At 43.3% G+C, this 57,671-nt stretch carries 49 protein-coding genes and 1 riboswitch (1 of these 50 running past the window's edge); of the genes, 4 read left to right on the forward strand and 45 right to left on the reverse strand.

What is annotated here, in order from left to right; genetic code table 11:
- Positions 1 to 584 precede the first annotated feature (584 nt).
- Together CA600_RS12655 and CA600_RS12660 are read right to left on the reverse strand one after the other, a co-directional pair.
- Positions 585 to 1,802: an aminotransferase-like domain-containing protein gene (locus tag CA600_RS12655; RefSeq protein ID WP_094870507.1), complete on the reverse strand. Its 1,218-nt coding sequence runs from the start codon at positions 1,800 to 1,802 to the stop codon at positions 585 to 587.
- A 139-nt stretch (positions 1,803 to 1,941) separates the two neighbouring features.
- Positions 1,942 to 2,598: a DNA-binding response regulator gene (locus CA600_RS12660; RefSeq protein ID WP_042186245.1), complete on the reverse strand. Its 657-nt coding sequence runs from the start codon at positions 2,596 to 2,598 to the stop codon at positions 1,942 to 1,944.
- Positions 2,599 to 2,881: 283 nt separating this feature from the next.
- On the opposite strand from CA600_RS12660, the gene CA600_RS12665 reads away from it, so the two are divergent.
- Both CA600_RS12665 and CA600_RS12670 read left to right on the forward strand, forming a co-directional pair.
- Positions 2,882 to 3,289, forward strand: coding sequence for a hypothetical protein (locus CA600_RS12665; RefSeq protein WP_094870508.1), 408 nt, complete (start codon positions 2,882 to 2,884; stop codon positions 3,287 to 3,289).
- Complete coding sequence (locus CA600_RS12670) at positions 3,286 to 4,353, forward strand: phosphodiester glycosidase family protein (RefSeq protein WP_094870509.1); 1,068 nt, start codon at positions 3,286 to 3,288, stop codon at positions 4,351 to 4,353. Before CA600_RS12665 ends, CA600_RS12670 begins: the two co-directional genes overlap by 4 nt.
- Before the next feature lie 367 nt (positions 4,354 to 4,720).
- Here the strand turns inward: CA600_RS12670 and CA600_RS12675 are convergent, their stop codons facing one another.
- The 8 genes from CA600_RS12675 to CA600_RS12710 all read right to left on the reverse strand — a co-directional run bounded on the left by CA600_RS12675 (position 4,721) and on the right by CA600_RS12710 (position 13,913).
- Complete coding sequence (locus CA600_RS12675; RefSeq protein WP_039871533.1) at positions 4,721 to 4,975, reverse strand: AbrB/MazE/SpoVT family DNA-binding domain-containing protein; 255 nt, start codon at positions 4,973 to 4,975, stop codon at positions 4,721 to 4,723.
- A 124-nt stretch (positions 4,976 to 5,099) separates the two neighbouring features.
- Positions 5,100 to 5,564: a tRNA (uridine(34)/cytosine(34)/5-carboxymethylaminomethyluridine(34)-2'-O)-methyltransferase TrmL gene (trmL, locus tag CA600_RS12680; protein WP_042125678.1), complete on the reverse strand. Its 465-nt coding sequence runs from the start codon at positions 5,562 to 5,564 to the stop codon at positions 5,100 to 5,102.
- A gap of 124 nt (positions 5,565 to 5,688) precedes the next feature.
- Positions 5,689 to 6,777 carry a 3-phosphoserine/phosphohydroxythreonine transaminase gene (gene serC / locus CA600_RS12685; protein ID WP_094870510.1) on the reverse strand — a complete coding sequence of 363 codons (1,089 nt, stop codon included), beginning with the start codon at positions 6,775 to 6,777 and terminating at the stop codon, positions 5,689 to 5,691.
- A 110-nt stretch (positions 6,778 to 6,887) separates the two neighbouring features.
- Positions 6,888 to 7,775 (reverse strand): hypothetical protein, encoded by an 888-nt coding sequence (locus CA600_RS12690; RefSeq protein WP_094870511.1) that lies wholly within the window; start codon positions 7,773 to 7,775, stop codon positions 6,888 to 6,890.
- Between the two features lie 151 nt (positions 7,776 to 7,926).
- Positions 7,927 to 10,665 carry a GH36-type glycosyl hydrolase domain-containing protein gene (locus CA600_RS12695; RefSeq protein WP_094870512.1) on the reverse strand — a complete coding sequence of 913 codons (2,739 nt, stop codon included), beginning with the start codon at positions 10,663 to 10,665 and terminating at the stop codon, positions 7,927 to 7,929.
- Between the two features lie 29 nt (positions 10,666 to 10,694).
- Positions 10,695 to 11,531, reverse strand: coding sequence for a carbohydrate ABC transporter permease (locus CA600_RS12700; RefSeq protein WP_094870513.1), 837 nt, complete (start codon positions 11,529 to 11,531; stop codon positions 10,695 to 10,697).
- On the reverse strand, positions 11,531 to 12,424 hold the full coding sequence (locus CA600_RS12705; protein WP_042186236.1) for a carbohydrate ABC transporter permease: 894 nt from the start codon (positions 12,422 to 12,424) through the stop codon (positions 11,531 to 11,533). The genes CA600_RS12700 and CA600_RS12705 overlap by 1 nt, the downstream gene beginning before the upstream one ends.
- Positions 12,425 to 12,545: 121 nt before the next feature.
- Complete coding sequence (locus CA600_RS12710) at positions 12,546 to 13,913, reverse strand: ABC transporter substrate-binding protein (protein ID WP_094870514.1); 1,368 nt, start codon at positions 13,911 to 13,913, stop codon at positions 12,546 to 12,548.
- A gap of 376 nt (positions 13,914 to 14,289) precedes the next feature.
- On the opposite strand from CA600_RS12710, the gene CA600_RS12715 reads away from it, so the two are divergent.
- A complete protein-coding gene (locus tag CA600_RS12715; protein WP_094870515.1) occupies positions 14,290 to 15,324 on the forward strand; it encodes a LacI family DNA-binding transcriptional regulator in 1,035 nt (344 codons plus the stop codon).
- 138 nt (positions 15,325 to 15,462) lie between these two features.
- Here the strand turns inward: CA600_RS12715 and glnA are convergent, their stop codons facing one another.
- The 17 genes from glnA to metA form a co-directional block, all read right to left on the reverse strand.
- Positions 15,463 to 16,887 carry a type I glutamate--ammonia ligase gene (gene glnA / locus CA600_RS12720; RefSeq protein ID WP_060624822.1) on the reverse strand — a complete coding sequence of 475 codons (1,425 nt, stop codon included), beginning with the start codon at positions 16,885 to 16,887 and terminating at the stop codon, positions 15,463 to 15,465.
- 283 nt (positions 16,888 to 17,170) lie between these two features.
- On the reverse strand, positions 17,171 to 18,217 hold the full coding sequence (aroF, locus tag CA600_RS12725) for a 3-deoxy-7-phosphoheptulonate synthase (protein WP_094870516.1): 1,047 nt from the start codon (positions 18,215 to 18,217) through the stop codon (positions 17,171 to 17,173).
- A 264-nt stretch (positions 18,218 to 18,481) separates the two neighbouring features.
- Positions 18,482 to 19,438, reverse strand: a complete 957-nt coding sequence (locus CA600_RS12730; protein ID WP_094870517.1) for a 4-hydroxy-3-methylbut-2-enyl diphosphate reductase — start codon at positions 19,436 to 19,438, stop codon at positions 18,482 to 18,484.
- Positions 19,439 to 19,498: 60 nt separating this feature from the next.
- Entirely contained in the window at positions 19,499 to 20,965 is a 1,467-nt protein-coding gene (locus tag CA600_RS12735) for a sensor histidine kinase (RefSeq protein WP_094870518.1), read from the reverse strand.
- A 1-nt stretch (position 20,966) separates the two neighbouring features.
- Positions 20,967 to 21,656, reverse strand: coding sequence for a response regulator transcription factor (locus CA600_RS12740; protein ID WP_094870519.1), 690 nt, complete (start codon positions 21,654 to 21,656; stop codon positions 20,967 to 20,969).
- A 102-nt stretch (positions 21,657 to 21,758) separates the two neighbouring features.
- Positions 21,759 to 23,429 (reverse strand): S1C family serine protease, encoded by a 1,671-nt coding sequence (locus CA600_RS12745; RefSeq protein WP_094870520.1) that lies wholly within the window; start codon positions 23,427 to 23,429, stop codon positions 21,759 to 21,761.
- Between the two features lie 652 nt (positions 23,430 to 24,081).
- Positions 24,082 to 24,735, reverse strand: a complete 654-nt coding sequence (locus CA600_RS12750; RefSeq protein ID WP_042186223.1) for a response regulator — start codon at positions 24,733 to 24,735, stop codon at positions 24,082 to 24,084.
- A gap of 3 nt (positions 24,736 to 24,738) precedes the next feature.
- Positions 24,739 to 25,815, reverse strand: coding sequence for a HAMP domain-containing sensor histidine kinase (locus CA600_RS12755; protein WP_094870521.1), 1,077 nt, complete (start codon positions 25,813 to 25,815; stop codon positions 24,739 to 24,741).
- Positions 25,816 to 26,898, reverse strand: coding sequence for a cell wall-active antibiotics response protein LiaF (gene liaF / locus CA600_RS12760; protein ID WP_094870522.1), 1,083 nt, complete (start codon positions 26,896 to 26,898; stop codon positions 25,816 to 25,818).
- A gap of 238 nt (positions 26,899 to 27,136) precedes the next feature.
- A complete protein-coding gene (locus CA600_RS31225) occupies positions 27,137 to 27,280 on the reverse strand; it encodes a hypothetical protein (protein WP_156113077.1) in 144 nt (47 codons plus the stop codon).
- A gap of 176 nt (positions 27,281 to 27,456) precedes the next feature.
- Positions 27,457 to 28,302 (reverse strand): 3D domain-containing protein, encoded by an 846-nt coding sequence (locus tag CA600_RS12765; RefSeq protein WP_256989829.1) that lies wholly within the window; start codon positions 28,300 to 28,302, stop codon positions 27,457 to 27,459.
- A 136-nt stretch (positions 28,303 to 28,438) separates the two neighbouring features.
- Positions 28,439 to 30,376: a threonine--tRNA ligase gene (gene thrS, locus CA600_RS12770; protein ID WP_094870560.1), complete on the reverse strand. Its 1,938-nt coding sequence runs from the start codon at positions 30,374 to 30,376 to the stop codon at positions 28,439 to 28,441.
- A 498-nt stretch (positions 30,377 to 30,874) separates the two neighbouring features.
- The gene (locus CA600_RS12775; protein ID WP_042125648.1) at positions 30,875 to 31,045 is read right to left on the reverse strand and encodes a toxin-antitoxin system HicB family antitoxin; all 171 of its coding nucleotides are present in this window, start codon (positions 31,043 to 31,045) and stop codon (positions 30,875 to 30,877) included.
- 11 nt (positions 31,046 to 31,056) lie between these two features.
- Positions 31,057 to 31,899 carry an SPFH domain-containing protein gene (locus tag CA600_RS12780; RefSeq protein WP_094870523.1) on the reverse strand — a complete coding sequence of 281 codons (843 nt, stop codon included), beginning with the start codon at positions 31,897 to 31,899 and terminating at the stop codon, positions 31,057 to 31,059.
- Between the two features lie 301 nt (positions 31,900 to 32,200).
- Positions 32,201 to 33,337 carry a cyclic dehypoxanthinyl futalosine synthase gene (gene mqnC, locus CA600_RS12785; protein WP_094870524.1) on the reverse strand — a complete coding sequence of 379 codons (1,137 nt, stop codon included), beginning with the start codon at positions 33,335 to 33,337 and terminating at the stop codon, positions 32,201 to 32,203.
- A 267-nt stretch (positions 33,338 to 33,604) separates the two neighbouring features.
- Positions 33,605 to 34,777: an aminotransferase class I/II-fold pyridoxal phosphate-dependent enzyme gene (locus CA600_RS12790; protein ID WP_094870525.1), complete on the reverse strand. Its 1,173-nt coding sequence runs from the start codon at positions 34,775 to 34,777 to the stop codon at positions 33,605 to 33,607.
- Positions 34,778 to 34,813: 36 nt separating this feature from the next.
- The gene (gene metA / locus CA600_RS12795; protein WP_042186211.1) at positions 34,814 to 35,734 is read right to left on the reverse strand and encodes a homoserine O-acetyltransferase MetA; all 921 of its coding nucleotides are present in this window, start codon (positions 35,732 to 35,734) and stop codon (positions 34,814 to 34,816) included.
- Between the two features lie 114 nt (positions 35,735 to 35,848).
- Positions 35,849 to 35,979, reverse strand: a riboswitch (SAM riboswitch).
- 399 nt (positions 35,980 to 36,378) lie between these two features.
- Here metA and corA point away from each other — a divergent pair.
- Positions 36,379 to 37,314 (forward strand): magnesium/cobalt transporter CorA, encoded by a 936-nt coding sequence (gene corA / locus CA600_RS12800; RefSeq protein ID WP_042125638.1) that lies wholly within the window; start codon positions 36,379 to 36,381, stop codon positions 37,312 to 37,314.
- An 82-nt stretch (positions 37,315 to 37,396) separates the two neighbouring features.
- Here the strand turns inward: corA and CA600_RS12805 are convergent, their stop codons facing one another.
- From CA600_RS12805 to CA600_RS12890, 18 genes are all read right to left on the reverse strand, one after another.
- Positions 37,397 to 38,413 carry an HRDC domain-containing protein gene (locus CA600_RS12805; protein ID WP_094870526.1) on the reverse strand — a complete coding sequence of 339 codons (1,017 nt, stop codon included), beginning with the start codon at positions 38,411 to 38,413 and terminating at the stop codon, positions 37,397 to 37,399.
- Between the two features lie 210 nt (positions 38,414 to 38,623).
- Complete coding sequence (locus CA600_RS12810; protein WP_256989830.1) at positions 38,624 to 39,505, reverse strand: ROK family protein; 882 nt, start codon at positions 39,503 to 39,505, stop codon at positions 38,624 to 38,626.
- Between the two features lie 265 nt (positions 39,506 to 39,770).
- Positions 39,771 to 42,479, reverse strand: a complete 2,709-nt coding sequence (locus CA600_RS12815; protein ID WP_094870528.1) for a hypothetical protein — start codon at positions 42,477 to 42,479, stop codon at positions 39,771 to 39,773.
- Positions 42,480 to 42,514: 35 nt separating this feature from the next.
- Positions 42,515 to 43,366 carry a copper amine oxidase N-terminal domain-containing protein gene (locus CA600_RS12820; protein ID WP_094870529.1) on the reverse strand — a complete coding sequence of 284 codons (852 nt, stop codon included), beginning with the start codon at positions 43,364 to 43,366 and terminating at the stop codon, positions 42,515 to 42,517.
- Positions 43,367 to 43,521: 155 nt separating this feature from the next.
- Positions 43,522 to 45,453: an Mbeg1-like protein gene (locus tag CA600_RS12825; protein WP_094870530.1), complete on the reverse strand. Its 1,932-nt coding sequence runs from the start codon at positions 45,451 to 45,453 to the stop codon at positions 43,522 to 43,524.
- Positions 45,453 to 46,247, reverse strand: a complete 795-nt coding sequence (locus CA600_RS12830; RefSeq protein ID WP_143812142.1) for a hypothetical protein — start codon at positions 46,245 to 46,247, stop codon at positions 45,453 to 45,455. Before CA600_RS12830 ends, CA600_RS12825 begins: the two co-directional genes overlap by 1 nt.
- Before the next feature lie 76 nt (positions 46,248 to 46,323).
- Entirely contained in the window at positions 46,324 to 47,463 is a 1,140-nt protein-coding gene (locus CA600_RS12835) for an Mbeg1-like protein (protein ID WP_094870532.1), read from the reverse strand.
- A gap of 93 nt (positions 47,464 to 47,556) precedes the next feature.
- Positions 47,557 to 47,856 (reverse strand): WXG100 family type VII secretion target, encoded by a 300-nt coding sequence (locus CA600_RS12840; RefSeq protein ID WP_042125627.1) that lies wholly within the window; start codon positions 47,854 to 47,856, stop codon positions 47,557 to 47,559.
- Between the two features lie 42 nt (positions 47,857 to 47,898).
- Positions 47,899 to 48,246 carry a WXG100 family type VII secretion target gene (locus CA600_RS12845; RefSeq protein ID WP_094870533.1) on the reverse strand — a complete coding sequence of 116 codons (348 nt, stop codon included), beginning with the start codon at positions 48,244 to 48,246 and terminating at the stop codon, positions 47,899 to 47,901.
- Between the two features lie 39 nt (positions 48,247 to 48,285).
- On the reverse strand, positions 48,286 to 52,146 hold the full coding sequence (gene essC, locus CA600_RS12850) for a type VII secretion protein EssC (protein WP_179281610.1): 3,861 nt from the start codon (positions 52,144 to 52,146) through the stop codon (positions 48,286 to 48,288).
- A gap of 5 nt (positions 52,147 to 52,151) precedes the next feature.
- A complete protein-coding gene (locus CA600_RS12855; protein ID WP_094870535.1) occupies positions 52,152 to 52,979 on the reverse strand; it encodes a DUF5050 domain-containing protein in 828 nt (275 codons plus the stop codon).
- 14 nt (positions 52,980 to 52,993) lie between these two features.
- Positions 52,994 to 53,224 carry an EsaB/YukD family protein gene (locus CA600_RS12860; RefSeq protein ID WP_094870536.1) on the reverse strand — a complete coding sequence of 77 codons (231 nt, stop codon included), beginning with the start codon at positions 53,222 to 53,224 and terminating at the stop codon, positions 52,994 to 52,996.
- A 17-nt stretch (positions 53,225 to 53,241) separates the two neighbouring features.
- Positions 53,242 to 53,739, reverse strand: a complete 498-nt coding sequence (locus tag CA600_RS12865; RefSeq protein WP_094870537.1) for a hypothetical protein — start codon at positions 53,737 to 53,739, stop codon at positions 53,242 to 53,244.
- Positions 53,740 to 53,754: 15 nt separating this feature from the next.
- Complete coding sequence (locus tag CA600_RS12870) at positions 53,755 to 54,234, reverse strand: hypothetical protein (protein WP_094870538.1); 480 nt, start codon at positions 54,232 to 54,234, stop codon at positions 53,755 to 53,757.
- A 17-nt stretch (positions 54,235 to 54,251) separates the two neighbouring features.
- Positions 54,252 to 54,446, reverse strand: a complete 195-nt coding sequence (locus CA600_RS12875) for a hypothetical protein (protein WP_094870539.1) — start codon at positions 54,444 to 54,446, stop codon at positions 54,252 to 54,254.
- Positions 54,447 to 54,475: 29 nt separating this feature from the next.
- Positions 54,476 to 55,357 (reverse strand): hypothetical protein, encoded by an 882-nt coding sequence (locus CA600_RS12880; protein WP_094870540.1) that lies wholly within the window; start codon positions 55,355 to 55,357, stop codon positions 54,476 to 54,478.
- Positions 55,354 to 56,337: a hypothetical protein gene (locus tag CA600_RS12885; protein ID WP_094870541.1), complete on the reverse strand. Its 984-nt coding sequence runs from the start codon at positions 56,335 to 56,337 to the stop codon at positions 55,354 to 55,356. Before CA600_RS12885 ends, CA600_RS12880 begins: the two co-directional genes overlap by 4 nt.
- On the reverse strand, positions 56,315 to 57,671 hold the 3' portion of the coding sequence (locus tag CA600_RS12890; RefSeq protein ID WP_094870542.1) for an ATPase, T2SS/T4P/T4SS family. Its footprint extends 116 nt past the window's final position; the window shows 1,357 of its 1,473 coding nt (coding positions 117-1,473); its start codon lies off the right edge, out of view — the gene reads right to left on this strand; it ends in the stop codon at positions 56,315 to 56,317. Before CA600_RS12890 ends, CA600_RS12885 begins: the two co-directional genes overlap by 23 nt.

Here is a 57,671-nt window from a genome sequence, read left to right on the forward strand (position 1 = left end):
ACTTCGATTTTGATCTTTCACTTCGATTTTCGTCTTTTAATCAGGTTCTAATCATTTACTCGGACTTTAAACTTATTATTCTAATGCACACGTAACAATGTCTAGGTAACATCAAAAAGCATCCCATCGACGGGATGCTTTTTGTGTTCCAATCCGTTAAGCCATAGAAACAGAACTTACCTTCGAAGCATTAATCTCAAGGTGAGAAGTTGGATTAAGGGGAAATCATCCCTATAATTCCTCAATATACGCGCTAAAAACCGAGATATAGGGATTTCCTCCCTATAAATGCATAGATTGCTCCATAAAAAGGGCTTTTTCCGAAATTTATAGGGAGAGATTCCCTATAATCTCCATTCCAGAATATAAATCAGCCAGTTATAGGGAGAAATCACCTATAATGACCTCCCCCGCACTCTACTCCTTGCCTAATGCACCACTCTGTCCTTTATGACTTCCAGGGTGTGTCATACATTGATCTGCCAGTTCATCTGCCCACACTTCTATCTGCGCATATGACCGCTCATCAACCTGTTCGTTACTTTTATACGTCCGAGCCATCAGATTCCTTAATCAGCACCCACCTAACTCCGAACCGTGAACTCCTTAACCGCCTCGCTCATCAGATTCATGCCGAGTAACAGCTCATCCCTGCCGGGATGGCTGAAATTAAGACGAATGTGATTTCCGCTGCCATCGACACTACATAACGGTCCTGGCAAAAATGCCACTCCCTTACCTAGCGCACATTTTAGCAGTGCCATAACATCCATTCCCTCCGGTGGAGATACCCATAGAAACATACCTCCTGACGGCAGGTCGTAGGAGCTTCCCTTCCAAGCTGGACGTTTTAGCAGTTCAACCATTAATTTCAGTCGGGTATTATATTCTCGGTTCAGCTGCGCAATATGCTCACGAAGATCAAAAGCGGTCACATCCAACAAATGATGCAAGAGCCGCTGATTTAATGCGCTCGATTGCCAGTCTGCCATCTGCTTGGCAGCAGCCATCATCCCGATCACTTCCCGGCTGCCTGCAGCCCAGCCCGTCCGCAGCGCGGGCGCAACGGTCTTACTGAACGAACCGATATATAATACGTGTCCGCCATCACTTATATTTTCCAGCGCATACAAGGATGGATATCTTGTGGCCCAATGTTCACCATACTTCTGGAAATGTAAATCACCATAAGAATCATCTTCTACAATCAGGATGTTATAAGCGATACAAAGACCCAGCACCTCACGCCGTCTCTCTAAGCTCCATAGGATACCACTTGGATTCGTAAAGCTTGGTGTTGCGAACAGCATCTTAGGCTTATGCAGTTCAATTTGCCTCCGCAAATGATCTGGATGAAGCCCATCCAAGTCACCCTCTACGGGAATAATGATGGCACCCTGCATCCGAAGAGTTTGCAAGAATCCTGGAGATGTCGGATTTTCTACTAATACACGATCTCCCGGGTCAATATACACCCGCGATAACAAATCAATCGCTTGCTGGCTCCCCGTTGTTAGCAGAACTCCACCCTCGGTAACAGTTACCCCTTTTTCTCTGAGCCAATCCCCGGCAAGCCACTCCCGAAGTGGACCATACCCTGCAGGATCACCATATTGAAGTGCTCCTGCATCTGCAGATATCACCGTAGAGGCTGCTTCGGCAAGCAGCGATAATGGGAACAGTTCTTCCGCTGGTAATTCTTCAGCAAGCGATATCATGGAGCTTCTCCGTGTTTGGGTGCGAATACTTAGAAGCGGTGACGATAGCAGTGTGTGCGCGCGAGCAGAAAATTGGTAAAGCATGCGAAATCCCCCTTCCCTAGTACCAAGTAGAAATGGCTAAGTTATCCTCCTTCGAGAACCATTATCCATTTAACGTGATATGCTTTCTTCTATTTCAAGAATATTCCGCCTTTACCTTCATTATGTCGTATAGCTTGGGTTATGCGTAGATTTGCCTGTTTTGTCTTGAAAATAGAGCAAATTTCTCAATGGCTTGCGCTCGCGTCGAAACATCAAGCTTCACATAAATTTTGCGCAGGTAATTGTCAATCGAACGGCGACTTACTGCAATTTCAAGCGCTATTTTATCATAAGTAATCCCCTGAACGATTCGCTCCATAATAAACATCTCTGTCTGCGTCAATTGAAGAACATCATCCAGCCCTTTAGACGTCGAAATCGGCCAGGATCCTTTTTCTATCCATTCTAGCGGCATTGAAAGAAAACCTACTCTTAAACCCAGGATCAGCTGTAAAAGCTGATGAGGAGAAGCTCCTTTCGAGAATATCCCGCTGGCTCCCAGCTCTATGAGGGGCTGTAGCAGATCCCTGCCGTCTTCATCCGTCATCACGACAAAATGTGAGTTTGGTGAGCTTTTTTTCATATTTAACAGCACACTCTCAATATTACCTTCAGGCATATGATAATCTGCCAGCACTAGCTCGGGATTCTTTTCCCTTACGATGGAAGCGCCTTCGTCCCAAGTTGAATACATTCCTAGAACTTTAAGCTCTCCTCCCTCTTCCAAAATCAATTTTGTCCCCAGCATACTTGTAGGATGACACCCCACAATAACCACCTGCCAAACCTTCATCATTAATGCCCAGACCTCCTGCTTTATATAATCATCCAGAAAGGAAAGCGCCGCAGCGTTTCCGGTTTAAACGCAAGCAAGGAAGTATGATGACTTGTTCGTTTATTCTCTCGCTGGTTACCTTGAGTACGTCTATCAGAAATTCCAATCTATAGAAATTGTATCGCAGTAGTTTAATAGGATGCAATTACTTTTTCTAGTTTTCACACTCTCTTACATTTTTGCGAAACTAGTCAAAGTCTGATAGAATGGGGACTTGAAAAAAAGACCAACCCGAGGTGATCAAATGCAACCGCTAGCGGAAACGTCCCCGGTACACTCGCGCCGTGCTGCTGTGAGAAGCGGCTCTTCCGTAAAATGGTTTTTACTGTTCTGGATCGTGATGATTGGAATGGGTGTATATGCTGTATACAGCTACACAAACCATTTAAAGCAGCAAGTGCTGAGCGAACTTAGCAATCAGAGCCAGCAGCAGCTTACCGTTCTTAAGACCGACTATGAGTCGAAAATTGCCGTTCTCACTGAAGAAGTGAAGGAATTGCAGAATACAGTGCAAAGTTTTAACGAACTATTAACCTTCACTAAAGATAATGCAAGTGCCAAAACAGACAATAGTAACAAGCTATATACGCAATTGAGCGAGGTTAGCAAACAGTTAGAAGCTTTGAAGAAAGAAATGGATCTGATTAAATGATGACACCAGTCAAAAGAGTGAACCGTTTCTTTATGCTTCTAACCGCACCTTTTTTAGGTTTACTGATATGTATGTGGTGGTATCGACCACCGCTCGAGCTGGATCTTGATGTAGGACAATTCGCACCTATCTCAGGGCCTCTGAATGAAACAGCTGTCCTAAAAAAGGATTTAACCCTAGCCGAAGGCACTGCATCCTACACCATAGATGCAGTCAGCGCTAGCGCTAAGCTATATAAAGGAACCACTACTGCTATGAATAAGTTGGTCGAGACAGCGAAGAATCAAGCGAGCCGTCCTGAGCTTATCTATAACCGCCGGATATCTGCCAAGCTTGGAATACCTTCTGAGGTCCTTAGCAGCGACCGGATTAGAATCGAGCTGTATAAGCTGAATCCAGGTAACTATAAGGCCTATGCTTTGAAGATCAAATTGAAGGATCCAACCGCGATGCAGATGAGTCTTGCTAAAGAAGCTACTGGTGGCGCAGAAACCACAATGCACGCTGTACAAAGTCATGGCGCTATTGCAGGTATTAATGCTGGAGGCTTTGCGGATAAAGCCGGAAAACGCTATCCCTTAAGTACTACTGTGGTTGATGGAAAGTACCTCAATGGTTTCGAGCCGACATTCAAGGATCTCAGCTTCGTAGGTCTGAACAAGTCCGGACAGTTAATCGGAGGGAAATTTTACAGTCGTGCACAGTTAGATCAACTCGAACCCGTATTTGGTGCAACCTTTGTGCCTGTTCTACTTAAGAACAACGTCAAAGTACCGATCCCGGAAAAGTGGAAAACGTCCCCCAATCGGGCGCCACGTACAGTAATCGGTAATTATAAAGATGATCAGCTTCTCATCCTTGTAGCGGATGGTTATAATGAGCTTGGCAGCTCTGGTGCCCGGCTAGAGGAAATTCAGAACAAGCTATATAACATGGGCGTCATGGATGCTTATAATCTGGATGGCGGAGGATCGTCATCGCTCATCTTCAACGGAAGAGTAGTCAACAAGCCCTCAGACGGAAATCTTAGAGCTGTACCGACAAATTTCCTGTTTTTCGAATGATTATAGTAAAATGTCTATGCAACATATCACATTTGCGTTTATTTTTATTGATTTGCAGGGTATAATCTTGATAACGAATACATTTGCTAATGGAGGTGCCAGTATGTCGTTCTCATTAACCTTTTGGATCGTAACTATCGTATTTGTGTTATTTATGGTCGGCATCCTTACCTCATCTTACAACGACGACAAAACAAAAGGTCTATAAGCAAGAAATGTCTCAGTAGCCACTTGGCTCTGAGGCATTTTTTTATAAGCCTGAAACAAAAAAACTGCCACATAAGTAGAAGAAGTCTACGAATGGGACAGTTTCTTTGTTTAGAAAACTATAGGCTGTCAGAATTCTAAATGTGTAAATATGTACTTCCTAGGCGTGTCTTGGCAATTGCGTCATTTCTGAGAGGCATGCAGCGCAAATATAACGATCTTTATATTCACTCACACCTTCCATTGAACCGCAGAAAACACATTTTGGACGGTAACGCTCCAAGATGATATGGTCACCCTGTACCAAAATTTCAACCGGGTCGCCTTCATTCATCTGATACCTTTTACGCAGGGACTTAGGCAGAACAATTCTACCCAGCTGATCCACTTTGCGAACTACACCAGCAGGTTTCATATCTAACGTACACCTCTCCTGTTCAACTAATAATTTGTAGCTACTATATATTTCGGCTCATTCATTATATTTCGTTATTAAAATGTCGAATCCTGCTGAAAAAAAACAAAAAAATGTCTTTTTTCTAAACAAGATTAGGAAAATCCAGCTGTCGAAGGGCTTCATATACAATAATAGCCGCAGAATTCGATAAATTCAGCGATCTCACTGCATCACTCATCGGCATGCGCATTTTTGTTTCTTTACCCGCTTCCAGAATTTCAGCAGAAAGCCCCTTCGTTTCTTTACCAAAAACAAAGAAATCTCCATCTTGAAAATCAAAGTCGCTATATCTCTTTTCTGCTTTCGTCGTTGCGTAAAAGAAACGTCCCTCACTGTACTTCTCAAGTACCTCAGCAAAAGAGTCGTGGTATTCAATGTTAACAGCGTGCCAGTAATCCAATCCTGCTCTTTTCAATGTAGCATCGTCTGTACGGAATCCGAGCGGGCGAACCAGGTGAAGATGAGTGCCTGTTGCTGCGCAGGTACGCGCAATATTTCCAGTATTGGCCGGTATTTCCGGCTCAACTAATACGATATGGAGTGCCATTATAGGGTTCCTTCCTCTCTAAAGGCTTTAATAGCCAGATGTTTTACTCTAGTGCATAACCATAGCTTCTCCAAACAAACTGAAAACCTTCCACCCATAGGCGGAAGGTTTACGATAGAGTTCATTAACCTTGAGTTTGCCGGAAATGGTTCATGAAATCAGAAAGTGCTTTAACACTTTCGTAAGGAACTGCATTGTAAATGGAAGCGCGCAAGCCACCCACACTACGATGTCCCTTTAAGCCGACAAAACCTTCCAGTTCAGCAGCTTTAACAAACCGTTTTTCGAGTTCTTCCGATTGCATCCGGAAGGTAACGTTCATAATGGAGCGACTGCTCTTCTCAGCAACCCCACTGTAGAAGCCGTCACTTCCATCGATGTGATCATATAATAGACCCGCTTTTTCAAGGTTCTTGGAATGGATACCAGCAAGACCACCTTGCTCCTCAATCCATTTTAATACTTCGTTAACCATATATACAGAGAAAGATGGAGGTGTATTGTAAAGAGAGTTATTTTTGTAATGAGTGCTGTAACGCATGATAGTTGGAATGTTAGAAGGTGATTCTGCGAGTAATTCCCCTTTAGCAATAACTACAGTCACACCGGAAGGACCAAGGTTCTTTTGTGCTCCAGCGTAGATCATTCCGAATTGGTTGACATCGATTGGCCGGCAAAGGATATCACTGGACATATCTGCGATGAGCGGAATCGAGCCAGCATCCGGATATTCTGCATATTGTGTTCCTTCAATGGTCTCATTGGAAGTAACGTGAAGGTAGGCAGCATTTTCCGCAGCTTTAATCGAACTCAATTCAGGTATAGCTAAGAATTTCTTGTCTTCGGAAGAAGCAGCAACATGAGCGCCCCCTACCAATTTAGCTTCTTTATAAGCCTTATCTGCCCAGCTACCTGTCATAACATAGCTACCTACTTGGCCTGCGGAAATCAGGTTCATAGGGATCATTGCAAATTGTGTGCTTGCTCCACCTTGTACGAACAATACCTTATAGCCCTTCGGATTGCCGAGGAGCGAAAGCAGACGTTCCTGCGCTTCATTATGCACGGATTCGTAGATTGCTCCACGGTGCGACATCTCCATGATAGACATTCCACTTTCTCGGAAATCAACAAACTCCGCTTGTGCGCGTTCCAGTACCGTAAGCGGCAACGCTGCCGGTCCGGCATTAAAATTGTATGCTCTCTTATTCAAAACTACTCCCCACCCTTTCTCTCCTATCAATATGGATATCGCTTATGATAGCAATAATCTCACACACCAGCAAGTATAATTATTCACATAAAAGCTTTGATTGCTGCTTATTAGGATGTGAAAAAATGATAAGTTCGGCTCCAGGACTTGCTTTCATGCGGTAAAAGACTAATGTTCACAAAAACTTCAGGTGAGACCACATGGCGTTCTCCCCATAGCGCCATTCGTGCTACCGGGAAATCTCCGCTCTCGCGCACTCCTGTTCCACTAGGCTTATGGACCAACTCCCAATTGAACTCAGCCTCCGGGCCTCCCCAGCCACTCAGCTTGCAGTAAAAGGATCGGTCTGGCTCTTCTGACCAAGTAAGTGTATTACCAGATACCTCTAGTAAATTATTCGTATATTGAGATTCCGGTTCTTCTATTTTGAGCCCATTCGAGAGACGCAATTCAAAATCCGAACCTATGTTCAAGCCATCAATCCCTACGAAATTGTGGATGTACTCCTCTGTTTGGATTGGCTTATCCCCTTTGTTATGCAACTCATATGCAATTTTCAATTGATCGTTCTTTATAGAGATCGTTTTGGTCAAAAGCATTGCGTATCCGTTACTTTCCATCGGCTGGACAGTATATGTAACCGAATCAACCCTAACCTCCATATCAATAGCAAAGGGAGTTAGTGGATACTTGCTATGAAAGCTATAGCCCTGCGAATCCAGCTTTTGTAACAATCCGACTCCGGGCTTTGGAAACCAGCCTCCGATCGGCGTTTCATCATACCCAATTGCCCGGGAAATGCCAAACTCGTTGCATAGTCCACTTCCACCAGTACCTTCGCCTTCTTTCAAGCTCTCTGGCACACAAAACGTATGGTTACCCTTTTCTAACGTAACTTGTGTGATGAACCCCGTCCAGTCAAAACGAGTCCCTTTATAATCTTCACCAATATCAGCGATATCCACAGATAATACGCCATTTGAAAGCCTGTACCCCATCCCTCACAAACCCCTTTCAATCATTCAACAAATAAGTAAATTAGTCCCATTATATCATTTATGAAGAACCTTAGTTTTTATAACTTTCAAAAAAACGTCTGCAGCCGCTATTCATAACGGTGCAGACGTCTTTAATAAAATCTTGTTATGATTACGCCAGAGTCACTTCAATCACGTGAAGCTTCTCTTTCTGCAGAGCAAGTAGCTCTTCACGTGGAATAATCGCACTTCCTGAGCCGCGCTGCAGCGTCACCTCACTGCCATTCAACGTAACGGAGTGTGTTTGGTACTCTCCGAAGTTAAAGCTTCCTGTGGCTTTATAGACCACTTCAAATTCACGATCTGCAAAGATTGTCTTAATGGATGCTTTGCCCTCAGAATCAAATTGTTCTTTTACTAATTTAGGTTCTAGCAATAGATCGCCCAGCTTGCCCTTCACACCGAATACTTCAGTGACCATGGTCAGCAAGAGCCAGCTTGCAGAGCCTGTTAGATACGTGTACATCCCTCTGCCTTGCTCGTTAATATATTCAGGAATACCTGGGTAGATACGCGCTTTTTCGAAATCTGTACTCAAGCTGTAAAGAGATTCAAGGACCTTATGACCTTCTTTTACATAACCACGTTTGTAAAGCGCATTTCCATACATGATGGTCATGTGACTGAACATGGCCCCATTTTCTTTATGGCCAAAAGCAAAACCAAAAGCACGACCCAGATTTTGCTGAATCCCACCGAAACGGGAATTAAGCCTGTATCCAATCTTATCATCAAATAGATTACGATCTACAGCTGCTATAATGTGTGGAATTTGCTCCGGAGCCGCTGCATGACCCATAAGCGGGAACACTTGACCCGTTAGCGTCATACGAACGCCTTCAGAAAATTCACCCTCTACCTGTTCACCATCGTTATTATAATAACCATTAAACCAGCCATCACCATTCTCACTCTGTACCCACTCGTTGCTACGCAAATGGTTAAATAACCATTCCGCTTTTTGCTCCAGATCATCAGCTACTTTATCAATATCGAGAGATACACGAACTCCACTCACCTTATTTGGTGCGGCAGCATAATATCGATCCAATCTCTCTTGCTTACCTGATACAGAACCATAATCCACAGACTCATTAAGAGTATCCAGCAGTAGCTGCATTTCTTCCGCTAATTCAACAGTTTCCTGACCTTTGGAAGTCTTAAGATTACGCAGCACCCGAGAAATATCCAATAGATTGCTAGCATAGAAAGATGTAAATGCTACACTCTCTCCGCGATCCGCACCCATATCGAGGCCATCATTCCAGTCCGCTCCCTCGAGCAGGATATTATTATGTTCCCCTACATTAAAGAATGGAACTAGATTTTGCAGCAAAATATGTTCCAGAATTGTACCTTTGTAGATTTCCCCAGAGGCTGTTCTAAGATCACTGCCTACAGAGGTATTCCATGAAGTATCACGTTCCTTACAACGACTCATAAAAGTATCCCGGAAATAAGTCTGTTCTTGCAACAAGAAATCAAGATCACCACTCTGATCCAGATAGAGCATCGTTGTTAAAAACGGCCATGCCCCATGATCCATCCATACACGAGGGATATTGTTACGGTCAGCGATAAATTCACCTGGCTGTTGACCGATAATGGTTGCGTTACTGCCATCAATTCTCACACCAGCGTAATTGTTGAAGAGTAGGCTACGAACTTCGGCAGGCTCCATAATGAGCAGTGCCAGACAGTCTTGCCAAAGATCTCGCCAGCCACGTCCGCCTCTTCCATAATCATGATACGGTAAGAAGGAGTTACCATACAGTCTCCTAAGGACCGGTTGGATGGTTACCCATTTCATCCATTGATCTGCATCCGAGTCGCCGGTATGAAATTCAACCATATTCACTTTGTCTGCCCAGAACGCTTTAGTTTCCTCTAGCAGATGATCAAAAGCTTCAGATGTACCATATTTACTCATCAACGCTTCAACGTTAATTCTATCATTATCAATTGCCATAACTACGACATAAGAATGGCTTGCACCAGAAGACAAGGTAATTGAAGCAAAACGAAGACCACCAACGGCTTCATAACCCTCTCTATCCACGCCGCCACCTTTACCAATCTCTGGCGCAGCATTCAGAATAACAGCTTCTGGCCAGTCAAGACTTCCACCTTCACCAATAAATTCTTCTTGAATCGGGAAGAAACCATCAGGCTGACTGCCATCACCTTCTGCACCAAATACACCGTAAGAAGTGTGATTAATGCGATGACCACGCTCATCGAAAGATAGTGCAGGTTGAACCTCAACACCATAAGCTGAGGTGTAAATCCGGTTCAGCAGGGAGGTTACATGTCTGTGATCGCGCAGATCATCTGCGGAACGGGCATACAAGGGAACTACAGCCGTTGGTGTAAGAGTAAGCTCCTCTGTTCCCGTATTCGTCAACGTAACTTTCATAAGTTCTACCTTATCATTACCGCTAGGTACGAAGCTGGTAATCTCAGCATTGACACCCATCTCAGAGTTGCTGCGAGTCACACGATGCCATAGGAATCCAGCCTCAAGTACTGCATCATCAGCAGATGAGGTGTAGAACGCTGCATTTTGCTTAGCAGAGTTTCCAGCTGCAGACCAAGCACCTTTGCCTTCGACGTAAACCCAGAAATTACGTGAGGCGCGTGAATTATGCAAATCTTCAACAGATAAGGGCGGTGTTAAAAATGTATTATGACCAGTCGTCGCCTGACCATGAAGCTTCGGGGTTACAGTCGACATCATTCCCCCCTCATTTACTAGAGGGAAGTATAAGAAACTACTATGATCCGGTTGCTGAAGCTTGAACTCCCCATCCTTTCCGGTGAATTCAAAGCCTTGAATTTTTTTGCGGTCCATTGTCCCCATCCTCTCATTTACACATCTACTTAAGCTTTAACCGCACCTGCCAATGCACCGTCAACGATATACTTTTGAATGAAGGTGTACAGGACGATAAGGGGTGCAGATACGATCATGATACCGCACGCCAACATAGGCCAGTTGTTTCCGTATTGACCGCGGAATTCTTTAAGCCCGAAGGTAATTGGATAATGTTCCGGACTTGGCAAATACATGATTGGACCTACAAAGTCATTCCAAATCGTAATCGCCGTCAGGATAACACCTGTTGCGATAACAGGTTTCATCAGTGGCATAATGATCTGGAATAAATACCGCATATACCCAGCACCATCCATACCGGCAGCTTCATCCATCTCACGGCTGATCCCTTTAATATAACCTACGAACATCATGAAGACGATCCCTGTCCCTCCTGTTTTCAGGAGAATATAACCCAGCTTCGTATCATAGCCCACAAATCCAAGCTCTTGTTTCATGGTAAGCATCAATTTGAACTGTGCAACCATAGGGTTAGGCAAGAACTGTGACATCAAGAAGAACAAATAAATAAAACCGCTCCACTTCACATAATTTCTCGCCACCGGGAAAGCTCCGAATAACGAAACGATAAGTGTTAGCACTGTTGCTACAACAGTGTACAGCAAACTGTTAATGAAATAATTAGAGAAATTACCTTTTAACCAAGCTTCCTTGTAATTATCCCATTGAATACTTTTCACAAGTCCGATCGGGTCTAGCAAATAGTCCGAAAAAGACTTAAATGAAATGTTTATTACAAACAATAGTGGCATGATATACAAAACAAGCAATACTGCAATCAGAATATAGGAGAGAGTTTTGGCGGTTTTGGAATCTTTCATTAATACTCCACCTCTCTCTTACGCATTTGTTTTACTGCAAATACAACGAAGACCAGAATCATAAGGAACTGCACCACAGAAAGCGCGGATGGAAGTCCCATCTGGAGAGAACCACGGAACGTCTCTTTATACACGTCATAAGCCATCGTTCTTGTGTTAAAGCGACCGTCCGTAGTTGCGAGAATAATATCAAAGGTCGACATCGCACCGATAATGGACAAAATAATATTAATGGTGAACGATGGTGCAATAAGCGGGAACGTAATGTTTTTAAAAGATTGCCACTTCGTGGTTCCATCAATATATCCAGCTTCATACAGATCTTTCGGTACGGATTGAAGTCCTGCAAGGAAAATCAGCATGGAGTAACCCATGTACATCCAAATTTGCGTAAATATAATATAACCAAACGCATGGGTGAAGCTTCCAAAGAACATATCTTTATATCCGAACAATGAATCATACAGTTGATTTACGGGACCACTTAGCGGATCGAACATCAAGCCCCATACCAGTGCAACTACCGATACACCGAGCACAACCGGCAAAAAGAAAACTGCGCGATAAAAATAATCGCCTTTCAGCTTCTGATTAATAACTACGGCCATAAGGAGACCGACACCGTTTTGTACGATTGTAACAATGACCATGAAATAAACTGTTCGTATAATGGAATCCCATCGTTCGCCTGAATTTCCGGAGTTAAAAACACTGTAATAATTGTCAAGGCCTACGAAATTCAATTTGCTTCCTGGAACGTTAGTAATATCTGTAAATGAATAAATGACCGTCATCATAGAGGGTCCAAAATAAAAAATAACGTACAACGATAATGGAATCATAAGCAGCAGAAGCGGTAAATATCTTTTTATACCTTTTCCGAACGGATACATTTCTCTCACCTACCCAATCCTAATTCAATAAAATGATCGGGGTCTGTACGAACAGACCCCGATGTTGTAGTACATGATGGTGCACAGTATGTTGTTGATGTCTGTTTATTGGAATAACAGCTTATTTAGGAGCTGCTGCTTCCCATTCTTTTTGTTGTACATCTGCAAGTTCTTTAGCAGTTTTGAATTCGCCGCCTGGTGCCAGGTATTCAGTATGAACACCTTCAGCAGCAATGTGCTCGCCTACATTGTCGCGGTTAATCATAATGATTTCATAAGCAAGTTCAAAGTCTTCTGCCATGTATTGGGCAAGTTCGTTATCAATGAAGTCACTGCCAGTTGCGATGTTATCTTGTGTGGGTACAAATCCGGCAGCCTTAACATATTCCGTGTAATTTTCTGGTTCAGAGAAGAATTCCAGCCATTTCAAAGCGCCTTCTTTGTTCGGACCTTTTTCTGCTGCATACCAAGTTACATCGTACTTACCGACAAGAGATGAGTTCTTAGCAGCATCTTCAGTAGCTGGGATTGGGAAGTATCCAAATTTCACATCAGGATTTGCCGCAGCGATTGTAGGTGCATCCCAAGTACCGTCAGCAATCATAGCTGCTTTACCTGTTGCGAAGTACGAAGGTGCTGTTGCATAGTCAATACCCAAGAAACCATCGATGATGTAGTTATCTTGAAGGGTCTTCATTTTATCCAATACTTCTACAGCCTCAGCATCGTTGAACGCCGAAGTGCCTTTCCAAACGCCTTCAATCCATTTTTGTTGGTCGCCGCCACCTAGAATCTTAGCTTGCAAACCGAACACTGGCAGTTTCAAAGGCCATACATCTTTACCAGCCACTACGATTGGTACAATGCTCTTGGATTTCAAAGTATCTAAAACACTGATGAACTCTGTCCATGTTGTTGGAACAGTCAAACCGTTTTGTTCAAAAATTTCTTTATTATAGAAGAAACCTGACATCGCTACTTTACCGGTTGGGATCGCATACACTTTATCGTTGTAAGTACCCGCTTTGGCAATATCATTCGCATTATAGTTTTTAACGAAAGATTCGTTGCTCAGATCAGCAATCAAACCGGAATCAATCCATTGTTGCCAGTCTGGCACTTTCGCACCTGGTGTCCAATCTTTCGGAGACAATCTCATACCGGACAAATCGGCAAGGACGTCTACGTCACCAGCTGTAATTCTTGCTCTTTGTGCTTGTTTAAATTCATCATCCGGACCTGTCGTCGTGTATTCAATCTTGTATTCCGGATATTTTTCTTCAAACTTCTTATTAATGTCTGTAATGACCTTGTTAATGTTTTCTTGTTTCCAGTGCAAGATTTTAATAACCTTTTTCTCACCATTTGCGGGCTTGCTTGTTCCGTTGCCCGAAGTAGCCTCATCATTTGTGTTGTTGCCGCTTCCACATGCTGCTAATGAGAGCACTAGCGCTGAGCTCAACAATACCGCAGAAAGCTTCTTTACCATTTTTGTTACCCCCCAGATGATTTGTATGACCTTTTAACGAAACACCATCTTAATTCCTGAAATTACGAAACTTTAGTGATTATAATACAGAAAGCGGTTTCGTTGTTTTTATTATTACATCGTTATTTATCTTTGTAAAGACTTTTTTTATTCTTTATCTTTGAACAATTCTTGAACTAAAATCCTCAAAAAGCCCTTTAAATCAAGGATTTTTCTATTTGAACACCAAAGATCCCATTGACTATCTACCTATATAATTATAAAATCATTTACGAAAACGTTTCGCAATTCATATTTGAAAATCCATAAAAAGCTTAACTCAACTATACATTTATCATAGATTATAGAGTATTTCGCATTATAAGGAGGACCAAAGTTGGCCTATAACATTAAAGACATAGCGAAAATAGCTGGAGTTTCTGTTTCGACAGTATCTAAAATCATAAATAACTACAGCGATATTTCGGAAGACACCAAGACTAGGGTACAACAAATCATAAAGGAAACCGGATATACTCCCTCCAATTCAGCAAAAACATTAGCTACAAAATCATCGAATCTAATTGGTGTTATTTTTGCAGGAATGCTGAACGTTGACTTTACCCACCCTTTTTTCATCGAAGTCCTAAATTCCTTCAAAAAACAAATGGGACTATTAGGTTACGACCTGATCTTTTTCTCTAACGAAAAATTTCAAAGTGGCGATACTAATGATTATCTTGCCCGTTGTCTGCATTTTAATGTAGATGGCTGCCTACTTATTACCGGACAAGAGCTAGAAACCTCCATCAGCGAATTGGATAATAGTTCTATCCCATGCATCGGCGTAGATTTAAAGCTGTCAGGCGACAATTCGGGTTATATCATGTCTGATAATTTTAAGTTGTCTACCAAGGTAGTCGAACACTTTTACTTATTAGGCTATCGAGAACTTGGTTATATCGGCAGCTCCTCTGAGTCAGAAATCTCCAATATACGTGAAAGTGGTTTCCGCAAAGCACTTGAAGATTTAGGACTACCGATCAACGAAAACTGGTTCTTAAACGGCAGCAACTTCTTTGAAGCCAGCGGTTATGAGACCATGCGTAGAATGATTTCAAATGGAAACTTGCCCAGAGCGATATTCGCGGCTTCTGATCAGTTAGCTATTGGAGCTATGCGTGCCCTAAAGGAATCTGCTATTACTGTTCCTGGAACCGTCGCGATTATTGGCTGTGACGATATCGAAGCCTGCAATTACACAACACCACTTTTAACTACGATTAAACAAAATAAAGATAAAATCGGCCGTCTAGCCGCGTTAATGCTGTATGATCTAATAAACAATCAATCAGGCACAAGCTCTTTCAGCGTCGAGCCTGAGCTCATCATAAGAGAATCCTGTGGCGCTCCTGAGCGGGGTTTAGTATAGCCCTGAAGCAAAAAAAGAGGATATCCGTAGCCATATCAATGGCCAAAGATATCCTAAACAACACAAAAGGTGTCCCTAAGCCCTTCCCATGGCTTCGGAACACCTTTATTCGTTTAAGCTTTATTTATCTAAGCAATCTTACAGGTCGAAGTACAGAGAATATTCATGTGGATGAACACGAATCGCAACCTCTTGAGCCTCGGAACGTTTCAGAGCAATATAATTATCAATGAAGTCCTTAGTAAATACGTCGCCTTCAGTAAGGAACTCGTAATCAGCTTCCAAAGAATCAAGCGCTTCGCCCAGGCTGCCTGGAACGCTGCGGATCTTTTCTTTGTCTGCATCGGACAATTCATAGATGTTCTTATCCAGAGGACCGTAACCCAGTTCTTGTGGGTTGATCTTGTTCTTGATTCCATCCAGACCTGCCATCAGCATGGCGGAGAATGCCAAGTAAGGGTTAGCCGTGGAATCCGGTGTACGGAACTCGATACGACAGCCTTTTGGTGTCACAGCTGCTACCGGGATACGAACTGCTGCAGAACGATTTCCTTTGGAGTATACCAAGTTAACCGGTGCTTCGTAACCAGGAACCAAACGTTTAAAGGAGTTGGTGCTTGGGTTAGTCAAAGCGATCAGAGCTGGTGCATGGTACAAGATACCACCAATATAATGAAGAGCCATTTCACTCAAGTTAGCATAGGCGCCTTTTTCGTAGAACAAGGGAGTGTCTCCATCAAAGATGGATTGGTGTACGTGCATTCCGCTACCATTATCACCGAACAGTGGTTTTGGCATGAAAGTCGCTACTTTTCCGTACTGACGTGCAGTGTTTTGTACAATATATTTATAAGTCATGAGATTATCAGCAGTTTTCTTCAAGGTATCAAAACGGAAGTTAATTTCCGCTTGACCTGCAGTGGCTACTTCGTGGTGATGACGCTCAATGCGTAGTCCAACTTCAGCAAGCAGACGGCACATTTCACTGCGGATATCCTGTTGGGAATCCACAGGTGCTACAGGTACATATCCACCTTTAACGCCAACTTTAAATGCCAGGTTGCCGCCCTCTTCTTTACGACCCGTATTCCAAGCCGCTTCTTCAGAATCTACGAAGAATGAGGAGCTGTTCATACCGCTCTCGTAACGAACATCATCAAAGATAAAAAATTCAGACTCAGGTGCGAAGAATGCCGATGTTCCAACTCCGCTCTTCTGCAGGAATTCTTCAGCTTTCACAGCAATACCGCGAGGATCGCGCTCATAGCGTTCACCATCAGGAGTGAAAATGTCGCACATTACGTTCAGCGTTGGATGAGCTGTAAACGGATCAATGAACACACTGTTCGGATCAGGCATCATAACCATGTCTGATTCTTCAATACCACGGAATCCTTTGATGGAAGAACCGTCGAATGCTACCCCATTTACAAAAGTTTCATCTTCCACTTCAGAAGCAGGCAGAGAAATGTGGTGAGCACGGCCACCTAAATCTACGAATCGAAAATCTACCCACTCGATATTGTTTTCTTTAATTGTTTGCAACACTTTTTCAACCGACATGAATTTTTCCTCCCCCAAGTTCCGAACATTAAGCCCCTCACAGTATGCAAATGTTCTTGTTTCATTTTTATTTGCTGTCGTCATTATAAATCTCATACCTAACATCGTCAATGCTTATGTCAGGTATTTCTTTCAGCAATGTAAGATATTCTAACGCTTTCGTGAAATCCATTATTTTCGTTAATATTCATAACATTTCTAACTTATCCAATAGAAAAAAAGCCCAACTATCCCGTTATAGCGCGGGTTTAGAGGGCTTCCAAGGTAGCGATATGCTTACATATTATAGCGCCGAAACTGTTTCTGGCGAAGTTGAAAACTTACGTCCAACAATTGGAGCAAGCCTTTCTAGATCCTTAAGCAGATTATCGAACTGTTCAGGGAATAACGATTGAACACCGTCACCTGTCATGGAATTGTCCGGATCTGTGTGCATTTCGATGATTAGACCATTCGCACCAGCAGCAACCGATGCTTTGGCCATAGGTTCAACTAATTCACGACGTCCAGTACCATGACTGGGGTCAGAGATTACCGGAAGGTGGCTTAAGCTTTGTAGAACCGGAATAGCCGATAGATCCAGTGTATTACGTGTATAAGTCTCAAATGTACGAATACCACGCTCACAGAGCATTACATCCTTATTTCCGCCGGCCAAAATGTACTCCGCTGCATTGAGCAACTCATCATAAGTTGCACTGAAGCCACGTTTCAAAAGGACCGGTCTTCCGCAAGTACCCAGCTTGCGCAGTAAATCAAAGTTCTGCATGTTCCGTGTACCTACCTGGAGGATATCCGCATGTTCTGCACAAATATCCACATACTCTGGTGTCATAACCTCTGTAATGGTTAACAGGCCATGACGCTTTCCTGCTTCAGCCATCATCGTCAAACCTTCTACACCTACACCTTGGAAGCTGTAAGGACCTGTACGGGGCTTAAACGCGCCTCCACGCAGTACCTGAGCACCTGATGCTTTAACTAGACGAGCGATCTCATCAATCTGCTCTGGTGACTCCACAGCACAAGGCCCGCCCATGATTACCAGATTCTCGCCACCGATCTTTACACCCTTGATATCGATAATGGTATCCTCTGGGTGGAAATCACGGCTAGCTAGCTTATAGGACTTGGAGATTTTCACGACGTTCTCCACACCCTTCATTTGCCGCAAATGCTCTGCAAGCTTAGGTGTGACACTTCCTACTAAACCGATAACGGTGTGATCTGCACCCTTGGAGAGATGTACCTGCAAGCCCTCTCTTTCGATAACTGCAATAATATCTTTAACCTGCTCTTCTGGCGTTTGATTGGATGTAATGACGATCATTTTAATAACTTCCTCTCTACACTTAAAATTTATAATAATTCCGCTAAATACACTCACACTACGACGCGTGTTCGCTTTTAAGCTTTTAAGCTTTTATGCTTTTAATCAATAAAGCGATTTTACTCTAAAAATCCTTTACCGTCAATCCTGTTTCCTGATTAATAAGATGAAACCGCTTGCTTCATATAAAAAGAGCGCGTAACCTCGATAGACGAGGTTACGCGCTCTTGTCACAATTCAAATATATAAGTTCGCTTACAGCGATTATGATGTACTTGCACTCTTTTTCTTAACCGGAGGAAGTAGCTTCGCCATATTTACAGTACGTTTGATCTCCCATGTCTCAGGATTCTCGGAATCATACTGTTCCAAATAATGAATAACTTCTTTGGTAATTGGGGTAGGTGTAGATGCACCAGAAGTAACACCCACAATATTTACACCCTTCAGCCAGTCTGTGTTCAGTTCAGACACATCAGAAATCCGATGAGCAGGAACTCCAGCAATTTCTTCCGACACCTGTGCCAGACGATTAGAATTGTTACTTCGCGGATCACCAACGACAATCAATAGATCACACTGGCCCGCCTGCTCCGCTACAGCCTCTTGACGCACCTGAGTAGCCATACATATCTCATTATGCACTTCGGCACCCGGGAAGGTCTCTAGGAGCTTTTTCATGATATGTTTAATATCCCACTGGCTCATAGTAGTCTGATTCGTAATAACAATCCGTGAAGAAGGGATGGATAATGTGGCGATCTCATCTTCTTTTTCAATCAGATGCACATGCTCAGGAGCAATACCAACAGCACCTTCCGGTTCCGGATGGCCTTTCTTGCCGATATAAATGACCTCATAGCCATCATCTACTTTTTCCTGAATAAGATCATGGGTCTTGGTGACATCAGGACAGGTCGCATCAACCGTAGTCAATCCTTTATCCCTTGCCATCTTACGCACCTCAGGTGAAACCCCGTGAGCAGTGAATATAACAGTCCCACTGTCTACTTGATCTAGAATATCCAGACGATTATGACCGTCCAAGGTAATAATGCCATCGTCTTCGAACGAATTTGTGACATGACTATTATGAACAATCATGCCCAGTATATAAATCGGCCGGGGAAGATCGAGATTTTGCGCAGCCTGCCTTGCCATTACCATTGCATCGACGACTCCGTAACAGTATCCCCGGGGAGAAATTTTAATGACTTCCATGACTTCACCAACTTTCTGCTTTCGTTGACTTCTGTAATAGGACACACTTTAAATTATACCCTATTCCAGCGGTGGAGCAAAGAGAAGCGGAAGCCAGATCACAAAAGTAGTTCCCTCACCCTGACGAGTAACAACTTCCACAGACCCACCATGTTCGTCAATAATCCACTTCGCAATGGATAAACCAAGCCCAATCCCTTCTGTAATTCCACGTGATTCATCTGCACGATAGAAACGGTCGAAAATATATGGAACCTCATCTTTATCCATACCTATACCCGTATCGGTGATCCGAATACCAACCTGGTTCTGATAGAAAATCGTATCTAAACTCACCTCGCCAGAAGGTGTGTATTTAAAAGCATTGTCGATGAAAATAAACAACATTTGTTGTAAATAATCTTTATTCCCAACAACATATTTCCCATTTAAAGCAGACATATCTCCAGTAACCCACTCCGCTTGCCGAGGCAGGAAAGACGCCCGACGAGCAATCTCAGTCATCATTGGTTCCAATGCCACGGGTTCTATCTCGAAGGTTCGCCCTGTATCAGCACGCGCAAGAGAGAGCATATCCGCTACCAGTCGGCTCATCCGCTTAGACTCGTCCGCGATATCCTTCACCGATTCCATGGAGAGCTGGCGAATTTCAGCCTCGCTCATCTTCCCTTCACCCGGCTCCATCTCCCATACTTTTTGCAGCAGATCGATATTCCCGCGAATGGTTGTGAGCGGAGTCCGCAGCTCATGTGAAGCATCCGATACGAAACGACGCTGAGCCGCATACGAATCCTCAAGCTCTGTGTAGAATCCTTCCATACGCCCAAGCATACTGTTAACGGTCTCAATAAGTCTTCCTATTTCGTCTGGAGGTCCATCATATTCAATACGGGAGCTTAAATCTGTCCCTGTTTGAATACCATTTGCGGCCTCAATAACCTTGCCGATCGGACTCATCGCTTTTCTGGCTAAGAACAGTCCAAAGGTAAAGGCCGCAATTAGAGTTGCAAATGTGCCGACTAGCAGGATATTTTTAAGCCTTTCCATGAGCATATCTTCTGAATTTGACGGTGTTGCCACCTGCAGAAGCGCTACTGGGCTCTTATTCAAGTCATATATCGGCAGCTGATAAATCATCAAATGATATCCGCCAAGCGTAGTCTGTATAAACCCATGAGCTTTTTCTATATCAACCTGCTTTGGAACATCGAATTGGAGATCTAGATAATGCATATTCTCTGACTTTTGCAGGTTCTTATTATTATAAATATAGGTTTGCACCAGAATATTAGCTTCCTCAAGTTTGTTACCAAAGAAAGGGTTTATACTCACACTCTGCAACGAACCGTCATACGCCCAATTAGGGTTAAGATTGGATACGAGCTGCTCTCCCTGTTTTTGTACGCGATCCTTCAAGTCCCCATACGTATTAAAATAGACAAAACCGTAAATTGCGGCTGATAAGGCCAGCAGCATAACGGCCAAAATCCCTGAATACCAAGCAGTCAGCCGCAATCTTATAGACATGTTAGTTGTCACCTCTTAGAATGTAACCGGCACCCCGGATCGTTTGAATGAGGCGTTTACCGCCATGCTCCTCCGTCTTTTGACGTAGCATAGCTATGTATACCTCAAGTACATTTGATTCACCGCTATAATCATAACCCCATATTTTATCCATAATCAGATCCCGCGAAAGCACCCGTTTCGGATTCTGCATAAAGAGATGCAGCAGCTCAAATTCCTTCGCTGTCAGTTCCAGTCTTTTACCGGCGCGTGTAACCTCCCGTGAATCTACATCTAAGGTAATATCCTCATAAGTAACCGCTTGCTCACTGCCGCCATTTTGTTCACTCTTACGTCGTAGTAATGCTCGTACACGTGCAAGTAATTCTTCCAGCGCAAATGGTTTAACTAGATAATCGTCCGCACCCAGATCAAGCCCTTTCACACGATGCTCAATTTCATCCTTGGCTGTAAGCATTAGAACAGGCACATTACTGCCTCCTTCACGCAAACGACGACAGACTTCAAATCCATCCACCTGAGGCATCATAACATCCAGAATCACCACATCCGGATCACTGCTCAGGATTGCTCGTAACCCATCCGCTCCATTCACCGCAGTCTTTACATCGTAACCTTCAAAAGCTAGTCCTCGGCGAAGCATGGAAATAATTTTTTCATCATCATCAATGATTAGAATATTCGGTCGCATCAAGCAGCCCCCATTGTTTCTGTTTATTTATATTGTAGCAGTCATACCATGATTAGACAAAAACGGAAGGGTTGCCCCTTCCGCGTGATTCACCGTCCGGTGTTATCGTTGCTGACTTTGCCCAGTAGTCGTTGTATCAAAATCATTTTTGTTGCCGATTGTAACGGAGAGATCCAGCTTTTTACCATCACGCACCACATTCAGCGTTACTTTGTCACCGACTTTTAACGTTTGAATGAAAGCGATCAGATCTTGGTTTGTTGCATATTGCGTTCCATTTGCACCTGTAATGATATCGTAAGGGCGCAAATCAGCGGCATACGCTGGTGATTTAAAGATAATATCTGCAACGACAGATCCTTCTTTAATATCTGTGCCCATTTGCTTAGCAACTTCATCCGTAATCGTCATAAGTGTTGCACCAATAAATGGAACGGGTTCTTTTGGAATCGCTTGGTTCGCTTCCAGTTTATCTACGACTTCTTTTATCGTGTTCACAGCGATAGCAAAACCAATCCCTTGGGAATCCGTACTAACGGCTACATTCATACCAATTACCTGTCCATTCATATTAAGCAGCGGACCACCAGAGTTACCTGGGTTAATAGAAGCGTCAGTTTGCAGCAAGTTCTTGTAGTTGCGTGTTCCACTACCATCTTCTTCATTAATATCGATGCTGCGTCCTTTTGCACTAAGAACACCAGAGGTTACTGTATGGTCGAAGCCTTGTGGGTTACCGATAGCAACCACTTCTGAACCTACTTTCAGACTATCCGAATCTCCCAGGGCAACTGTAGGGAAATCACTGTCTCCTTCAATCTTCAGAACGGCCAAATCCAGATCTTTGCTGGAACCTAGCAATTTCGCTTCGTATGGTTTCGTCACCCCATCCACTGTAACTTGGATGACATCGGCATTTTCAATGACATGCTGATTCGTCAAAATATATCCAGATTTCTCATAAATGAAGCCTGTTCCAATTCCATAAGGGATAAGCTGCGATGAGGAGTTTGAACCTGACTTCGAGTCCTGCTCATTTTGTGAAGAACCATTGCTGCCATATTGATCTCCGAAAAAGAATTGAGAAAACGGATCACTCAAATTCGGACTGGATGAACTTCCATTACGTGAACCGGACTTCACTAGCGTCTCAATTTTGACGACTGCTGGTCCAACCGCATCCACTACGCCAGTCACATCACGAGATCCTTTCACCAATGATGTAGTTGTAGTATTAGGTGTAGTACTAGCACTCTCATTCGTCGTCTTCGCCGTTCCATTCGATTCTGAGCTCGCAATGGTTGAAGCTGCATCTCCTGTGAACCAGTTGCCTCGATCTGCCATGAACATAGAACCTGAGAGAACGACCATACCCGCTAAGAAGGAAACAAATATTGTTTTCATTGAGCTTTTTGGTTTTTTATTAAACTGCCAGCCACCGCCACCTTCAGAACCGCCTCCGCCGTTTCCACCTCTTCCACCACCATTACCATCGAAGCCTGTACTGCGATATGAACTGTTATATGGAAGTTGTTTTACAGGCTGTGGAGGTGTAATCTCGACCCGCTCCGGCTCCATCCGGTTGTAATGCTGAGCACTTCCGTCAACGTTACTTTCATCTTTGTTCAATGATTTAAATGGTCCATAAGAATAGTAGTATGATGATCCGGATTCGGATGACTGATTATTATTGCTATTATGGTTATTATTGTCCCAATCCCGATCTGGTGCTGGTCCATTGTCACGATTAAAGTTGTTTTTGTTATCGTCCATGTTTATTTACCTCCTGCATCCTGTCGCCCGACAAGGATTAATTTGTTTTCTTGTTTCTTATTTTGTACTTTAAACCTTAAGGTCACATTAAAAACAATTTAAGCGGAGATAAAAGATATAGGCGAATAGACGGGATTAGGTATCAGAAGACAAACCGCTGTAGGGCGGGACTGGGTTTCAGGCTACACCGCTCTTGAAATCATGTTCCTATGAATTGACCCTGCGGGTGGAACATGATTTCAAAGGCGGACGTAAACTTTCCGCTCTGATACCCATTCCCTAAGCAGGGAAGTAAAAAAGAAGCTCGGGCGCGGAAAACAACGCGGCCCGAACTTCCAACATACAACCTAGAACAAAACCCTAGAACGACGTCCATGAACGAAGTCCATGAACAAAGAACAAACAACGATCAATAGTTATAGGGAAAAACTCCCTATAATTAACCAAAAATCACAAGAAATCAAGATTTAAAGGGAATACCTCCCTATAATTCTCAGCATTATAGTTATTTATGAGAAAAACAAGAAATTTATACGGAGGATTTCCCTATAATCCTGTATACAAGCGTAAAACTCAAGTCTAAAGGGAAGTTTTCCCTATAACTTACTTTTAAGTCCCATAAACTACTCCAAATCATCTTAAACACCAATCCCTACCCCTGAGCCCAACCCTTCCGATGAGCATAAATTGCCAACTGGGTTCGATCATCCAGCTCGCATTTCATCAGCAGGTTGCTGACATGCGTCTTCACTGTCTTGATGCTGATATGTAGTTCCTCGCCGATGTCCTTATTGGTCTTCCCCTCAGCAATGAGCAGCAGGACTTCTTTCTCACGCTCCGTCAAACCGGAGGAATCGCCTTGTACGGTACGCTGGCGTATGCCACGCGTCAATGCTTGCGATACATCACCAGTCATGACTGGCATACCACGGAATGCGCCTTGCAGTGCATAGATCAGCTCCTCTGCTGACACGGTTTTGAGCACATAGCTGACTGCTCCAGCTTCGATAGCATCCACGACGAGATCATCCTCTAGGAAGCTGGTCAAGATAACGATTTTGAGACCAGGAAATTCTGACAGCACTGCACGAGTAGTCTCCACACCATTCATCACAGGCATCATCAGATCCATTAGCACGAGATCGGGTAAGCCTTCATGTCCGCCAGCACGCAGCATCTCCAGCGCTTCTTGTCCATTCGCTGCTTCACCTATAACCTCAAACGTCGGCTCCAGCATCAGATATGTTTTAAGACCCATCCGTACCATATCGTGATCATCTACGAGCAACACTCTTATGACACTCATGCTCTATTCCTCCTCGTCCTCTGTATCTGTTCCTAATGCTCTTGTTCTCTCTGACTCAGCATTCCCTTGTACAAACTTAGGGATATGTACGCGTATGGTCGTTCCCGCACCCTTACGGCTAATGATCTCCACTTGTCCACCCAGTTTCTCCGCACGTTCGCGCATGGTGGTAAGACCGTAGGAACCCTGTTTTTGCTGTATATGTTCAAAGCCTTGACCGTCGTCACTAATACTCAGAACAACCTGTCTAGCCCCTTCACGCAGCGATAGACTCACCAGTCTAGCCTCAGCATGCTTCACAATATTCGCCATTGCCTCCTGAATAATCAGGAACAGCTGATGTTCAATGGCTTCAGACAATTCTCCTTGCAGTTCAAGCTCCTTCATTCCTTTTAAGCCGTTCTGGCGGCAATAATCAGGGAACCATTTTTCCAGTGCTTCGAAAAGATTCCTGCCTTCCAGCTCCACCGGTCGCAACTGTGCAATGAGCGCTCTCATCTGCTTTTGTGCCATCTGTGACATGGCAATTAACTGATCCATTACTAATTGACCTTGAGCTTCATTGACCTTCAGCACTTTAGGCAGCGAAGAAGCCGACATATGGATGGCAAAAAGCTGTTGGCTCACCGTATCGTGCAAATCCCGGGCCATACGCCTTCTTTCCTCCAACACCGCACTCTCCGCTGCCTGTTCCTTCTCAATAACCTCTTGTTCACCCAAACGCTGAAGAAGCTGCATCTTGTTCTCAACCGTATCCATCATGACATTAAATTCATGGTATACTCTCGCAAAAGACTGATCATCACTCTCTGGCATACGTACGGACAGATTCCCTTTTGCCACCTGCAGCATATTTAGATCCAGATGATCAATCCGCCGCTGAATGCGCTGACCTGCCATATAGCCGATTACAACAGTGAACAACACGATTCCAAGACATAAATATAGCCACATGCGATAATCCATTACTTCGATATACCCAAGGCAAGTGCCTGCATACATCAACCCGGCGCTAACGGCTCCAGTGAGCAAAAAGTAAAACAACAACAACCATTTGGTATTACTGAAGATTGTTCCCATCTAACCCACCGTTTTAACTTTAATGTCACCTATAAAAGCACTTACGTTAATGCGGACTTTTTTGCCCGCTTCTTTATAATAAGGTGTTTTGCATTGCACACTGCTCATAAATCCACTACGTGATTGATCCAGTACTTCCATATCACCGATAAAAGAACTGCTGTTCACTGAGATCCCAAGATCCATATCATTCGGAATGTATACCTTGATATCGCCGATAAAAGCGGAAATATTAATTTTCGTCTCGCCATAAGCAATTTGTGCGTTCGTCAGATCCAAGACAGTATCACCTATAAACTGCGAGACATTCGTGTTCTTCAGTTGGAAATGCTCGCGCCCCATGTGGACATCCCCGATAAAAGCAGAGCGATTGGTCGACTCCTTGCTACCCTTTACCTCATGGAACTCCTCATGCCATTCCCCATGTCTTCTAGCGTGACGCTCATGACGTTCCTGACGTCTGCGCTCATGGCGCTCCTGTTTCTCCTGCCAACGTGATTCTGCGGTGGATTTATAAGCTCCCGTTTCGTCCTCGTCGTCTTCTTCATCTTTTTGAAGATTGATATTCCAGTCTCGCTGACCAGAAGGTTTGCCGAATTTCTGCTCGAATTGTTCATCTAATGTGGAATCCAGCGGCTTTGGCGGTTCTACATCCAGTGAGCTTTTTCCTGGAGGAAAGTAATCAGGTGGTGATGGTGGAGCAGGCGGCACCGGTGGTACAGAACCTGAACCTCGTGGTTTGAAAATTACATAAAGACCGCCGCCAATCAACATGATTGGAATAAACATTTTGAAAAAATCCCCGGCTGAGATATCGAACCAGTCCAAATTTCGTCCGAGGAAGAACACTCCGATCGCCAGAAAGAATAAACCGCCGATAGGTGAAGATCCACCTTTTTGATGTTCGTCGCCCGTACCCAGAAGTTGCTTCATCCCCATGAGGATCAAAATAACAGGCCAATAATTTGAGATCAAATAACCTAAGCTAAAATCGGTGTAACCCAATTGTCTAAGTAGAAACATGGCTCCAATCCCTATCAGGATCAAGCCGCCAAAAATCTGACTTGTGAACCTTCTTTTCATATTCCATTTCCCCTTTAAATTAGTGGAACGCTCTCTTCTTCAATCTTATAGCCTTAGTCTACAGGAAGGAAGCACTCATAAACAGCGGCGAGAGAAGGAACTTCCACTCAGTCTCTAGACGGAGACGATTGGGATATTATTCTATTTAGTACTATAAATATGAAAAAAGACCGTCCCTCAGTTATAAACTGATCTGGGACAGTCTCTTTATTCAACAGTCTTCTGCTTCAGAAGCGCATTATTGTTGCGGTTTCTGAGCTGGTTTAGAAGTATTTCCACTTTGCTTAGTAGCGCCGTCATTTTCAACAGCAAACTCAGCATTGTATTTTTCATTCGGTGTTTTGTAATTTTCTTGAACTTTAGATTTTTTATTATTAGCCACGGAATTCACCTCCCTTATCCCTTATGCAGCATAGATAATGCTTACTAAGAGAACATCTCGGATGAGGCTAATGCTCTGCCCCAGTCCGTATTATGGCAAGGTGATGTCACTATTATGCATGACCAAGTGAAATTAAGTTCAATCCACCAAATTCATTGAAGTTTAACCGCTATATCTTAAATGGATTCTTCCAGCAGGGATTGCGGTACAGCATTATAGGTCTCAATCGCCTGAGTAAGCTTCTTCAGCATCACTTCTGTACATGTACCGTTTCCTCGCTTAATGAGCTGAACTACAACTGATTTTTTGCCCCATTCCTTATATACTTGCTTCGTAGTAGCAAAATACAAATCAATCTTCCGCCCTTTAATGGCAGATCCTGTATCAGCAACGATGCCGTATCCATAACCTGGTATATAAAGTATACTCCCTAACGGGATTACCTTAGGGTCAGCAGCAATGGTCGAGACTGTATTCTTATCTCTACGTACTTTCACACCTGAATAGGTGATTCCGTATTCGGGATGTTTAGACGTTTTACCCGTAGATTCATAACCCGCAGTATAACCCGTCGCCATCACCTTCATTGAAGTGATGATCTGATCAGGAGCTGGTGCAGCTACAGGAACAGAATTCGGCGATTTTGAAGAGCCTTTGCCCCCACTCCCTTTGGTAATCGGAGCTTTAGTGCTCTGTGGTGACTTTGTAGCTTCTGGTTTATTTTTTGTTGTCGCAGGAACGATTGGTATACTGGAATGCGGCTCATTTGAGAACAAGGTAGCACGGCCAGTGGTGAGAATAGCTTGCTGTTCTTTGGTTTTCATAGAAACAACATTTGCCTGAGTATGCTGCAACTCGCTCGTTGGTAATTTGCTAATATCTGTGTGCTGTAACGTGTCTTCTGTCCCATTGGCCACAACCGCTTGATGCTTGGATTCAGGAATAATACCCGCAGCAGTCAGCAGTAGGACTATTGTGACGAAAAGACACCAAAACCTCTGAAATATACCCATTTTGTTCATGTGATAAACCTCCCCCTTATTAGCGAAGGTTTCCCGATTCACAAAATTTTATACATGAGGATCCATTTCCAGATCCTCATGGGCATATGACAGAGGTCATTATTAACGTGCTTTTAGTGTGAATGATTTCAAGTCATTAGGAGATTACACGGTCTGCAATTTCCTGAGACAGCAGCTCAATGACTTCTTGAAGCGGCTTAGCTCCAATATCGCCTTCCCCACGTTTGCGGATGGAAACTGTCTGAGCATTCATTTCATTCTCGCCGACTACGAACATGTATGGCAGCTTCTCGAGCTGTGCTTCACGGATCTTATAACCCAGCTTCTCATTGCGCAGATCTGGCTCAGCAGAGATCCCACGACGGCGCAGCTTGTCCGTAACTTCCTTAGCATAATCGTCGAAGGCAGTGGATACTGGAATAACTTTAACTTGCTGTGGAGACAACCAAAGCGGCAGTGATCCCGCAAAGTTCTCTAACAAGAAAGCAACAAAGCGCTCCATAGTCCCTAAAATACCACGGTGCAGAACGACTGGACGGTGTTTCTGACCATCGTCGCCGATATATTCAAGTTCAAAGCGTTCAGGCAGCAAGAAGTCGATCTGTACAGTGGAGAGCGTTTCTTCTTTGCCTAATACAGTCTTAATCTGAACATCCAGCTTTGGACCGTAGAAGGCAGCTTCGCCTTCTGCTTCGTAGAATGGAAGACCAGCTTCTTCTACAACTTCACGCAGCATTCGCTGTGCAGTTTCCCACATTTCGTCATTCGCGTAATATTTCTCAGTATCCTTAGGATCACGATACGACAACCGGAAACGGTAGTCATTAATACCAAAGTCACTGTAAACCTGTTTAATCAACTCGATTACACGAATAAACTCGCCTTTAATTTGGTCCAGACGGCAGAAAATATGGGAGTCATTAAGAGTCATCGAACGTACACGGTGTAAGCCAGTCAATGCGCCTGACATTTCATAACGGTGCTGGATACCAAGCTCAGCAATACGGATCGGCAGATCGCGGTAGCTGTGCATCGAGCTCTTATAAATCATCATGTGATGCGGGCAGTTCATTGGACGAAGAACAAACTCTTCATTATCAATAGTCATTTTAGGGAACATGTCCTCTTGATAGTGCTCCCAGTGTCCAGAAGTTTTATATAGTTCAACATTACCGAGAACCGGAGTATATACATGCTGGTATCCTAGACTTGCTTCCAAATCCACAATGTAACGTTCCAGAATACTGCGCAGTTTAGCACCCTTAGGCAGCCAGATCGGCAAGCCTTGACCTACCAATTGATTAAATGTAAAGATTTCAAGCTCTTTACCCAGCTTACGGTGGTCGCGTTTCTTCGCTTCTTCAAGCAGACGAAGATGCTCATCGAGCTGTGCTTTTTTGATCCAAGCTGTCCCGTATACGCGCTGAAGCATTTTATTCTTGCTATCGCCGCGCCAGTAAGCACCAGCTACATTCATCAATTTAAAGACTTTGATCTTAGAAGTTGACGGTAAGTGTGGTCCACGGCACAAGTCGAAGAATTCGCCTTGTTCATAGATCGAAATTACACTATCTTCAGGCAATGCTTCGATTAGTTCAAGTTTGTAAGGATCACCTAGCTCACCGAATATTTGGAGCGCTTCCTTACGGCTAACTTCCTTACGTACAATTGGAAGGTTCTCAGAGATAATGCGATCCATTTCTTTTTCAATCTTTAGCAGATCCTCAGGATTAAGCGGATGTTCCAAATCCATATCGTAGTAGAAGCCATCTTCGATAACTGGACCTACACCAAGCTTAACTTCCTTTGTTCCATACAAACGTCTTACAGCTTGTGCCATCAAGTGGGCCGTACTGTGACGCATAACTTCCAAGCCTTCAGGTGAATCCAAAGTTACGATTTCTATCAAAGCGCCTTCCTCAAGCAGAGTGGACAGATCCACGACAATACCATTCAATTTCCCTGCCACCGCATTCTTGCGAAGTCCACTACTAATAGAAGCCGCTACATCATCAATATTACTACCTTCTGCGTATTCCCGAACAGAGCCGTCCGGAAGTTTAATACTTACCATTTTAATTTCCTCCTTCATTTCCTTAAGCCAAACAACAATTTTAAATTTTTCGAAACGGAAATATCCACGCATACAAAAAACGCCCGTCCCGCAAAGGGACGAGCGATTGCACCCGTGGTTCCACCCAAATTCGATTCTCTCAATCCGCTCTTAAAGCAGAATCGAGTCAGAATCCTTCGTAAGCATGGAATAACGACCATGAACCGGCGGTTCTTACTATCCCATTTCAGGGAATTCATAACCGCAGCTACAAAGGGGTAAATCGATAGTAGGATACCGGAGGAAATTACAGCCCATGTTCCCTCTCTCTGATACGGTCCAGAACAATCCATTCATATCTTTGTCAAAGCTGTTAACGTGAATTATGGAGTAATTATAAATCTGTCCTCTCTGACAGTCAAGTCTGTAGAGGGGGCAAAATTTTGTAAACCGCAGAAACAGTCACCTACACAGACAGTTCTATATCCGGGCAACTGCGCTAGAACTGTCCTTAACAGGCTACTCTTCTCGGCGTTTCCTTTCAGGTAAGCGGCCTGCACGTTTCAAAGACTCACGCAGCAAGTATTCGATATGTCCGTTTACACTGCGAAATTCCTCTCCCGCCCAACGTTCCAACGCCTCATGCAGATCCGGATCGATCCGCAATGGAAAGCTTTTCTTGGCCGCCATGATGCACCGCCTTAATACAACGAGCCGGCGTTAATGACCGGACTCGCTCCGCGCTCCGACACGATCGCCACCATCAGATTATTGATCATGGCCGCTTTACGTTCTTCGTCAAGCTCCACTACACCACTCTCTTTAAGCTGTTTAATTGCCATATCGACCATGCCAACTGCACCTTCAACAATAATTTGACGAGCAGATAGAATGGCAGAAGCTTGCTGCCGCTGCAACATGGTGCTGGCGATTTCTGTTGAATAAGCCAAATGTGTAAGCCGGGCTTCAATGACTTCTACGCCAGATAAGGACAAGCGCTCTTGAAGCTCAGTCGCTAACTCTTTAGCAATTTCATCTGCATTGGCACGCAGGGACATCCCAGATTCATTGAAGTTATCATAAGGGTATTTACTGGCTACATGACGCAGCGCCGTTTCACTCTGAATCTCTACGAAAGCCATGTATTTATCTACATCAAAGAGGGCTTTAGCGGAGTTAATCACCTTGAAGACGATTACTGCAGCAATTTCAATCGGATTACCTTCGACATCATTGACCTTAAGCTTCACACTGTTAAAGTTACGAACGCGTAGGGAAACCGTCTTACGAACGCTGAACGGAATGACTGCAAACAATCCACTCGTTGCGATAGTCCCAATATATTTACCAAAAAAGGTAACTACAACTGACTTATTAGGTTGTACAACCGTAATACTTGTACTTAACACTACCGCTACAACGAATAGAATGACCGATACTGCGACATACTCCTGAACAGCACCGTAAATTCCACCCCCCAAACAAACTGCAATCAATGCAATAACCCAAAATCCGCTGATAGGACGAAGCGTTTTCTCCTTCATAAAAAGCACCCCCATAAGATATTCTTTTGATATGATTATGATATCACTTTTGGATAATAATGTGTATACAGAAATGTAATAATATAATGAATTTATGTTCACAGATCCCTAACCTTCATTTTCAAGGCGTACCCAACACCAAGCTTCGATTGCGCAGAAGACATAACTAGGGAAGATTCAGCCATCTTCTGCAATGAGGCTGGCTAACGATCTAAATCTTAACCTTACAAAAAAAAACGCTTGCTGCTCAATCATCCACTAAACGGATTAACGAGCAACAAGCGTTAAATTGATTTATATATTAGTTCTGCATGATGAAATCATTAGCAATTTTCGCATTCGGGTCATCGAACACGCGCAGAATATCGTAGCGTGTATTCCGCTGTGCCGGGATTTTGCCTGCTTCGCGGATCAATTGAGTAATCGACTCGATGTTGACCTTGTAGGTCGCACCCGCAGAAGATACTACGTTTTCTTCAATCATTGTACTGCCGAAATCGTTGCAGCCATATTGAAGGGAAAGCTTGCCGACCTCTGGTCCCATTGTTACCCAAGAGGATTGGAAGTTCTTAATGTTGTCCAGAACAAGGCGACTAATGGCTACCGTCTTCAGGTATTCCTCAGGCGTTTGTCTATCCAGCTTCAGGTTGGTATTGTCCGGTTGGAATGTCCAAGAGATAAAGGCCAAGAAACCCTCTGAATCGTATTTGTTGGCAATACACTCGTCCTGAGCCTCACGCACACGAAGTAAGTGCAGTGCCCGTTCTTCCATACTCTCACCAAGTCCAATGACCATCGTAGCTGTCGTATTCATACCGATCTTATGCGCTGTCTGCATTACGTCCATCCACTCGCGCCATGAGCCTTTAAGTCGGCTGATCTTGCGGCGTGTACGATCATCGAGAATTTCCGCTCCCCCACCTGGTAATGAATCCAGGCCAGCAGCATGGATTTCACGCACAACTTCTTCGAGCGATAATCCAGATACTTCTTTCATCTTCATAATCTCAGCAGGAGAGAAGGAATGCATTGTAATCTCAGGAAAACGTTGCTTAATTCCGCGAAGTATATCGGTATAATAGCTGAAAGGAAGATTTGGGTTCGTACCGCCTTGCATCAGTATTTCTGTACCATTTACAGCGATAGTCTCAGCAATTTTTTGGTAAATCGTCTCATCCGGCAGTACATATCCCTCATCAGAGCCCGGTCTGCGATAAAATGCGCAGAAACGACAGTAGACATCACATACATTCGTATAGTTAATATTACGACCAATTACAAACGTGGCCATCGGGTCTGGATGCCAGCGTTCCATTATGGTGTTTGCAGCTGCACCCATTTTCTCAATTTCGTTGCTCTCGAACAGTCGGATGGTATCTTCCAATTGAAGACGTTCACCCCGTAGGGCTTTGTCCAAAATAAGATCTATCGCACTCATCGTTCGCATCCTCCTTCTAAACCCTTAGGGGTATGATAGAATCACAAAATTACAGGAAGAAAAAACGTTGTCTCTTTTTCAAGATGACAACCCTTTCTCATACAATTGAACAGTTCATTTCCTCATCGTATCACAATCTGAACAGCTTGAAAAATGCTTTTACATTCTTCGCAAATTCCCATCCAGAAGAAAAGCAGCATCGCACTTAGCGATACTGCTAGTTATCCTCTATTTTTCCACTAACGCTTGAGTGAACATCTCTTGCTGTTACTCGGGGTCAATTTCTGTCTTAGCAGCTTCCAGGGCGTGGCCAAGATCAGCAATCAAATCCTCTGCATGTTCAATACCGACGGAGAAACGCAGCAATCGGTCATCTACCCCCACAGCATTTCGAATCTCCACTGGAATATCAGCATGCGTTTGTACAGCCGGATAAGTCATAAGTGACTCTACGCCGCCAAGGCTCTCTGCGAATGCAATCAGACGAATATGACGAAGAAGCGGCTCCACGTATCTGGCATCTTTTAATTTGAAAGAAAAAATACCGGTATTGCCTGAAGATTGGCGATTCTGGATTTCATGTCCTGGATGATCCGGCAATCCTGGATGGAACACTTCCGCAACCGCTGGATGCTCTAATAAGTATCGAGCAATCGCTAGTGCATTGCTCTCATGACGCTCCATACGCAGCGCCAATGTCTTCAAGCCTCTCATCAACTGATAACTGTCCGTTGGTCCAAGTACAGCTCCAATAGAGTTATGTAGAATAGCTATTTCAGCTGATAATTCTACACCCTTGGATACAATTAGGCCTGCCAGTACATCATTATGACCACCCAAATACTTAGTAGCGCTATGAACTACAATATCCGCACCTAATTCTATAGGCCGTTGGAAGAATGGAGTCAGCAGGGTATTATCTACAATGCTAAGTAACCCATGGTGACGTGCCCAAGTGCATACAGCTTCAATATCCGTGATCATCATAAGTGGATTCGTTGGCGTTTCAATAAATACAGCTTTCGTATTTGGACGACGTGAAGCTTCCAGTGCATCCAAATCATTCGTGTCTACATAAGAAGCAGTGATTCCAAACTTGGACATAATCCGTTCCAACAAACGATAGGTACCGCCGTAAAGATCCAGCGAAACGATCAAATGGTCGCCTTGAGCGAACAAGGTAAGCACCGTTTGTATCGCTGCCATCCCTGAGCTACAAGCAAATCCTGCATCTCCAGATTCCAGTTCCGCAGCTGCATTCTCAAGTACTGAACGGGTCGGACTCTTGGTGCGGCTATAATCAAACCCTGTGCTCTGACCGAGTTTTGGATGACGAAATGCCGTTGCATTATAAATTGGAAAATTAATTGCTCCAGTGGCTGGATCTTCTTGAGAACCTATTTGAGCCAGTCTACTTTCAATCCTAAGTTTGTCATCCATGATTAATGCCTCCTAATTTATATTGTAGCGTTATTATTAATAAACAATCGGGTCGATATCATAAGGCGTTTCTTGATATACATAGTAATTGAGCCAGTTAGAGAATAATAAATTGGCATGCGCACGCCATACTGCTGGAGGTGTACGTTCTGGATCATCTTTAGGGAAGTAATGTTTCGGCAAAGCCATCTCCATCCCTCTAGACACATCACGGTCATATTCCCATTTCAAGGATAGAGGATCATATTCGGAATGTCCGGTCACAAATATTTGTTTTCCGTCGTTTGTAGCCACTAGATACATACCAGCTTCTTCGGATTCCGCCAGAATCTGCAGATCTGGATTATTCTCAATATCTTCACGGGAGACATCGGTATGACGAGAGTGTGGTACATGGAACACCTCGTCAAAGCCGCGCAACAGTTTAATGTTATTTTGATTAATCGTATGAGGGAAGACGCCAAAACATTTCTCAGGCAATGCCACTTTACGAACACCAAAATGATGATATAAGCCTGCCTGTGCCGCCCAACAAATATGCATAGTTGAAGTCACATTGTCCTTGCTCCATTCAAAAATCTCTTTCAGCTCTTCCCAATACGATACTTCCTCGAACTCCATTTGTTCTACAGGAGCACCTGTTACGATTAAACCATCCAAACGGCGGTGGCTGATCTCGTCAAAGGTTTTGTAAAAGCTCTTCAAATGTTCCGCAGAAGTATTCTTGGAAATATGGGAACGCGGATGCAATAAAGTAACATCAACTTGTAGTGGCGAATTTCCAATTAAACGCAGCAATTGAGTCTCTGTCGTCTCTTTAGTCGGCATGAGGTTCAGAATAGCAATCCGTAGTGGACGGATATCCTGATGGAAAGCCTGACTTTCGTCCATCACAAAAATATTTTCTCCGGATAGTACTTCTTTCGCCGGTAAACTGTCGGGAATTTTAATTGGCATTGTCTTTCCACTCCTTAGCTGAATTTAGTTGTTTTGCCGCACTGCGGCTTGCTGAACAATAAAAAGACCTTCCTCGGAAATCGAGAAAGGTCATATCTACAGTCATATGCGCCTCTCTCATCTGCCAGAATATTCCTGAAGACGATTAGACGTCTGCAGAAATTCCGCAAGAATTAGCACCGTGCGTTTACACGCCGGTTGCCGGGTTTCATAGGGCTAGTCCCTCCACCTGCTCTTGATAAGATTTAGCTGTATTCAATTAAATTACTTTAAAATTCACTTTAAATCATGAACCTCCTTTTCGTCAAGTCCATACAATGCTGAAGAAGCCTCAAAATCACAATAAATTTGCTTGAAAGAGGCATACTCCGTTGTTATACTAGACAAGTATTTCATACCTGAACGAAAAGAAGAGGTGAGAAGAAGAATGGAAGGCGACCCGAGCTCGCAAATATGTGTACAGAATGAGCAACCACACAGGATAATCATCAGCTTGCCGGCGGCGGGAGCAGTTCTTCTTCATGCCCTCGAAACGTCATTTGGCCCTATGTATTGATTGTAACGCCCGGCCAAGCTGATTTTTTTCTCTGTGCTTAATTTAGCAGTCCCTAGTGAAGACCTGGGGATAGGAGGAGTGAAATCAGATGAAAATCCGGCTGGTGAATGCAGGGGTTTTTACACCTATTGATGAAATTGATGAAACACTAACACCCCCAACGGAAGGGTTCTATTGGATTGACGCCGATGTTGAGGATTTGGAGCTGCTTCAGCCCTTATTCAACCTACATGATCTTGCTGTTGAGGATTGCCTTAGCGAAGAGGATCAGCGTCCGAAGATCGAAATATACGAAAGTCACTACTTTATAGTTGTAAATAGCATCCGCTTTGACGATGAAGAAATTTTCCTACGGGCGCTCAATGTATTCCTTGGAAGACATTACATCATCACTGTCACGAAGCAAAAGATCAATGAACTACGAATCCTGAAGCCTATGCTCTGGGAGCAAGAAGTAAGTGAACCGGATATGTTCCTTTACTTACTAATTGACCTTGTCGTGGATAACTATTTCTCCGTCGGCGACCGAATTGAAGCTCGGATTGAGAAGCTGGAAGAAGATATTCTCATGCATACCAAAAAGTCACATCTCAGTGAAATTATCGGTCTGCGAAGTGAAATTCTATGGTTGAAGAAAATGCTGGGGCCACAAAAAGAAGTAATCAATACCCTAAATAAAAAAGACCTCCGTCTGATTGATGATCAGCTGCAGAAATATTTTAGCGACATTTATGAAAATGCGGTTAAAATATCTGAAACCTTTGAGACATATCGCGATCTCATGGGCAACTTACGAGAGGCATACCAATCCAGTATCGCCAACCGTGCGAATGAAATTATGAGAGTGTTTACTGCGATCACAACAATATTCATGCCCCTGACCGTAATTACCGGAATCTACGGTATGAACTTTGATCATATGCCTGAGCTTCATACAAAATATGGCTATTATGGCGTTATAGGTGTTATGTTGACGTTAGGCTGTGGGATGCTGTATGTTTTCCGCAAGAAGGAATGGCTATGAAACGAACCGGACGAATAAGCAAGACGAAGGCCCTGTAACCGAAAGGTATAAGGAAGCCTTCGTCTTTTTGGTATGCGCGAATTTAAAAACTGGTCGCCATGCCCACTTTATGCGTTTGCTCCCGGCGGAAACGGATGCGGATCAATCGCAGACGCTCATAATAAATATCCAATCCTTCAGCAGCGGAAAAATCGTCACCATACACCTTATGTAACACCGGTTTTAGGAAAAGGTCTCCAAGCTCCTCATAGGCATTCCATATCGCATCCTGCTCATGCTGCGGCATATTGCCAAGCTCTACATGGATCAGCTTCTCGACGGAATAACCCTCTCTTTCTAGCTCCTCTACCGCTTCAATCAGTTCACGCCGGTTCACTCCACTGTTCACCTTAAGCTGTTCCAAGCCCAATCCATTCTCGATCCCCTGTAACATAATCCTCCGCAAGCGAAGTCGTTCTAGCTGCTTCTTATATTTGACCTCTTTCTGTTTATAAAGCCAAGATACGAAAGACTCCTCTTCAATTACTTCATATACCCAATTTAGAGGGAAGGAATGTTCCCTTGCCACCGCAGTAGTTATAGCCAGCCAATCGGCCCCAAACTGTGCTACCTTGCCTTCTCCTACACCCGGAATTTGCATCAGTTCCTCTGGCGTATGCGGTAGAAATGTACTTAACAAGCGCAATAGACGATTGCTGGCGAGAATATAGGGTGCCTTCCGTTCACTCGAAGCCTTACCACGGCGCCAAGCACATAACTCTTCATAAATGGCTTCATTCCCATAATGTTCACTGTAATATTGAAGCTTCAGCTGCTCCTGATTACGTCCGCTAAGACTATCCTCCTCGTGGAATATCCCATCGATTAAGGGTCGATAGCCATCTCCCATCTTCACCGCTAGCTCATGCCTGTACACACAGAGCATTTCATTCCAAGATCCACCTTCATACCATAAATTCTCAATGTAATTCTCCCCTCCTGAAAAATCACGCCAGCCCAGACTCCAGATCCCCTCTTCCTCTCCAATCCACAGCTGGGCGTACACCTCTTGATCCACTTCAGATATTCTGGATAAACGGTTCATAAATACAATTTGCATATTCATCCCTACCTTTCTCAACTTACAGCAAGCACAATAACCTTCCGGGAAGAGCTTCCTTCGGAGCGAACAAATCCTTTCGCAATCAGACCCCGAACGCAAAAAAGCACCACTCTCACGATAAACGCGAAAGAGGTGCTCCCTCATTAAATGCTATACTGTTAGATCCTACAATACCATATATTACCGAACAGTCAATGTCTTTTTATACTAGCTTCTAGCTAGAGCTAATGTAGCCAATCCAATCGCTCCAGCAAGCCCTGCATTGTCTCCAAGACCTGGTGAGACAACATAATTATCGATGTCGACATTAAGCGATGGATGTTGAACATATCCGCTCAATAACTCTTGCAGCTTAGTACGAATTAACGGGAATAGGTGGCTTTGCTTCATAACACCACCGCCCATTACGATTTTTTGAGGAGACAGAATCAGCACATAGTTCATGAGTGCATGGGCAAGATAGTGAGCTTCCATCTCCCATGCCGGATGGTCCACTGGTAGCTCTCCAGCCGGTTGTCCCCAGCGTTTGCCGATCCCAGGACCTGCGGCTAATCCTTCAAGACAATCGCCATGATAAGGGCAGTAACCCTCAAACGTATCCTCTGGATGTCTACGAACTAGAATATGTCCCATCTCAGGATGTGACAATCCATGAACCATCTGGCCGCCAACAACCGCTCCTGCTCCAATCCCTGTCCCAACCGTTATGTAAAGACAGCTGTCCAGACCTTTAGCCGCTCCCCATTTACTCTCCGCAAGCGCTGCACCATTCACATCCGTGTCAAAGCCGATCGGAACGTTAAATTGTTCAGCCATTGTGCCTACCAGATTATATTGTCCCCAGTGGGGTTTTGGTGTCGTTGTTATGTAACCATAAGTAGGGCTGTCCAGTACGGGATCAATCGGTCCAAAAGATCCGATTCCGAATGCTTCTACATTTTTCTCTTTAAAATAGTCTATTACTAGTCCCATCGTTTCTTCCGGTGTTGTTGTCGGAAAGCTAACTCGGTCAACAATGGTACCGTCCTCATAACCAATCCCACATACAAACTTTGTTCCGCCTGCTTCAATCGCTCCCAATAGCTTCACAGCAATTATCTCCCTTTCTCTAGTTAGAAATTGATACGCTACCCATACACAAATGAATAATATCATTAAAAAAAGCAATCACCAGCCCTAATTATACGTCGAATGAAGCGCTATCACAACAAGTATAAACACCTTTTGCGTCCTTATAAGGACGCAAAAGGTGTTTAAGAGAGAAAGCTAAGGATAATGTATAGTGTAAAACTTATACGTTCTTATCTTTTAACAAAGCACCCTCCATGCATCTTTGCATGGAGGGTGCTGTCATTTAGTTATTCAAGTCGTCGAACATGGAGCCTTTTACCGTAACCTCAATCTGATCCAGCGGCTTAATGCCGACCAGCTTGCCTAAAGATTTGTAAGCATTGCTACTCTTAGACAGCTCCACATCCGCCAGCCAAGCCTTGACATAATACTTGCCGTCTGGCATTTCAGCTGTAGTATAGACAGGAAGTTTGTCTTTGTTGATCGTAATGGTCACCGTAGACTTCTCTGTGATCTTGTACATATGCTGATTCAAGCCCACATATTCACGGTATTTGAAATTGCTGAAGCTTCCCAGTGTACTAGATTGTGAATAACCCTCTAGTATATTCTTCCAGAATTCATGGGTGCCTTCATCCTCTTCTCTATTCTGGGAATATGGAATTTCTTCCACCTCTTTAGTAAAGCTATTCTCAACCGTAAGTAATTTCGCGTTATTAACGCCCGTGTTATCCTCGACAGATAAAGCTGCTGGCTTTCTTGCAAAGTTATTGCCGCTTTTGCTCAGGGGTTCATTCCGGAGATTAACCGCAACCTTATCGTTATTGATATACATAAGATCCGTTTCATAGCGGAAAGAATTCGTAAGGTCCTCAACAAGCTCCTTATGGTCCTTCGTGTCTTTATCTGTGTCCTTAAACGTAACCGTCTCCAGTGTAAAGGAATAGGTTCCAACAGGGTTAAAATAATATCCCGACTTAATCGGATAATCATATCCTTGCAGCTGTTTATCGGTTGCAAACACGGCATTATCGTAATCAGATTTGTTATTCAGCATTTTTTTAGCGGTATCTCTGGCTTTCTTATAAGCTTTAGCCATGCTATTCTCAACCTTCCAGCCAATGTCTGCACTGGCCTGCTGTGTAAAGATCCGCTCGAATTTCCCCCTTACCTTCGTCCATTCCTTCAGGTCCTTATTCTCATCTTCATGAGCCATCCAGCGGATTACATTATAAGGGGAAGGCTCACTTGTCCAGAGGAGCTCTCTGATTAAAGAATCTGCCTTATTCTTGTCTATTGAATTCTTGTATAGCTTCGGTGCGATTTGTTCGAGACCGTTATAAATATAAGTACGAATGGTTTTGACATCTTGCCCAGGTGTAAATGGAGCCGAAGTGGTTCCACTCTCCGTATACGTTTGACAAGATTCAACATCTTGGCCTTCTGCGTTCTTACTGGTGCTGCAAACCTGATAATCACGCGTATAATTTCTGCTCACGGTACCCTGGAAACTGATATTGCCCGACCTTTGATTAGGAGAGTACGGAGCCGGATTACTATACCATTTGCCGTTAACCGGATCATCGCCAAAATCAGGGCGCTGCAAACTAGCTATAATGTCGGGTTGTCTAATGATTGTACTGGCAGCCTCGTCAACCACCGGATTATTCTTCACTTGGAAATAGCGATAGATAGCATCCGAATTATTGGTTACTTCCAAAGCACCGGTAGCATTTCCACTCCAAGTGAAATCAGCATATGGCGGCTGTAAAACGGCCTTAATTGCTGCGCCATCTGCTAACCCGAATTTCACTTTTCTCGATAACACATTGTAATCCAGATCAAAGGAGCCTTTGGTTGTTGGCATCGCGTTGACCTTCTTAATCCATCCGTAAAGCTCATTATTTCCGTACATGACTTCCTTAGGTGACTTCTGCCTATTCAGATTAAACTGGATGTATATATCTTCCTCAGGCATTGTAAATGTCGCGTAAAGAATCTTGTCCGCCGTATTAGCCGCAAGCGTAATTTCACCTGCTAATGTTGACGCATGACCGTGGTATCTTACAGGGATTTCCTTTCCGTTACTCGTGATCTTCCATGCGTAATCTGTCGTTTTCTCGATAGCGAAGCTAGATCTCAGTCTGATCCCGACGGTTACCTCTTGTCCCGCTACTGCGCCGGTCGGCATGGTTTCGAAATGAGGGGATAGGTCATTTGCCTGCAAAATAAACGGAGCGATAGGAATACCTAAGTAAGTAATATTTCCATCCGATCCTTGAATGTAAATCCTGCCTGATCCCCACGAAAGATATGTAGGGGGCTGTAGGACGTGAACATAATCTATCCATTGTCCACCTTTAGACGGGGTTGCATCCCTTGTATACACAGGTTTGTCTTTGAAATTGCTGTTTTGATTGTTGTACATAAATTTCTCATACAATTTCCCTGCATAATTCTCATTTAATCCCGTAATAATAGATTGTTCAAAAGTGCCTTTGGATTTCAGTAGATATTCGTTGTTCGTATTGGTATATCTATCAAAATCATTTCTTTGAATTCCTAGTAAAGCAGCTTTTAACCATGGTTCCTTAATCATGTTAAAATTCTGAATTTGGGTACCACTCCACCCGGCATACCAAGGGGCTCCTTCTGTAGATACGGAATCCCCAGTAACTGTATATCCAGAATAGGCATACATATTGTTTTTATAGGTCAACACCGGTCCATGGCTTTGTCCATAAACCATATCAAAATTAAATGTTTTTGAATCCATGTTTTTTTGCAACAAGTCTGTTCTTAACGCACCGAATCCCGATTGGATAGGATAATAATTAGCCTCACCATATAAATTTTCCATATCCTCATTGATATGTTTAATAACTTCTGCTGTTGTTGTTGGAATATTATCACCCGCCTCTGCTGAGACAACAGAAGTAACAAGCGTTTGAATGATTATAATGATAAAGCTAAACCATAATGATTTTTTCATTTAGTCACCTATTCCATAAATGATCTGATTATCGTTTACTTTTTTTGCAATCCAATTCCAATCTCGCCCATAGCCTGAGAATTAACAAAAATTTTAAACTCCTTTGCCTCAAACCACTTAAGCGGCAATGCATCACTTCTTTGCTTTTTGGTTCGGACATAATTCATGATGGAATCAACAACATTGCCCTCAATTTTTTGGCGAAGAATGGCTTCTGCTTCATTCATAGCTTGAACTGGATCTGTGCCTACCTTTGTAAAACTAATGCTAAATTGCATAATGATTTGGTCGGGTTCTGGGTCCACTGTCTCATAAACTACCATTTTCGATGCTGATACATAAGCTGGATCACTATTCGGTCCCATTTCTGTATACGGAATCTTAAATCCATGGACAGTCGCCTCTTTAGGCTCTGTTGAAGGCTTGCTGCTGCTTGGAGGAGGCTCATTACCCGGAGTAGTGATGTAAACCGTCTTCACGGCATCATCCCATTTCACGTTTACGCCGAGTCCTTCATATACAAATCTCAGCGGGACAAACGTTCTTGATTGTTTAAATAGTGCAGCCGTATCCATTTGTTTCGTTTTTCCATTTAGCTCATAACTTTTTTTCCCGATATAGACACCCATTGTTTTGCCTTCAAGCGAGATTGTGGCTTTTTTAGCCTTACTGTCCCATAAGACCTTAGCTCCAAGTGCTTCACTTATAAAGCGAACCGGAAGCTGGACTCTTTGCTGAGCATCGATAAAAGGCTGTGCATCTGGAAAAATAACTTTTTCTCCATTTACTACTACCCTCAATGGAAGACTTGCTGCGAGACTAATAAAACTCGAAGAAAACAGGGTTACCATTAGCAAGACTACCAGCGAACTCATTAATTTTTTCATTTAACTGCTCCTCTCCATTTAGTTACCTTTAACTTTAGGAATCCAATTCAAATCTCACCCATAGCCTGAGAGTTAACAACATTGTTACAGTCCTTTGCCTCAAACCATTTAAGCGGCAATGCTCTCATCGCTTCACCCTCTCACTACGTCATCTCTTAGTTCAGGTACATAGTGTTAGTACTTGCACGGGCTGCTGCAACAATCTTGGATTCGATTTCCCGATATTTTGTTACGGTGTATCTTAGGCCTGCGGTTTTACTGTTTATCGCTGTTGTTACACGACTTTTCTGTATTCGGACTTCATTGCTTAAACGCTGAACTTCTCTTAATTGGGCTTGAACATAAGATTCACTGTATGCTCCGCCCACGTTGGAACTTACTCCAGAAGCTAGGGACAATATCCTCTCGACAGCTTCAGCAATGTTTTCTTCCTTACGCACCAGACTTTTCTGCAGACTCTCCAGTTTATCCATATTCGCCAAGATCCTGGCGCCTTGAATAACACTAGCAGATGCAACTGCAATCTTCATAATGGTTTTTGTTATGGTTGATTTGATTTTGCTGATCGCTGAATCTTTAATCGTGCGGACGCCAGCGATAAATTCATCCTTGGTTTTCTTGATTTTAGATTTTACACTTTGGAATATATCGCCCATTTTCTTCATGGCTTTATCTTTTACACTAATCCAATATTCCTTTTGAGCTTTTACATATTGAATGGTGTTATCCACAAACTGATTGAAACCATCTTTTAGTTTGGTCATAAAGTCGGATACTGCATGTCTCACTTTTTGTGCAAATTCCACAATTTTATCACCGATCAAATTAGTCACTCGAACAGCTTCTGTAACCATGTTCGTTATAAATTCAACACTTTGATTATAGAAGGAAACCACTCTCTCCTTGATGTCCTCTACCTTTTGCTCAATCCAAGGAATCACACTGTCAATGACAAAACCGATCACATAAAGCGCAACTAGTGCTTTTATAGTGCTAACTAACACGGCTAATGCTGCAGTAACGGCTGCCGTAACAACGGCAACAGGCCCTACAGTTACCATTAATAACCCTACTACTGCTATTCCCGCTAACGCTAAGGGCCGAAGATCCACTTCTCCATCTAATACTTTGAATACCCCTTCAACCATACTCACCTTCAGAACATCAGGGACGACCTCCAAACCAACCGTAATATTATGCACGAGGTTAGGGACCAAGGCCCGGGTCTGAGATTCAGAACGTTGAAAGGTTTCATTGTTCTCATCGATCTTCAGTGAGAATAGAGAGTGATGAGCCAGACCGGCCTCCCCTTCTGATTTAGTATCAATATAAATACCCGATGAAGGATTTCTAAACAAGGCCGGAACAATGTCATTTTTATTTCTGAATTCTTTGATTTTTCCGTTTTCATTCATTTCATCGATATTCGATTTGAACTTATCTAGCACATCTCCATTAAATCCCGGAGCATTGAAGGTTGAAGCCGAAACGAGATATTTACGCAGATCCTCCGGCAAAATAAAGGAAGAATATAAGGCCAGGTTGCCGCCGAGCGAGTGCCCGGTCAAATATAAATCATAACTGCCGTCGGTCTTAAAGCTTTCCATGTATTCTCTGGCTTCCGCTTGCTGAATAGCTTCGGTGGAATACGCCGTAGTGCCGTTATTTTTCCAGTCATTGCGGTAAAGTGGGTTATCTATGGGTTCACTACCCCGAAAAGCTGCAACTTTTTCTCCTGTTTGGGTATCGACAGTGAAAGCAACAAAGCCTGATTCCTCTTGCTTATTATTGGAGACCACATTGGAGATTTCCCAATTCTGATATTTGGGTGTATTCATCTGCTGCAGCAGATGACTCCATTGCTCGTATTCTTTTTCTCCGTTAAGATCACTGGGATAACGTTCTTTTAATTTCTGCATACCCTCGGGTGAAGAATAGTATTTGATTACATCGCTGAGTGCAATTTTATCGCCATTATTTTTGTATTGATCAGAAAGCTTGGTATCTACTCCCTGCGAATCCAATATATCTAAATAAACGAGCTGCGAAATTTGCTTCAGTTCTACTTCTGTAAGAGTATCGGCCATTATAGTCCTCCTCTCTGCTCCAAGCTCTTCACTCTTTTTTCTTTCCAGGTCTCAATAAAACCCAGAATTTTCTCGGGGGACTCTTCAACTTCACCATCCATTCCAAGGGTGTATCCAACTCTGGTCACCACACTTAGAACGCCTGACTTTTTCTCTTCGTCACTATAAAAATTATCTACGGTATCTTTTGATTTTTTAGCTTCCTCAAATTTCTCGTAAGCCTCTGGTGTGAGATAAATAATCGAAATTAGAGAATTAATGTATTGATTATCCGCAAGCTGATTAGCAAAGCTGAGATAATGTTCGGATTCAGCTTGCGAATTCATGTTTCCCTTAGCGTCCATATAATCATCTGCATTCAAATAAACTTTAACTAGTTGTGTGTTCATCGGATAATGATCCAAAAACTCCTTGTATGACATTCCAGTATCTGAATGTTCAGGGTAGGTTAACCCTGTATCGTTAGCTATGATCAGCTTACTGTCTGGCCAAATTCTTTTTGCTAGTTCTTGAATCGGCTGTTCTGCATTTTTGGCTACTGCCTGATTTAGATATTTGTCATATACCTTTTTCAGATCCTTAGTGATTTCAACAGGAACTTTTAGGGTCGCGTCATGCTTCGGTCGAACAATCGCCTTCAAAGTATTGTTGTTCATCGTTCCCCAGCTGCCGCCTATACCATCAAGAACAAATTCCTCACCATACTTTTCCTGCAAAGAACTTAAGATTTTCGTTTCCGCTTTCTCATCTTTAGAGGCACAGCCCATAAAGCTGAACATTGATAATATCAACATCAGAGTCCACACCTTCCTTGTAAAAAAAATTTTCATGCCGGCTTCACTCCTTTATGATGACATCCTATTAACTCCCTTAGAATTCAAAATCCAGCTTCAATTCTGGATATTTGAACATTTGATTCATGTACGTTTCAACCACCTTATCAAGGTGCGCCGTCATTTGGCTGGTTAGTTTTTCCATACGCTCCATGAGGGCATTTATCAGCTTATCCAACCATTCCTCTACGTGGTCCATCAGCTGATCCCCCACCGGACTGCAAATCAGAAGGATGGATAAGACAGCTTGTGTGATTTCATTTAGCTCCTCTGCCGTTTTCGCCGCCTCTAGCATGGCTGCTTCGGATAAATGTTCGAACTTCGCACGAATATCATCAAATAAGAAGGATTCCGGAATATGATTGATTTCAGTTCTCCACTCACTGAACTTTGCATCCAACATTCGATCATATTTGTGGGCGATTTCTATCATTGCACCTCGCACTTTCCCTACATCCAGCTGATCCATTAAGGTAAATATCACATACCCCAAATGATCAGATGCACGTTCGGTTAGTCCGACTGTATCTCCAAATCCGCTCATCACAGCATCAAAAACAGGCGTATGATCTTCTGTTAGCGTATTAATCTTGGACAACAAGGCATAGGTATTCCCTTTATCACCTGTAATCACATTCCCCTTGGAATCAAAGGTATAGCGCTGCCAAAGGGAATCAGGGATCATGAATTCTGTTCCTTCTAGACCCGATTTAGCAAATACAATCTCTTCGTTATGTTTGCCTAAGGCGGATACTAGACTGTTGTAGGCCACAATATTTTTAACCTGAAGCTTTTCATTTTGCTTAGCGGACAGAATGTTTGCGATCCCCGGTGCGTCGAATACTACACCACCAATCCCCTCATTAACCGATGCTGCATAAAGAGCTAACGCTCCACCCATGGAATAACCAGTAACTAGGCAGTCTCCCTTTCCTTTGTTCTTCATTGCAAATTTTGAGGCTTCCTCCGGCATGCTGCTTTGGCCGCTTAGCAGAGACTGCAGATCAGCGAGCCAATCTTCGCCTTTATATGTAAAGATAATTAATCTATCGTCATGCTCATTTTTATAGGCATAGGCTGCTGCACCAGCAAAGGCTAGACTATCCGTTAGCTCAAGCCCATCTGCTACTTCTACAACGGATACCAGCTTTATGTATTGTTGTTCAGTCAGCTTCACTTACAGATCCCCCCAAGAAAAATCATTTCATTCCAATTAAAATCTACTAACAAGGCAGACAGTTTAAGATCTGCCTTGTTATGTATACCTGCATTATTTTCCGCGCAGTTTACTTGCCATTTCTTGCTCGGCTTGTTGCTTGATGTTAGCGATTTGCGTTAGGTTCTTACTGATATTCTCTACACAGAGAACAAGCTCTTTAAAACTAGGCATAAGTCCGTCGAATTGTTGTACAAACGCTGTTTGTGATTCCCCTTGCCACCAACCGCTAACCGCATGAATTTCAGTCTGCAATTGTTTGATAAGTGTATCCGCATTACTTGCTTTAGTCTTAATAGACTTAGCTACTCCTAGTGCCTGATCCGGATTAAATGTAAGATTGTTTCCCGCCATTTTATTCACCTCCTTTCAAAGCATTAATCTTTGTTCTCGTCATTACTTTTGGCTTTGCTTTTGTTTTTCCAATTGTTTTTGTTTCAGTACCTCTTGTGCTGCTTTCTCTGCCAGTCTTCGCTTCTCTTCTCTTTCCTGTTCGGCACGGCTCACTTCTGAAGCCACTCTTTGAACTCCACTTCCAAGCCTATCTAGCGTTCTAAGCAGGGCCTTTATCTCGTGGTCCAGCGCATAGTATTCACTTTGAAACGCTTTAGAAGCTGTGCCAGTCCAGTAACTAGACGATTGTGTGTACTCGCTTTGCAGTTTTTTTGAAGTACTATTCACTTCATTGGCTAGTCTATGGATCTGTGAAGCCTTTCCCCTAATTTCTGATGGACTAACTGACATCTCTGCACCTCCATCTTAAACTCCCATCCCCGCAGCAACTCAGTTGTCCTTGCTCAACACAGCGCATCTTAGTCCCGTGTATTTGTTCTTTACAATGAGATAGCCATCGCCTTGCTCCCCACTCTTCTCCTGGGTTCCATAAGGTAAAGACACATTGTACAGATTTTGTTCTTTCATTCTACCCAGCAAGATCCCGGTCTGCTCTTCTCTTATGGTCTTGCCCAAAGAATCCCAATTAGAGGTAAGATCACTTGTATTGTCTGCCGCTAGAACAGCTACCTTCATGCCGCGTTCTTGCTTCACAATCCGCTCAATCAGCTCATGCAGCATGTACATGTCTCCACTCGTAAATTCACTTAGGCGATCAATGACAAAGATCATTTGCTTCCACTGTTTCATCAGCGCACCAACATCACCGCCGGACATCCTGCAAGAGAAAAGCTCGTTGCGTCTAGATTCCAATTTATCCGTGATCCCATCAATGAAATCATCCAGATCATCCACGTTCGCTATATCCGTTACGAAAGGCTGCTTCATCAGTTCATAAATGCCCATAGCGGATGAATCCAGCGCATATACCTCAAGATCCTGTTTATCACTCAGCAGCTTCATCCACGATACAAGTAAAGTGCTCTTGCCTGACATAGCCTCTCCCGTTACCATCAGCACTGGTGTTGCGAGAAGGTCTACAAACACGGGCTGTAAATCATTGTTGGCCAAGCCTATTGCTAATATCTCTGTATCCTTATTGAGTGCTCTCAGGTCAATGGTAGAAGGCATCATCGGAATTGGAGCTGCTCCGCTAAGATTCAAAGCTTCCATTCTCTCCAATAAGAGCTCCGTGGCGGTATGTTCATATTCAGGAAGCGAAGTCTGGAATTCTAAAGGCGGCTTGCCCCGTACTAATCCTCTGCCTGCAACCTTTACCGGTTCCAAGCCTTCTGTTCTTCCTACAATTCCTTCATATTCACTTTTCTCCGTCATTTGGAAGCTAACCGCCATCTTAAAGTTGACCGAAAATTTATATCTGACCAGAGCACTATTGGTAGCTGTAGCTACCATATAGATACCGTACTTAAAGCCTTCACGAGCCAGCAGCACCATTTGTGCGTCAAAGTCTTCGTAAGTCTCTGATAATGCGAAGTAGTTGTCGACCATAATTACCAATGCTGGCAGTTTTCGTCCACTTTTACGATAATCACTGAATCCCTCACTACCGGTAGCTTCAAATAACGTTCTTCGTTCCTCCATGACCCTGAACACAAAACGCATAAACTGGTCAATCTTTTCTTCTTGCTCCAGTGTCATAACCCCACCGACATGAGGAAGCTTCTCCATAGCTTTGAGAGAGCTACCGCCAAAATCCATAATGTAGATGTTGACGTCATCCGGTGGATACATCAGAGCCAGCGATATACATAATGTTTTGAGGAACACGGTTTTACCTGTACCCGGCGTTCCATAGACAAACAGATTCCCTTCAGATGCAAAATCAATCTCCACCGTTTCCTGTTTCTGTTTTCTTGGATCATCCATAATTCCTACCGGCACACTGAGCAGCTTCTGCTGCTGAGGCCAGCTATTATTTGCAAAGCTATTCGTCAGTAATGAATTCAGGTAGACTAGTTCAGGCAACGGCGGCAACCAAGGTCCTTTTATTGGAGAAATCCCATATTGCTTGGCGGTCTCCGTAATGTATTCAACCATGGCATGCAGTTGGGAAGTAGAATCGTTTTTGGCGATTTTCTCTTCCTCCAGCGGAAAGATCTGCTCGCTTCTACCATTCAGGGCCACTTTGTAGATTCGTTTGGGCTTGTTCTCCTGTCTCTGCAGTTCACCCTTGGGATCATAATCAGCACCGGAATAAGCAGACTGGAATAACTCAAAGATCTCATCATTTCCGACCTGTATATACGCTCGTCCCGGCTCCTTTATCATGGCGGCATCTGGACGTTTAATAACATCCTTACTATCCGCTTCATCCTGTACCTTCAGACATATTTTGAATTTCGAGTTGCTCCATATCTGGTCATCCACTACACCAGCAGGCTTCTGGGTGGCAAGAATTAAATGAACACCAAGACTTCGGCCAACACGCGCTGTGCTCACCAACTCTTTCATGAAATCAGGTTGATCCTGCTTCAGCTCCGCGAACTCATCCGCAATCATAATCAGATGGGGAATAGCCGGCATATCACCTTTGATATTGTTGCTATAAAATAATTTCTGGTATTTATCAATATTATTCACGCCATATTCTGAGAAAACACGTTGACGCCGCATGAGCTCACTTTTAATAGATAGGAGGGCTCTCGTCGTTTGATTCCCATCCAAGTTCGTAATGGTACCGACCAGATGAGGCATTCCCTTGAATACATCTGCCATGCCTCCCCCTTTATAATCGATGAGCACAAAGGCAATATCATGGGGGTGATAATGAATGGCTTGAGAGACGATAATGCTCTGCAGCAGTTCACTTTTTCCGGAACCCGTCGTCCCGGCTACAAGACCATGGGGTCCAAACCCCGTCTCATGCATATCCAGATGTAAAGCTTCTCCACCAGCCCTCACCCCTATAGGAACGCTCATACCCATATAGGTTTTGTTACGGGTCCAGTTCAGCATTACATTTACTTCAGATACCTTTTCGTTCTGCAGCATTTCCATCAGCGTGATGGAGGATGGAAGCGAGAAATTAGCACTTGAATTTTTGATACGAAGCGGCGCAAGCTTTCTCGCCACCAGGTCCAAGTCCTTTATTTCTGTCTGGTCCGGAGTAAACACGATCTTCTCTCCGGTTAATCGATTGGCCATTTCACCGCTTTTTCCGTTCAAATGAATAACCGTTTTACAGTTCATGGGCAAATAGGCAGAATTCTTGGCGATAAAAAGGGTAGATACCCCAATTTGTGCACTGCCGTTGTACAAATATTTACTGATCAGCTCATTCTCAAGCAAAGAAGTATCTTCTACAATAAAGAGATAATGCGGCAATACCCCGCCAACCAAAGACTTCATCTCTCTCTCCTTCAAAGCGCCATAAATCTCGGACAAGGTCTGATGGGCAATGGCCTTACCACATAAGAGAAATCTGATATTGAAGCCGTCATCCCATAGATGGGGTACAAATTTAAGCCAATCCCATTTCTCCAGCTCATCCTCCGCGGCAAGAACAATAACTCTAACATCGTCATAACCATGATGAGTCACAAGCTGAAGCAGCATCAGCTTTATAAGTTCGGCTGTCTTATCGCTTTCACCGGCAATTCCGCATATTTCGGAGGTTACCAGATTAACCGTTATGGGAACATTCGAGACCTTTTCGAATTCCATAGCCAATCTCTGCGGCTCCATCAAAAGCGGGTCCGTTTCAAGGATGATAGCCTGCTTAGTGTAATTGATATGCAGTTCCAGCGGTGCACTGCCCACTCCGATCCGCAGAGCCAAAAAATCATTATGGGAAGGCGTTTTTTCCCATAGCTTGTTATCTCTCCGCATAATCCTCTGCACACATTCCGCTGGCTCCGGACTCATTTCATTCATAGCCTTAATCTGTTGTTCGCGAGCAATGGATAATTCACTGCGCACATCGGTTATAAATTGGAGATACTTCTCTTCTCGCTCCTTCTTTTTCCGTTTATATTTTCTAATCTGCGTTGTCGCTCCTGTAAGAGAACCGATTAAGGTCATCACTGTAGTTGCAACCGAGATCAATAAGTAAATGGACTGTGAAGTCATCGCAATTAATACGGTAATAATCAACATCACGATTGGTGGAAGTAATATTCCGAACCAAGAGATTTCTGGTTTCTCATTGATCATGGGTGGATTAGGAACATCCATTTCTCCCCGGGGCATATCTGGTAGGAAACGGGGCTGACGACTGAATTCATAGCTCATTAGATCTACCTTCCTGTAAAGGTTATTGTCTCCGCCTCTCCACCAAATAGCGAGATTCGATGCCATTCACGACCACTGCAAAAATAAAGGTCATTGTCCAGAACATGCAAGAAATCAGCGTTCTCTCCACATATCCGAATACTGCCCCCATGCACTGGGTCTACTCGATAAATACTGTTACCGTTTAACCGATTAGCACAATAAAGATATCTGCCATCCGTGCTCATACTAAGGACATCCATGTTGTCTACAATAGTTACCTTTTGACTCTCCACATCAAGCAGCGTCAAGCAATGTCTATTCTTAGGATCTGGAAAACATAGCTTATTTCCTATTCGGACCAGTGAACTTGTAGTCAATTCACTAATCCTTTCTCTATCCTCACCGGATTTTGTGCTCCGCTTAATCCCACTTGACGTAGCATAGTAGATTTGCCCTTCATACAAGAGAAAGCTCTCTACATACTCATCGATCAACTTCATATCGTGTTTCCCATTAGTAGCACAGCGATACAATCGATGGTCCTCTTCGTGAATATAGTAGATCCAATCTTCACATCGCCGAAGCTGATAACAGGGCTTATCTAACAAGACCTCTACCTGCTGCTTTACAATATCTAGCTTGCAGAGCACATCACCCTTTAACTGATCACTGTAATATAGAGAGTGGCCAGCCTCATTCATGAACCAGAACAAACCCTCGTAATGAATCGGCTCCGCTTGAGCATTCTCTCTGTCCAAGGAATAAGTTCCTGAATAATTCTTAATATCCGTAATAAAGATCGCTTCTCCAGCTTTCACAATTAATCCGCCATTTTGCAGGTTACCATTCATTTCATCACCCCTTCTCAGATAAGTGTGAGGAGTGCGCCATGGGCTACACCTTCTTGATCCAAGGTTTTATTATTATTTAATATTCTGCCTAGCGGCTCAGCTTGAAGCTTGAGGTCATTGCTCTTCTTTAAATTCAGGGAATCTGTTAGCATATTTAGCAAATCTTCTATCACTACAAACCCTGGAACTTTCAGATCAATTCGTTGAGCAGTATCCGTTTGAAGAGTCACCATGATATAGTCCATGCCGATAGTTCCTTTCATCAATTCTTAACGGAGAGAATATAATTTCTTTCACTAATTAATTGATAACCCACATCTCTTTCTGCTTCTTCAGCGAGCTTTAAATATCTAGTCTTAAACTTATAGGTCGCTTGCGCCTTTACATCTACTTCGGATACCTGTTGTCCGGTCTCCATATTTTCTTCATCAGAAAAATCTAAACTTACGGTAAAATCATTGTATCTTCCATCATTAGATGTAAATGTGAGTGTATTATCATCACGGCTTTGCTCCGATACATTGAGCGCACTCTCGAAAGCATCAGAGAAGTATTCCTTGAACCTCTCCTCGTTAATTTTTGCATCTAGTCCACGAAGCAGTTCATACTCCAAGCTCCGATCCTTGGCTGCACGGCAAGCATTAGAGATCGCAGTGCTCAGCACTACCTTTTCTCGAAATACAATCCCCATCTCTACCAAAGGCTCTACAGCAATCGAAACCAGAATGATCGCTAATATCCCTATTGCAAGATTTCTCATTCAAAGTCATTCCTATCAATCCATATAGTAGTCCAGATCCTTATAATGCTTCAGCCCCGTTGTTGACATAGAGAATTGGACCGGGATTTCACGCTCGAGCTTCTTTCCCCATAAAGTAATAGAAAAGGGATAAACAGCCTTAATCTCGACTGTAAGCGGTTCACCTCTTTGCCGATACGGTTTGTTCATTTCATTCCATTCGTAATAGGAGGTTTCATCATCATTTCCAATTGCATCATCTTGATCCACATTAGTGACTGTAATGGAAATATCATCAGCCTTATCCCGGTAAATAGGGCGCTCCTGTAATCTCTCCATAGCATCCTCATAATACGATTCCTTCAGGTAGTTATCTCCTGCTACAATCTGTGAGACACTATAGGTCTCCGTCACTAGCGTTAAATACCATGGAAAAAAGAAAGCCAAATTCACAAACAGCAAAATCGTAACCGATGTCAGGATGGTAAGTAGTACTGCCTTTGCTATCCCTTGCATTATGCTTTCACCCCAAATTAGCTAACCATCTTTTTAATCAAATCTTCAAATAAAAATGTCCAGATATCATCTATCCATCCGACTAGCGCGCCGTCTTTCAAATAAGTAACTACCACGCCAATTACAATGATAACGCCGACCGTAATCGCGATTTGCTTGATGCCTACTTCTCCTTTTTCCTCCACTAGCAATCCCTTTAGATCTGTTTTCATTCGTGTATCCCCCTATAAATAAATTTGACTTATTGAAACATCTTCATTGAACTCAGAATGGTAAATAGATAGTACATAACGATATAAATAGCCAATACTATAATAAGTAGAAATTGGATTCTTGCACTGCTTCGCTGCCTAGTCTCCAGCTCTTCTTCCAATGCCCTGATTCTGAAGCCATCCAGTTCATTCTTGAGATACGCCATCTGAGACACATTATCGTACCCTTTAAGCCTAGTCTCCATAATGTCGCAGAACTTGATCACATAATGCATTGGAATTCGTTTCTTCAGCTGCTTAAAAGCAAATTCCTCTCCGTAATCAATATTGTCGAGCATCACACCAAGCTCCTCCGCAATATCCGGATTGGCACTTGGAATGTAATCCTTTAGGACATCCGAGAAATGAATATTGACCGACTTTGTATATTGGTAGTAGACCATACTATAAAAGGCTGGGAAATCCAGTGATATATTTTTGTTCTTCTTATCAATAATCTTCTCCAGCTCCACTACAGGGTAGAGCCAGCCCAGCATGATGAAAATGGCGGAGACACAGCCAAGCAGGATGTTGACCTTCCATAACAGCAGCATGATCACAATAGCAACTAACGTGTACATCAATTGTTCAGTGCGTATTTCCTCTGGGGTCTTCTGAAGATCCAGTCGATCAATGATTTTCTTGAATCTGAGTCTTTCCGCACTGCCTAAAAGCCCTTTAATATATTTCTTGGCAATCCTACGTTTATATTGGCTGAACCTCTCTTGGAACGCCGCATTTTTACGCTGCTTCATATAATGACGTGCACGCTTTTTCTGTTTTCGGCTCACCGGTTTGAAAAAGGGATACAACAGAATCTTGATCAAATACAGGATAGAGAGCATAGCAATAAGCTTTACCAGGAATATCATCTGCGCTCACCACCCGTACCGACGTTTCCTTGGAGCACCTGGCTCCGTGCAAAGCTTAAACAAATGACACTAATCAAAACAGTGTTAATCAATTTCCCCACATTACTTACTAACATAAATTGTCTGAAATCCTTTACTGTCAATGCATATAAGAAAAATAGCACAATGATTCCTGTCTTAAACATAAAATCACGATTCATCTTTCTGAAAATCCGTTCCTTCTTGGAGTTAATCTCGCGCAGCACGGCATTTTCATCTACAATATCGAGAAAAATGTCTGCCATTCCTTTTCTCTCGTTATATTCGAAGACAACCGCTTTTTTCGTGAAATTATCGAATTTAGGGCCAAGCTGTCTATTTAATAGCGTAATGGCTTGCTTAAAGGAATAACCGTTATTATCGCAATTATCTATAAACTGCTGGAAATATGGCCTAAGGTTAGGACTGATATATTCCTCGCTCTCCATCACCTTTTTAATTGCAACAAGTACACCTTCACGGGCCAGTGGGCAAATTACATCTTCGGCATCCATAATGTTCTCCAGCCGTTCCGTCTGAATGGCTCTAGACTGCATTACAAAAAAGGTGAACAAGCATACAAAGATTGAAATGGTGATTACAACAGAAAGCGTAACACTATTCATGAGCAGCACTACTAACAAAGCTATAATTGCGAAACAAATGCACAACATCGAGGTAAAGCTCTCTAGGGTAAATGGCATATTAAAATCCAAAATCAGGCCCTCTACCATTCGATTGTATTTCGCATAAATATTTTCCTTCTGCCTGACGATTCGTTCCTTCTTGATACGGTCGACATAACGCTTCGTATTATACTTGCCTAGGTACTCTGCGAGGGTATCCATAACGTCGAGAACATATCTTATAGACCCTTGAAAATACTTGACCTCAAAAATGGCGTTAAATAGTACAAATGCAGCCGTACCTAGAAGTAGACTAATGATTAAAGTTGTATTCATCGAATTCGTACACCTCTGTTTCGCTCTCCAAAGGATCCTTGGTAAAGAACTCAAATCTGCTTCTCTTAATTCCAGCCTTGAGCATAAGCTGCTGTACCTTCTCAGAGATCTTACCAACACGTAAATGTCTGCCGACTATTCTAAGCGTCTTCTTACCGTCGATCATCTCTTCAATAACGTCATCACAATCAAATCGGTAAATCTGATTAATCAGTGGATTCAAGCCATCCGAGCCCAAAATTTCTGAAATCGAGGTCACTTTACGAGTACCATCTGCCAGTTTCTCTTGAAAAATCACGAACTTCACAGCACTGCAAATATTCCGAAGTGCAAGCTCCGCTGGCTCATTAGAAGCCATTAGATAAGCCGTTAGAAATCTGAAGATTGCTTCCTTATCTCCCTCCGCATGAAGTGTGGAAAAGAAATAATGTCCCGTCTGTGCGGCTCGAAGTGCAGTGGCAAATTCACCGGGTGTTCGAAGCTCCCCTGGCCCAATCCAGTGAGGCGACTGTCTCATTGCATTAATCAGCAAATTTTCCATCGTTGCTGGGCTGGAGTCATCATCATCAGGGACCGATTCATATTGCAGAACATCATTCATCACTCTGCCGTGTTCGCTATTATCTTCTCTTTGGACCAATCTCATCTCCGAAGGATTCTCAATGGTAATAATCCTAGATAGAGGATTGATCTCCTTCACAAGAATTTCATTTAACGTAGTCTTTCCGCTTCCTGTCGGTCCCACAGTAATCCAAGACAAATCTGATTTCGGAATCAACGACAACAGCTTATACATATTGGATGAGAAGGATTTATTCTCGATCAGCATTTTTGGAACAATACTTTTCTTACTAAACTTCCGAATTACAAAAGCCGGTTGATCATACGGTGAAATCTCCGCATGCGTGGCATTCACTCGATACCCTTCAATTGTTCTGGCATTTACCATTGGGATCTTAGGAATCAGTCGTACCTTGGAGACACCTATGAGCTTAGATATAATTCGTTCCATATGATCACGGTCTGTGAACTGTTGATCCCACTGTAGACTTCTTCCGCCGCTCTCCACAAAGATTTGATCAGGGCCATTGGCTCTAATTTCATCAATGCTGGGATCCTCCATGGCTTTGGTGATAGGTCCATAATGCGTAATTTCATTCGTTAGGGCATTTTTTAATTCTGCTAGATCATAATATCCCTCGACCGAAGGTTTCTGTGCGTCGACAAATTCGTTTATGTATGCCTTCGTCATTTCCCGTTTTCGAGCTGGGTCATTCTCCCGCCTATAAGCGTGTGTTGTTACTTTAGTAATATACTTTTGACATAACTCCAAA

Source organism: Paenibacillus sp. VTT E-133280 (assembly GCF_002264385.1).
Classification (GTDB): domain Bacteria; phylum Bacillota; class Bacilli; order Paenibacillales; family Paenibacillaceae; genus Paenibacillus_AQ; species Paenibacillus_AQ nitricinens.

What these genes read in the sequence shown, in the direction of transcription:
- CA600_RS12705 (WP_042186236.1), bottom strand. Translation starts at nt 12,424, where the DNA reads ATGTATCCGTTCGGAAAAGGTATAAAAAGATATTTACCGCTTCTGCTG.
- CA600_RS12885 (WP_094870541.1), bottom strand. Translation starts at nt 56,337, where the DNA reads ATGAATACAACTTTAATCATTAGTCTACTTCTAGGTACGGCTGCATTT.
- CA600_RS12765 (WP_256989829.1), bottom strand. Translation starts at nt 28,302, where the DNA reads ATGAACAAAATGGGTATATTTCAGAGGTTTTGGTGTCTTTTCGTCACA.
- CA600_RS12675 (WP_039871533.1), bottom strand. Translation starts at nt 4,975, where the DNA reads ATGAAACCTGCTGGTGTAGTTCGCAAAGTGGATCAGCTGGGTAGAATT.
- CA600_RS12855 (WP_094870535.1), bottom strand. Translation starts at nt 52,979, where the DNA reads ATGAATGGTAACCTGCAAAATGGCGGATTAATTGTGAAAGCTGGAGAA.
- glnA (WP_060624822.1), bottom strand. Translation starts at nt 16,887, where the DNA reads ATGTCGGTTGAAAAAGTGTTGCAAACAATTAAAGAAAACAATATCGAG.
- CA600_RS12655 (WP_094870507.1), bottom strand. Translation starts at nt 1,802, where the DNA reads ATGCTTTACCAATTTTCTGCTCGCGCGCACACACTGCTATCGTCACCG.
- CA600_RS12845 (WP_094870533.1), bottom strand. Translation starts at nt 48,246, where the DNA reads ATGTCAGTTAGTCCATCAGAAATTAGGGGAAAGGCTTCACAGATCCAT.
- CA600_RS12865 (WP_094870537.1), bottom strand. Translation starts at nt 53,739, where the DNA reads ATGAGAAATCTTGCAATAGGGATATTAGCGATCATTCTGGTTTCGATT.
- CA600_RS12875 (WP_094870539.1), bottom strand. Translation starts at nt 54,446, where the DNA reads ATGAAAACAGATCTAAAGGGATTGCTAGTGGAGGAAAAAGGAGAAGTA.
- CA600_RS12740 (WP_094870519.1), bottom strand. Translation starts at nt 21,656, where the DNA reads ATGCGACCGAATATTCTAATCATTGATGATGATGAAAAAATTATTTCC.
- aroF (WP_094870516.1), bottom strand. Translation starts at nt 18,217, where the DNA reads ATGATCGTCATTACATCCAATCAAACGCCAGAAGAGCAGGTTAAAGAT.
- CA600_RS12710 (WP_094870514.1), bottom strand. Translation starts at nt 13,913, where the DNA reads ATGGTAAAGAAGCTTTCTGCGGTATTGTTGAGCTCAGCGCTAGTGCTC.
- CA600_RS12790 (WP_094870525.1), bottom strand. Translation starts at nt 34,777, where the DNA reads ATGGATGACAAACTTAGGATTGAAAGTAGACTGGCTCAAATAGGTTCT.
- CA600_RS12830 (WP_143812142.1), bottom strand. Translation starts at nt 46,247, where the DNA reads ATGTTGATATTATCAATGTTCAGCTTTATGGGCTGTGCCTCTAAAGAT.
- thrS (WP_094870560.1), bottom strand. Translation starts at nt 30,376, where the DNA reads ATGGTAAGTATTAAACTTCCGGACGGCTCTGTTCGGGAATACGCAGAA.
- CA600_RS12840 (WP_042125627.1), bottom strand. Translation starts at nt 47,856, where the DNA reads ATGGCGGGAAACAATCTTACATTTAATCCGGATCAGGCACTAGGAGTA.
- CA600_RS12775 (WP_042125648.1), bottom strand. Translation starts at nt 31,045, where the DNA reads ATGGCGGCCAAGAAAAGCTTTCCATTGCGGATCGATCCGGATCTGCAT.
- CA600_RS12695 (WP_094870512.1), bottom strand. Translation starts at nt 10,665, where the DNA reads ATGGACCGCAAAAAAATTCAAGGCTTTGAATTCACCGGAAAGGATGGG.
- metA (WP_042186211.1), bottom strand. Translation starts at nt 35,734, where the DNA reads ATGCCAATTAAAATTCCCGACAGTTTACCGGCGAAAGAAGTACTATCC.
- CA600_RS12660 (WP_042186245.1), bottom strand. Translation starts at nt 2,598, where the DNA reads ATGATGAAGGTTTGGCAGGTGGTTATTGTGGGGTGTCATCCTACAAGT.
- corA (WP_042125638.1), top strand. Translation starts at nt 36,379, where the DNA reads ATGAAAATCCGGCTGGTGAATGCAGGGGTTTTTACACCTATTGATGAA.
- CA600_RS12870 (WP_094870538.1), bottom strand. Translation starts at nt 54,234, where the DNA reads ATGCAAGGGATAGCAAAGGCAGTACTACTTACCATCCTGACATCGGTT.
- CA600_RS12700 (WP_094870513.1), bottom strand. Translation starts at nt 11,531, where the DNA reads ATGAAAGATTCCAAAACCGCCAAAACTCTCTCCTATATTCTGATTGCA.
- CA600_RS12805 (WP_094870526.1), bottom strand. Translation starts at nt 38,413, where the DNA reads ATGCAAATTGTATTTATGAACCGTTTATCCAGAATATCTGAAGTGGAT.
- CA600_RS12735 (WP_094870518.1), bottom strand. Translation starts at nt 20,965, where the DNA reads ATGTCTATAAGATTGCGGCTGACTGCTTGGTATTCAGGGATTTTGGCC.
- CA600_RS12755 (WP_094870521.1), bottom strand. Translation starts at nt 25,815, where the DNA reads ATGGGAACAATCTTCAGTAATACCAAATGGTTGTTGTTGTTTTACTTT.
- CA600_RS12825 (WP_094870530.1), bottom strand. Translation starts at nt 45,453, where the DNA reads ATGGCCGATACTCTTACAGAAGTAGAACTGAAGCAAATTTCGCAGCTC.
- CA600_RS12780 (WP_094870523.1), bottom strand. Translation starts at nt 31,899, where the DNA reads ATGAAGGAGAAAACGCTTCGTCCTATCAGCGGATTTTGGGTTATTGCA.
- trmL (WP_042125678.1), bottom strand. Translation starts at nt 5,564, where the DNA reads ATGGCACTCCATATCGTATTAGTTGAGCCGGAAATACCGGCCAATACT.
- CA600_RS12670 (WP_094870509.1), top strand. Translation starts at nt 3,286, where the DNA reads ATGATGACACCAGTCAAAAGAGTGAACCGTTTCTTTATGCTTCTAACC.
- CA600_RS12880 (WP_094870540.1), bottom strand. Translation starts at nt 55,357, where the DNA reads ATGATATTCCTGGTAAAGCTTATTGCTATGCTCTCTATCCTGTATTTG.
- CA600_RS12690 (WP_094870511.1), bottom strand. Translation starts at nt 7,775, where the DNA reads ATGGGGTACAGGCTTTCAAATGGCGTATTATCTGTGGATATCGCTGAT.
- CA600_RS12750 (WP_042186223.1), bottom strand. Translation starts at nt 24,735, where the DNA reads ATGAGTGTCATAAGAGTGTTGCTCGTAGATGATCACGATATGGTACGG.
- CA600_RS12815 (WP_094870528.1), bottom strand. Translation starts at nt 42,479, where the DNA reads ATGAAAAAATCATTATGGTTTAGCTTTATCATTATAATCATTCAAACG.
- CA600_RS12665 (WP_094870508.1), top strand. Translation starts at nt 2,882, where the DNA reads ATGCAACCGCTAGCGGAAACGTCCCCGGTACACTCGCGCCGTGCTGCT.
- essC (WP_179281610.1), bottom strand. Translation starts at nt 52,146, where the DNA reads ATGAGCTATGAATTCAGTCGTCAGCCCCGTTTCCTACCAGATATGCCC.
- CA600_RS12860 (WP_094870536.1), bottom strand. Translation starts at nt 53,224, where the DNA reads ATGGACTATATCATGGTGACTCTTCAAACGGATACTGCTCAACGAATT.
- CA600_RS12820 (WP_094870529.1), bottom strand. Translation starts at nt 43,366, where the DNA reads ATGAAAAAATTAATGAGTTCGCTGGTAGTCTTGCTAATGGTAACCCTG.
- CA600_RS12730 (WP_094870517.1), bottom strand. Translation starts at nt 19,438, where the DNA reads ATGGAAGTCATTAAAATTTCTCCCCGGGGATACTGTTACGGAGTCGTC.
- CA600_RS12745 (WP_094870520.1), bottom strand. Translation starts at nt 23,429, where the DNA reads ATGGACGATAACAAAAACAACTTTAATCGTGACAATGGACCAGCACCA.
- liaF (WP_094870522.1), bottom strand. Translation starts at nt 26,898, where the DNA reads ATGAAAAGAAGGTTCACAAGTCAGATTTTTGGCGGCTTGATCCTGATA.
- mqnC (WP_094870524.1), bottom strand. Translation starts at nt 33,337, where the DNA reads ATGAGTGCGATAGATCTTATTTTGGACAAAGCCCTACGGGGTGAACGT.